Here is a 51440-nt window from a genome sequence, read left to right as displayed (position 1 = left end):
GAGTCCTACGCCGACCGGCTGCGCGGTTTCCGCGAGGCGGCGGCGGCCCTCGGGGCGCACGGGATCCACGTGCCGCAGGCCGATCTCGGCCGCCTGGTCGCGGACGGGGTCACCGCGGTGTTCGTCGAGGAGTCCGCCGACGGCGTCGCGATCGTGCAGGCGGCCCAGGCGAGAGGGCTCACCGTCCCCGGCGATCTCTCGGTCCTCGCGCTCGGCGCCCTCACCAGGCCCGTCCGCAGCGACATCGACTTCACGGGGTTCCGCATCCCCAAGCGCGAGATGGGCCGCAGGGCCGTCGAGCTCCTGTCCGCGCTCCTAGAGGAGGGCGGGACCCCGCAGGAACTGCTGGTGTGCGAACCGGTGGACGGCTCGACGCTGGCCTCCGTCCGTCACTGACGTCCGTCACTGAGAAAGGGAACCCCTACGTGCGTGAGATATCGGCAGACGCGGTCGTGGTCGGCGGCGGGCTCGGCGGCGTCGCCGCGGCCCTGGCGCTGCTGCGTGCCGGGCGCTCGGTGATCCTGACCGAGGAGTACGACTGGCTCGGCGGCCAGCTCACCAGCCAGGCCGTCCCGCCCGACGAGCCCTCCTGGGTGGAGCGCTTCGGCGTCACCGCGTCCTACCGGGCGCTGCGCGACGGCATCCGCCGCTACTACCGGGACCACTACCCGTTGACCGAGCGGGCGCGGGCCTGGCGGGAGTTGAACCCGGGCGCGGGCCACGTCAGCCGCCTGTGCCACGAGCCGCGCGTCGCGGTCGCGGTGATCGAGGCCATGCTGGCGCCGTACCGGGGCTCGGGGCGGTTGCGTGTGCTCCAGCCGTACCGACCGGTCGGCGCGGAGACCGACGGCGACCGGGTGCGCGCCGTCCGCCTGGAGCGCCGGGGTGGGGGCGGCGAGGTCACGGCCCACGCGCCGTACGTGCTGGACGCCACCGAGACGGGCGAGCTGCTGCCGCTGACCGGCACCGAGTACGTGACCGGGTTCGAGTCGCAGGCCGAGACCGGCGAGCCCAGCGCGCCCGCGACGGCGCAGCCGTTGAACATGCAGGCCGTCTCGGTGTGCTTCGCGATCGACCACGTCGACGGCGACCACACGATCGACAGGCCCGAGAGCTACGAGTTCTGGCGGCGGTACCAGCCCGACTTCTGGGGCGACCGGCTGCTGTCGTGGCGCTGCCCCCACCCCAGGACCCTGGAGATCGTGGAGCGTTCCTTCACCCCCAACCCGGACGACGACCCGCTGCTGGTCGTGGCCGACCAGCGGCTCAGCCCGGGCGACTCCAACCTGTGGACGTTCCGCCGCATCGCCGCCCGGCGCAACTTCGTCGACGGCGCCTACGCCAGCGACATCACCCTGGTCAACTGGCCCATGATCGACTACCTCGAGGGGCCGGTCATCGACGTGCCCGACGCCGACCGGCACCTGGCCGCGGCCCGCGAGCTGTCCCGCTCGGTGCTGTACTGGCTGCAGACCGAGGCGCCCCGCCCCGACGGCGGCACCGGCTACCCCGGCCTGCGCCTGCGCGGCGACGTGACCGGCGGCGAGGACGGACTGGCCCAGGCCCCCTACATCCGGGAGTCACGCCGCATCCGCGCCCTGTACACCGTGGTCGAGCAGGACCTGTCGATGGCCGTGCGCGGCGACAAGGGGGCCGTGCGCTACGCCGACTCCGTCGGCATCGGCATGTACCGCATCGACCTGCACCCCTCCACCGGGGGCGACAACTACATCGACGTGGCCAGCTCGCCGTTCGAGATCCCGCTCGGCGCGCTGATTCCGCAGCGGGTGACCAACCTGCTGCCCGCTTCCAAGAACATCGGCACCACCCACATCACCAACGGTGCCTACCGGCTGCACCCGGCCGAGTGGAACATCGGCGAGTCCGCCGGCGCGCTTGCCGCCTTCTGCCTGGACAACGCCACCACCCCACACGCCGTACGCGAGAACGAGAGCCTGCTCGCGGACTTCCAGCGGCGGCTCACCCGCGATGGCGTCGAGCTGCGCTGGCCCGACGTCACCGGCTACTGACACGACCCACTCGGGGGACCACCGAGAAGGAGAACCACCCATGAAACCATTCGGGAAGCTCGCCGCTCTCGCGCTCGCCACCCTGCTCACCGCCACGGCGTGCGGCGGGGCGAACGAGGCGGCCCCCGCCAAGCAGGGGCCGCAGCCGCTGCGGATGACGATCTGGACCTCGAACGAGGCCCACCTGAAGCTGTTCAACGAGATCGCCGCCGAGTACCGGAAGACCCACCCGAACGTCGGCGAGATCACGTTCGACCCCATACCGTTCGAGAACTACACCACGACCCTGACCACCCAGATCGCCGGAGGCAACCCCCCCGACCTGGCCTGGATCCTGGAGAGCTCGGCCCCCGACTTCGTCTCCTCCGGTGCGCTGCTGCCGCTCGACGACACCCTGCGCAAGGCCCAGGGCTACGAGTTCGACGACCTCACCCCCTCGGCGACCAAGCTCTGGCAGGCCGAGGGCAAGCTGTACGCCTACCCGTTCTCGACCTCCCCGTTCGGCGTGTTCGTCAACACCGACCTGCTCAAGAAGGCCGGGCAGAAGACCCCGGACGAGATGATCAAGGACGGTAGGTGGACCTGGGAGGAGGTGGCCGCCCAGAACGCCGCGGTCGCCGCCAAGACCGGCAAGGCCGGCATGGTGGTGCGCGACTTCGACTACAAGAACTGGGACAACCTCGCCTCGGTGTGGAGCGGCTGGGGCGCCCGGGCCTGGAGCGAGGACGGCAGGACCTGCGGGTTCGACAGCCCCGAGATGGTCGAGGCCATGACGTTCCTGCACAAGTCGATCTTCACTGACAAGGCGTTCCCCGGCCCCGGCACCACGCCCGACTTCTTCGCCGGCGACTCGGCGATGACCATCACCCAGATCTCCCGGGCCTCGCTCCTCACGGACGCGACGTTCGGCTGGGACCTGGTCCCGCTGCCCGCCGGGCCCAAGGGCGAGTACTCGGTGATCGGCCAGGCCGGTCTGGGCGTCTTCGCGAAGTCCCCGAACGCCGCGGTCGCCGCCGACTTCCTGGCGTTCTTCACCGACCCCGCCAACTCCGCCAAGCTCGCCGCCTACTTCCCGCCGCCCCGGGCCTCCCAGCTCACCACGGAGACCCTGGCCAAGAGCAACCCGCTGCTCAAGCCCGACCAACTGGAGAAGGTCGTGATCGACGGCATCCGGAAGGGCGTGGTCAAGCCCAACCACACCGGGCAGGCCGAGCTCTCGCAGACCGTGCGGGCCGCGCTCGACCCGCTCTGGCAGCCGGGCGCCGATGCCAAGGCAGTGCTCGCCGGCGTCTGCGCGAAGATCCAGCCGATGCTGGGCGCGTAACGTGGCCCAGACCCATCTGAAGCTCACGGTGGCCGACCGGGCGGACGCCCCACCGGCCACCGGCGGCGCCCGCTCCGACGGCGGCGGGCGGCCCTTCTGGACCGTGCGCCGCCGTGACAACCTGGTCGGCTACCTGTTCGTCGCCCCGCAGCTCATCGGCAGCGCGCTGTTCGTGCTCCTGCCGCTCGGGCTCGTCGGCTGGTACAGCCTCCACGAGTGGAACGTGCTGGCCGGGACCTTCGAGTTCGTCGGCGGGGAGAACTACGACAAGCTGCTCGCCGACGCCAACCTGCGCGAGGTGCTGGCCGGCACCGCCCTGTTCTCCGTCGGCCTGGTCGTGTTCAACCTCAGCCTCGCCCTCGTCCTGGCGGTCCTGCTCAACCAGCGGCTCCGCGGCACCGCGTTCTTCCGGACGCTGTTCTTCTCGCCCGTCGTGGTCTCCCTCGTCGCCTGGACGATCGTCTGGCAGTTCCTGCTGCAGGCCGACGGCGGCATCAACGGCCTGCTCGGCGTCGCCGGGATCGACGGGCCGAACTGGCTACGCGGTGAGGGCACGGCGATGCTGTCGGTGATCATCGTCCAGGTGCTCAAGAACGTCGGCCTCAACATGGTGCTGTTCCTGGCCGCCCTCCAGGGCGTGCCGGCCCAGCTCTACGAGGCCGCCGAGCTGGACGGCGCCGGAGCGTGGACCCGGTTCCGGCGGATCACCGTCCCGCTGATCAGCCCCACCATCCTGCTCACCTCGATCATCACCGTCGTCGGGTCGCTCCAGGTGTTCGCGCAGATCGCGGTGCTCACCCAGGGCGGGCCGGGCATGTCGACCACGGTCCTCATCTACTACCTGTACCAGCAGGCGTTCCAGTTCCATCACTTCGGGTACGGCGCGACGCTCTCGGCCCTGCTGTTCGTGATCGTGGCGCTGCTCACCGTCGTGCAGTGGCGGATGCGCAGGAAGTGGGTGTTCCATGAAGCGTGAGATGTCCGTGCGGCTGAAGACGGTCCTGTACGGGCTGCTGTGCGTGTTGTGCGTGCCGTTCGTCTTCCCGACCTGGTGGATGGTCACCTCGTCGCTGAAGCCGATCCAGGAGATCTTCGCCTTCCCGCCCCGGCTCCTCCCCGAGACCTGGGACTTCTCGGCCTACCGGCAGGTCTTCGAGCTCCAGCCCTTCGCCGAGCAGTACGTCAACAGCCTCTACATCGCGCTGATCGTGACCGTCGGCACCATGGCGGTGGCGGCGATGGCGGGGTACGCCTTCGCGCGGATCCGCTTCCCCGGGCAGAACGCGCTCTTCCTGGTCGTCCTGCTCGGTCTGCTCATCCCGAGCGAGGTCACGATCGTGCCCCTGTTCCAGATGGTCCACACGCTGGGGCTGACGAACACCCACTGGCCGCTGATCGTGGTGCCGATCCTCGGCGCGCCGAGCGTACTGGCCACGTTCATCATGCGGCAGTTCTTCATCGCCCTGCCCGGCGAGCTGGAGGAGGCCGCCCGCGTCGACGGGCTGGGCCGGTTCGGCACCTTCTACCGGGTCGCCCTGCCGCTGGCCAGGCCCGCGCTCGGCGCCGTGGCCATCTTCACCTTCCTGCACTCGTGGAACCTGTATCTGGAGCCGATCGTCTACCTGTCGTCCCCGGAGATGTTCACGCTGCCGCAGGCGCTCACCCAGTTCGTCGACGCCTACGGCGGACCGATGTGGAACGTGCAGCTCGCCGCGGCCACGATGACGGCGCTGCCGATCCTGGTGGTGTTCGTCCTCGCGCAGCGGCAGTTCGTCGAGGGCCTGGCGCACACCGGGCTGAAGGGGTGACCGTCGCCTTCCGTGTCCGTCCTGACCGGGCGGCGGGGCGCCGCCCGTGTCTGCGCCCTGTCCTCGCCCTCGGCGAGCGCCTGCCGGCGGCGGGTACGAGCGGATCGGGTGAACGCCGGCGCCGTCAAGCGGGCGCCGCAGGCGTCTCGGACGGACGTCGCGAACTCATTCGTCCTGCCGACCACGTGCGGCAGAGAGACAACCTGTAGCTCTTGATCGCTGACAACGGGCAGGAGACGCCAGGGCAGTGTTCCGGGATGGTGACCGCAAGCCGTGACGTCGTGGGCCGTTCGCCCGAGGGCCGGGCGGCCACCCACGGTCCGGGAGACAAGCTGTTCACAGGTGAGCTGCAAGCGGCGCAGGCGAGGGTTGGATCATGCCTCTCCCGACCCCTTCCCCGGGCTCCGAGCGGCGCGTGTCCCGGAGCCGCCGCAAGGCGCTCCGGCGCCGAGCCTCCCTGCGCCGCCGCAAGGCCCTCGCCCGGGACACCCGGGACGATGGGCCCGTCCCGCTGACGGGGAACCTGCTCGTAACGTTGGTTGCCCTGCTCCTGGCGGTCCTGCCGGGCGGTGTCGTGGCCATGGTGATCTCGATACCCGATATACGGATTGCCGCGGGTCAGGTCGGCACCCCCGGCACGATGACCGTCCTGCGGTGCATCGACCTCCCCAACAGTAAGGAATGGGACTGCGAAGGCACCTTCGTCTTCGACACCACCGGCGAGACGATCGAGGTGGACACCCGGTACGCCTCCGTGGGCGACGTCTTCCCCGCCCAGCTCAACCCGGCGGGTGACCGGGCCGAGCTGCGGGGGACGCAGGGCGTCCTGATCGCGCTCACCCCGTTCTTCATGGGGTTGGGCATCGCAGTCGTCGGGGCGTGGGGGAGCGCGATCATACTGCTGCTATGGCGGGGCGTCTCCTTGTCCGGAAAGTTCGGCCACGTCTTCAGGATCAGCGGAGGCTCGCTCCTCGCGATCTCCTTCACCGGGCTGGTCGTCGGCCTGACCGCGGAGTTGCTCGTGTGACCCGGCGGCCCGTTCGCGAGGCGACCGTCGTGACGGCGGCCGGCGGTGCCGCCCGGGCGCCGGCGCTCCCGGGTGGCTGGCCGCGCGGCCCTGGCACTCACCCGGACGGGACGGCGAGCGTGCCACCGCGGCAGCGCGCTGCCTGCTGCCGACGGCGCTCATCCCGCCGGGTGGGGCAGATGCGGTCAGACGTGCCCGAAGAGGAGGCTGCCTGGTGCATCCGGGTCGTTCGAGTAGAAGTACTCGTGTGCCGCCCGGATGAACTCCTGCCGCGAGACGTGGCCGTCCCCGTCGAGGTCCAGCCGGTGGAAGGTCTCGATCGCGTCAGGCTGGGAGATCTTCCAGACCTTCCTCAGAAGGTTCTCGAACTCCTCCCTGCTGATCTCGTTGTCGCCGTTGGTGTCCATGCAGTCGAAGATCGCATGGCCGCAGCCCTCGACGATGTTGAGCCGGCTGGTGTCGACGCTCGCGAGACGGTGGGCCTCGATGAAGGCGTCCTTCGAGAGCCTCTGCCCGTTCGGCTGCGCGTGCCGGAGCAGCTCCTGCCAGTACATCTGGTAGAAGGCCTGGATTCCGCCGGCCCGGGGGTCGTTCCTGCCGAGTTGGAAGACGCTGATGTACCGGTCAACGAGCTGCTGGTAATCCGACCAGTCCACGTAGCCGTCGCCGTTGACGTCCATGGTGTCGAACGTCCGTCCGAACTTGAGCCGGACCACGTCCGGTGCCGTAGAGGTCATGACTGTGTCCTTTTCGGTGGTGAGCTTCGCGGATGACGCGCAGGTCGCGCCGCCATAGTCATGCCACCCGCCACGGCAGCACTATCACCGAAAGTAATAATAAAATCACCATAAGTTACATGCAGTCAATTTAGTCCGGGCTCGGCCGGTCCCGGCCACCGGCCGGCAACCTTCCGGCGCCTCGCGGTGAACGGCCTCCGACGGTCGCTGAAAGCGGTGGCTACCTCATCGGCCCCGGCTCGACGGCGCCACGCCCGGCAGGTGCGCGATCTCCGCTTGGGAGCGGCCCGGCTCGAACAGCTCGGCCGCACGCATCCGCCGCGCCTCGGCCGACTGCGGCCGGGGTGGCGGAACGGCTTTCCCGAGGCTGCCGGACTCGGCTTTGAGGGGCATCCCGTCATACTCACGCGACCGGGCCGATCACACACGACCAACGAAAACTCAGCAGTGCCCCGAGTCTTTGATCCGTCGGCAATACGAGGCCAGGGCTTGAAGGATCTCGTCTGAGGTCTTGGCCCACGCGTACGGTCGCGGGTTGTCGTTCCCGTCGGCGATCCACGCGCGGATATCGCGTTCCAGTGCCTGGGCGGAGTGGTGGAGTCTCCCGGCGGTCGGTTCCGCGAACCAGCGCTCGACCAGGTTCGGCCAGGATGAGCCGGTCGGGGTGACGTGCAGGTGGAGCCGGGGGTGGGCCGGCAGCCACTTCTTGATCGCCTCGGTTGTGTAAGTGCCGTAGTCGTCACAGATCAGATGCACCTGAAGATCCGCGGGAACCTCACGATCCAGCTTGGCCAGGAACTTTTTGAACTCGATCGTGCGGTGCCGGCGGTGCGGGGAGCCGATCACCGTGCCGGTGGCGGCATCCAGGGCGGCGAACAGTGCGGTGGTGCCCGGGCGCACGTGGTCGTGACTGCGGCGCTCGGGCACCCCGGGCATCATCGGCAGCACCGGCTGCGCGCGGTCCAGTGCCTGGATCTGGGCTTTCTCGGCCACGCACACCGCCAGGACCCGCTCCGGCGGGTCCAGATACAGGCCGATCACGTCATGGACCCGGTCGGCGAACACCGGGCCGGTCGACGGTGTGAAGGATCGCGAGCGGTGGGGCTGCAGTCCGAAGGCCCGCCAGATCCGTGAGATGGTCGACTGCGACAGGCCCGTCTTGGCGGCCATGGCCCGGGTCGACCAGTGCGTGGCGTTCGTCGGCCTGGTCTGCAGCGTGGCTCGCACGATCGCGGTGACCTGCTCGTCGGAGACCGTACGCGCCCGGCCTGGCCGGGGCGCGTCACCGAGCCCGTCCAGCCGGTCGCGCACGAACCGGGCACGCCACTTGCGCACCGTCTCGGGGGTGACGCCCACCTGCCGGGCCACCGCGCCGGCCGTGCGGGGCAGCCCGTCGTCATCCGTTTCCGCGCACGCCAGCACGATCCGTGACCGCAGGGCCAGCGCCTGCGGTGTCGACGTGGCCCGCTGCCATCGCTGCAGCGTCTGCCGCTCACGATCCGTCAACACCAACGCGGCCGGCCTCGGCTCAGGACGTCCCATACTCTGATCAACGACGGATCAAAGACTCAGGACACTGGTTACGGGAGGGTGATCCAGGTCTTCACCGTATGGTTATGTCACTCATCGGCACACTTTTGTTGACACTCGACATAAGTTCGATTTACTGTCCCGAAACATGCAGGACATAAGGCGAAAGTCGCCTGCCCCCTTGTTCGTCATGCGGGGCATCGTCAAGCAGTTCCCCGGCGTGCGCCCCCTGGAGGGCGTCGACCTCGACGTCCGTGCCGGGGAGGGGCACTGCCTGCTCGGCCGGAACGGCGCGGGCACGTCAACGCTGATCAAGACCCTGGCCGGGGCGCGTCAACCCGACGAGGGCACCGTCACCGTCGGCGGCCGGGAGGGCGACCCACCGGAGCCGGCGGGCCCCGGACAGCCCTGATCCGAACCTCCTCCGGCCACCCCACCCGTCCCCGCCGGGCCGCGGCACCCCGGCGGGTCGCATATTCAGCTCGCCCCCGGAGCCCCGTCCGATCGCCCGCCCCGCCGTCGCGCCGAGACGGCGAGGCAGGCGAGTGCCACCCGGATCGGATGCTCCCAGGCGGCGAAGCGGCCACGGTTCTCCCGGGCGGCCCCCGTCCCGGGTCCCACCTCCCACCGAGTGAAGGGAATTCCCGCCATGCCCCCCAGGCGGCGAACCGCCCGCGCGTTCCGATGGATCGCGCAGACCAATGCCTTACTCCTGGCCCTGACAGGCGCCGTCGTGCTCACCACGGCCACGCCCGCCCAGGCCCACGCCGTGATCGACCCCGCCGACTACCAGCGCGTGGAACTGGCCAAGGGCGTCGCCGAGATGGGCGAGCCCATGACCATGGCCGTGCTGCCCGACCGGTCGGTGCTGCACACCTCACGCGACGGGACGCTGCGCCGCACCGACGCGAACGGGCAGACGGCCGTCGTCGGCGCGCTGCCCGTCTACACCCACGACGAGGAGGGCCTGCAGGGCGTCGCCGTCGACCCCGGCTTCGCGACCAACAGGACGATCTACCTCTACTACGCGCCGAAGCTGAACACCCCCGCGGGCGACGCCCCCGCCACCGGCACCGACTGGACGGCCTGGAAGGGCGTCAACCGGCTGGCCAGGTTCACGGTCAAGGCCGACTGGACGCTCGACACCGCCAGCGAGAAGACAGTGCTCGACGTGCCCGCCGACCGCGGCATGTGCTGCCACGTCGGCGGCGACATGGACTTCGACGCCCAGGGCAACCTCTACCTGTCGACCGGCGACGACAGCAACCCGTTCGACTCGGCGGGTTACACGCCCATCGACGAGCGGACCGACCGCAACCCCTCCTACGACGCCCAGCGCAGCGCCGGCAACACCAACGACCTGCGCGGCAAGATCCTGCGCATCAAGGTCAACCCGGCCGACGGCACCTACACCGTCCCCGCCGGCAACCTCTTCCCGCCCGGCACGGCGGGCACCAGGCCCGAGATCTACGCCATGGGCTTCCGCAACCCGTTCCGGATGAGCGTCGACAAGGCCACCGGCATCGTCTACGTGGGCGACTACGGCCCCGACGCCGGCTCGACCAACCCCGAACGCGGCCCCAGCGGCCAGGTCGAGTTCAACCGGGTGGACAAGCCCGGCAACTACGGCTGGCCGTACTGCACCGGCACCAACACCCTCGCCGAGACCTACACCGAGTACACCTTCCCCTCGGGCCCCGCGGCCCAGAAGTACGACTGCGCCTCGGGCGGCCCGGCCAACAACTCCTTCCGCAACACCGGCCTGCCGAAGCTCCCGCCCGCCCTGCCCGCCTGGATCAGGTACGGCGGCGACGCCGGCTCGCCGCCGGAGTTCGGCGGCGGCTCCGAGTCGCCCATGGGCGGCCCCGTCTACCGCCACGACGCGGCGCTGGACTCCGACGTCAAGTTCCCCGAGGACCTGGACGGCCACTTCTTCGCCGGTGAGTTCGGCCGCAGGTGGATCAAGGCGATCCACGTGGGCGCCGACGGCTCGCCCGGCGAGATCGCCGGCTTCCCGTGGACCGGCACCCAGGTCATGGACCTGGCCTTCGGCCCCGACGGCGCCCTCTACGTCCTCGACTACGGCTCCGGCTACTTCGGCGGCGACGCCAACTCCGCGATCTACCGCATCGAGTACATCAAGGGCCGCGACCGCGCGCCCGTCGCGGTGGCCAAGGCCGACAAGACCTCCGGGAAGACCCCGCTGACCGTCGCCTTCTCCTCCGCCGGCTCCGCCGACCCCGAGGGCCAGGCCATCACGTACGCCTGGGACTTCGGCGACGGCACCACCTCCACCGCGGCCGACCCGAGCAAGACCTACACCGAGGACGGCGACTACACCGCCACCCTCACCGTGCGCGACCCCGCGGGCAACACCGGCACGGCGAGCGTGGTCGTCACCGCCGGCAACACCGCGCCCACGGTGACCATCGAGACGCCGGGGCAGGGCCGGCTCTTCCAGTGGGGTGACACCGTGCCGTTCACCATCAAGGTGACCGACCCCGAGGAGTCCGACATCGACTGCGCGAAGGTCAAGATGACCTACGTGCTCGGCCACGACAGCCACGGCCACCAGATCACGTCCAAGAACGGCTGCTCGGGCGAGCTGGCCATCCCGGCCGACGGCGAGCACGACGACGCGGCCAACATCTTCGCGGTCTTCGACGCCGAGTACACCGACAAGGGCGGCCTGACCACCCACACCCAGCACATCCTGCAGCCCCGGCACCGCCAGGCCGAGCACTACGCGGCCATGTCCGGGATCTCGCCCATCGACAAGGCGCCCGCGCACGGTGGCAAGACCGTGGGCGACATCCACAACGGAGACTGGATCTCCTTCAAGCCCTACGAGCTGACCGACGCCAAGGCGATCACCGCGCGGGTCTCCTCGAACGGGACGGGCGGAAACCTTGAGGTCCGCGCCGGCTCGCCCACCGGCACCCTGCTCGGGAAGGCCACCGTCCCGGTGACCGGCGGCTGGGAGACCTTCGTGGACGTCACGGCCCCGCTGAGCGGCGCCCCGGCCGGGACGACCGAGCTCTACCTGGTCTTCACCGGAGGTTCCGGCGCGCTGTTCGACGTGGACGACTTCACCCTCCTGGAGGGCGGCACCGGCACGGTCACCGGCCAGATCACCGGCCCCGGCGGCAAGTGCGTCGACGTCGCGGGCGCCTCGTCGGCCAACGGCACAAAGGTGCAGCTGTACGACTGCAACGGCACCGCGGCGCAGAGCTGGACCGTGAGCGGCTCCACGATCAAGGCGCTGGGCAAGTGCCTCGACGTCGCGGGCGCCTCGCCCGCCGACGGCACGAAGGTGCAGCTGTACGACTGCAACGGCACCGCGGCGCAGAGCTGGACCGTGAGCGGCTCCACGATCAAGGCGCTGGGCAAGTGCCTCGACGGCTCCACCGCCTCGCAACTGGTCATCAAGACGTGCGACGGCGGCGCGGCGCAGAACTGGAAGCTGCCGGGCACGGGCGGCGCCGGCGGGGGCGACGTCCTCGTCTTCTCCCGCACCGCGGGCTTCCGCCACGACTCGATCCCCGCGGGCATCCAGGCCATCAAGGACCTGGGCTTCACCGTCACCGCCACCGAGGACCCCGGCGCCTTCACCGCGGCCAACCTGGCCAGATACAAGGCCGTCGTCTTCCTCAGCACCACGGGCGACGTGCTCGACGCCGCCCAGCAGGCCGCCTTCGAGTCCTACATCAAGGCGGGCGGCGGCTACGTCGGCGTCCACGCCGCGGCCGACACCGAGTACGACTGGCCCTGGTACGGCGGCCTGGTCGGCGCGTGGTTCGCCTCCCACCCGGCCATCCAGCAGGCCACCGTCAAGGTGGCGGACCGGGCGCACCCGGCCACCGCCCACCTCGGTCGCACGTGGAGCCGGACCGACGAGTGGTACGACTACCGCTCCAACGCCCGCACCGGCGCCCACGTGCTGGCCACGCTGGACGAGTCCTCCTACTCGGGCGGCCGGATGGGCGCCGACCACCCCATCGCCTGGTGCAAGCCGTACGACGGAGGACGGTCCTTCTACACCGGCGGCGGGCACACCGCCGCCTCCTTCGCCGAGCCCGAGTTCCGCAAGCACCTGCTGGGCGGCATCAACTACGCCGTCGGCAGCGTCAAGGCCGACTGCCGCCCGGAGAACGGCTACACGCCGATCTACGACGGCGCCGTCACCGGCTGGGCGCAGGCGGGCCCCGGAAGCTTCGCCAACGCCGACGCCACACTGACCTCGCAGGGCGGCATGGGCCTGTTCTGGTACAAGGCGAAGGAGTACGCCTCCTACTCGCTGAAGCTGGACTGGAAGATGGCCGGGGACGACAACTCCGGCGTCTTCATCGGCTTCCCCGAGTCGGAGGACCCCTGGTCGGCGGTGAACAACGGCTACGAGATCCAGATCGACGCCACCGACAGCCCCGACAAGACCACCGGCGCCGTCTACGGCTTCAAGTCCGCCGACCTGGCGGCCAGGGACGCCGCGCTCAACCCGCCGGGACAGTGGAACACCTACGAGCTGCGGGTCGAGGGCGAACGGCTGCAGGTCTTCCTCAACGGTGTGAAGATCAACGACTTCACCAACACCGACCCGGCCCGCTCGCTCAAGCAGGGGTACGTGGGTCTCCAGAACCACGGCGCGGGCGACGAGGTGTCGTTCCGCAACATCAGGATCAAGGAACTCGGCCCGGCCACCGGCGACCTGACCGTCCAGGCCGAGAACTGGACGGCCGCCAACGGCGTGCAGCCCTACCCGCACGCCCCCGCGCACGGCGGCAGCGTGCTCGGCTACGTCAACCCCGGCGACTGGGCCGCCTACGACGAGGTGGACCTGACCGGCGTCACCGGCTTCACGGCCAGGGTCGCCGGTCCCGCCCCGAGCGGCGGCTTCGAGATCCGCGCGGGTTCCCCGACCGGTCAGGTGCTCGGCAGCGTCACCGTGCCGCAGACCGGCGGCTGGGAGGACTACGCCGACGTCTCCACCCGGCTCACCGATGTCCCCTCCGGCAGCACCACGCTCTACCTGGTGTTCACCGGCGCGAACTTCGACGTGGACGACTTCACCCTGGTCCGCGCGCCCGCGGACGCCAAGGCCCCGGTGACGAAGGCCGCCCTGGACCCGGCCGAGCAGCCCACCGGCTGGCACACCGGGCCGGTGACCGTCACCCTGACCGCCGCCGACGACGGCTCGGGGGTGGCCGGGACGGAGTACAGGGTGAACGACGGCGACTGGACCGCCTACACCGGGCCGGTCAGGGTCGAGTCGGACGGCACCCACAAGGTGTCCTTCCGCTCCGAGGACAAGGCCGGCAACCAGGAGGAGGCCAAGGACGTCACGATCAAGCTGGACGCCACCGAACCCGAGCTGACCGTCGGAGGGCTGACCGAGGACGGGCGGTACGGCGACGCGGCCCAGATCACCGTCACCGCCGAGGGGAAGGACGAAGGCTCGGGGATCGACACCGTGCGGGCCACGCTGGACGACCGGGAACTGAAGCTGGACGAGCGGCTCGACCTGCACACGCTCCCGCTCGGCGCGCACACGGTCAAGGTCACCGCCACCGACAAGGCCGGCAACAGGGCCGAGCGGAGCGCGACCCTGACGGTGACCACGTCGTTCGGCGACGTCGCGACCCTGCTCGACAGGTTCGCCGTCGGGAACCCGCTGGGGGCCCAGCTGCGGACCTCCCTCGCGTCGGCCACTGGGAGCCACGAGAAGGAGCACGCCGAGCAGGCGCTCCACCATCTGGAGAAGTTCCGGGACGGGGCCGCCACGGTGGCCGACGAGACCGCGCGCGCGGTGCTGGTCCGCGACGCCGACGCCCTGATCGCCCTGCTGGGCGGCCGGGCGCCGGCCGAGGGGGCCACCGCCACCGCCACCGCCACCGCCGCCGACGGCGACGGCGACGGCGACGGCGTCCCGCCCGCGGACGCGGACACGCCGGCCGAATGACCGGACGGCCGTGAGACCGGGGGACCCGGACCAAACCGCACGGCTGCTCGGTCCCTCCGGGCCGTCGTCACGGCCCGGAGGGCGCCCCGCGTCGTGGCGTCACGGGACGCCTGTCACGACGCCTCCACCCGGCGGAGTTCGAGGAGCTCGCTGCGGTAGTCGGGCCCGTCGGGGGACCAGGTGGGCAGGATGAGGCCGAGGGACATCAGCGTGCGGCCGTGCCAGCGGGAGCCCTCGGGCGCGGTCGCGGCGGCCTCGCTCGTCACGACCTCGTAGACGGCCTGGGGGTCGAGCCCGGCCAGGCGCAGCCGTCCCGGTGTCCGCTTGTCGAGCGAGAACGGGTTGTAGGCCAGCACGACGACCCGGTCGTCCAGGACGTACTGCACGGCGGAGGCGGCCCGGCCCGGCACGCCCGCCAGGCGGTGCAGGCGGCCGCGCTGCACGACCGGGCGGATCGCCTTGTAGGCCGCGACGAGGTCGCGGGCCTCGGCGAGCTCTTCCGCGCTCCACCGCGTCAGGTCCCCGCCGATGCCGAGGGTTCCGGCCATCGCGACATGGAAGCGGTAGCGGAGCGGCACCTCCCTGCGGGTGTGCGGGTTGGGGCTGTCGGTCGCCCAGGCCGACATCACGTTCGCCGGGTACAGGTACGAGAAACCGTGCTGGATGGCCTGCCGGTCACGGGCGTCGGTGTTGTCGGAGGTCCACACCAGGTCGGTGCGGCGCAGGACACCCAGGTCGACCCGGCCGCCGCCGCCCGAGCACGACTCGATGCGCAGGCCGGGGTTGCGGCGGCGCAGCTCGTCCATGACGTCGTAGACGCCGCGGGTGTGCTCGATCCACAGCATGTCCGCGCGGTCTCCGGCGTCCGGCCAGCCGGCCTGGCTGAAGTTCCGGTTCATGTCCCACTTCAGGTAGGCCAGGCCGTACTCGCGGACCAGCCCGTCGAGCCAGCCGGTCGCCCACGCGCGCACGTCGTCGCGGGCGAAGTTGAGCACGAGCTGGTTGCGCATGGTGTCGCGGCGCCGGTCCGGGTAGTGCAGCACCCAGTCGGGGCGGCTCCGGTACAGGTCGCTGTCGGGGTTGACCATCTCCGGCTCGACCCAGAGTCCGGCGGTCATGCCGAGCGCGCGGACCTCCGTGAACAGGCGGGTCAGCCCGTCGGGGAAGCGGGCGGGGTTGGGCCACCAGTCGCCCAGGCCGCGCGAGTCGCAGTCGCGGGCGCCGAACCAGCCGTCGTCCACCACGAACAGCTCGACGCCGAGCGCGGCGGCCTTCCCGGCCAGTTCGAGCTGGCCCGCCTCGGTGACGTCGAAGCCGGTGGCCTCCCAGGAGTTGTAGAGGACCGGCCGGTCCTCCTCCGGCGTCGGCAGGACGTGCCGGCGGACGTGGTGGTGCCAGGCCCGGCTGGCCGCGCCGTACCCGCCGTCGCTGTAGAGGCCGAGGACGGCGGGGGTGCGCAGGGACTCACCCGGCGCCAGGTGCCAGGACGGCCCGTCGTGGCCGAAACCGGCGGTGACGGTGACGTCGCCCTCCGGCAGGTGCTGCGCGGTGAGCCGCCAGGAGCCGCTCCAGGCGAGCGCCACGGTCCACACCTCGCCGCTCTCCTCGGTGGCGTCACCCGCGTCGATCATGATCCACGGGTTGGCGCGGTGGCCGGTGGTGCCGGTCCTGCTGGTGAACGTCGTCTCCCCGACCGGCAGCTCGGCCCGCTGGAGCTGCGTCTCCCGCGCCCACCCCCCGTAGACCGCGGTGTAGCGGTAGGCCCGCTGCTCGGGGACGATCCAGCTGCCCGAGTCGAGCCTGCCGAACCGCACGGCCGCCGTGCCCTCGTTGGCCACCGTGACCCACCGCTCGACGACGTCGGTGTCCTCGGCGCAGCGCACGTGGAGGCCGACCCGCAGGCCGTACGTCTTGTCGCGCAGGACCAGTTCGATCTCGCCGGGCCCCGGCACGGCCTCCGTGAAGGCGAGCTCGACCGAGCGCACCCCGCCCTCGTAGGTGGCCTGCAGCGACGGCAGCCCCGAGCGGCGCCCGCCGTCCACCGGCAGCAACTCGTCGGTGGCGCGCGGGTCGAGGAAGCTCGACCCGCTCCGCGGTGTCCGGAACCGCGCGGCCTCGGCCAGGGCGGCCTCCGGCAGCCTCGGCCCCCAGTACCACTGGACGACGCGGGTGTCCTCCCCGTCGGTCTCCACGCCGAACAGGTAGGTGGAGGTCGCGGTGACGGCCGCCCAGGTGTGTTCTCCCACCGGGATGATGGACATGCTCTGCTCCGGTCGCAATGTGTTCACGGTTGAAACTAACCGAGAGGAAACCAGCCGAACGCGCGGGGGTCACGGTGGGAAAGCCGCCGGGGTCACCGGTCCGCCTCCGTTCCGGAGGGCGCGGGAGCGACCGGCACCTCGACCGTGTCGGCCGTCCCGTCCGGCCAGGTGACCCGCGCGGCCGACCGGCCGGTCCACTCGACGGTCGGCGGCTCGCCGGGCCCGTCCACGGCGCGCTCCCCGGAGCCGCCGTCCCCGCCGAGGAACACCGCCGCCTCGTACCAGACGTCCGTCCGTGCCCGCGCGGGTGTGGCGCACCACGGGACGAGCGTCCACGGGGCCAGCGGGGAGGCGGCCCCGGCCGACGTCACGCCGGACGCCTCCAGCCCCGGGCCGCCGACGATCCGGGAGCGCAGCGTGCCGTTCGACGCCGCCGCCCGCCCACCGGCGGAGGCGTCGGCGGGGGCGGGAGCGTCCGCGGGCACGGGCCACCCCCCGACGCGCAGCACGCCGTACTCCGCGCCGTACTCCGCGCCGTGCCCCCCGGCGTTCCCCGCGCCGGCCGGCGCCGACACCCGCGCGAGGCGCACCTCCCACGGGCCGCGCACCGCGGAGATCACACAGATCCGGGGCCCGAGGCGGACGGGCCCCGAGCGCCCGACGCCGAGATCCATGCTCTCCCGCTCCGGATCCACCCAGTGCGCGCGCCAGCGCGACCCGCCGACCAGCGTCCCCGACGCGAGGCGCCCGGCGCTGAGCGTCTCGAAGCCCGTCCGATGGCTGGGACGCCCCTCGCCGTCGAGGAGCACGACGGACTGGTCCAGCGGATGCCCGGCGTGCTCTCCCGCGAGGACGGGACAGGTCGCCGTCGAGTACCCGAGCCGCGCGTACAGCGGGGAGTCGGTCAGGTGCGATCCGGGGAGGGAATGGTCGGTGCCGTGGTTCGCCACCCGGACGACGCCGTCCCGGCGGGTGCCGCTGACGAGCCACCCCGCGGACGGCACGACGAGGCCGTAGTCGCCCGACTCGACCGGCAGGGGCGCCTCGACGGCCGTCCACACCGGGTGGTCGGCGGGGAGCGACAGGCCGAGAAGGCCCTTCGAGGCCCAGTACGGGGAGCCGGGACCGGAGTACGACTGCGCGATCGGCCGCCACGCCCCGTGCCAGCCGAGCGTGAGGATCCCCTCCGCGTCCGGTGCGCCGTGCTCGACGAAATGGCGTGCGATGCCGGACGCGGCGCGGCGCAGGAGCCCCGGGGCGGGAGCCGGCACGCCCGCACGTGCCCCGGCCCAGAACTGCGCGGCGGCGGCGAAGCGGTAGGTGAGGCTCCGCCCCTGGACGAGCGGCGATCCGTCGGCGCCGACGAGGTGGACGGCGTCGTGCAGGTAACGTTCGAGGCGCCGCAGGTACTCCGGGCGCCGGGACTCCGCCCGCGGGTCCCCCGCGGCCATCTCGGTCCACAGCAGCGGGTAGAGGTGGAGGGCCCACCCGGCGTAGTGGTCGTAGGAGCGTTCGAGCCCGTCGGCGTACCAGCCGCCGTCCCGCGCGAAGCCGTCGGTGAACGCGAGACCGGCGTCGACGACGCCCCGGTCGGCGGGGCCGCCCACGGACGCGAGGAACTGCTCGACGACGATCTGGAACCAGACCCAGTTGTTCGGGGGGTACTCCACCCGGGCCGCGGGCGCCAGGTACTCGACGACCCGCTCCCGCACCGCCGGGGCCAGACGGTCCCACAGCCACGGCCTGGTGAGGTGGAGCACCAGGGCGATGGACGCGGCCTCGACCCTCGCCTGGTGGTGCTCGTCCAGGCGCACCCAGCGCTCGGGGGACCGGGGGTCGGTGCCCGCGGCGATCCCCTCGGCGTACCACTCCATGAGGCCCAGCGGATCGCGCCCGCCCTCCCCGGCGACGCGGAACCCGGCGGCCAGGAAGGTGCGCGCGAAACCCTCCAGGGCGTCGACGTCGGCGCCGTACCCGCCCGGCGCTCCCGGAAAGGCGATACGGGCGTGCGAGCCGGAGGCGTACCGGCGGGCCGCCAGGAGAAGGTGGTCGGCGAGGGCCGCCCAGTGGTCCCGGGTCCATCCCGTGAAGGGGGAGAGCACGCGGTCGTCGAACTCCCGCAGGGAGTTCGCCAGGGGGGAGAGGCGGGCGACCGTCGTCATGACGCGGCTCTTCCTGTTCGGGCGGGACCGGATCGCCTCACGGTGAGGTGTCCGGGCCGGTGCGGGGGATGTTCCGGCCAGTAGAGCCCCGGCGGTCCGGGGAGTCAACGTGCCGCGGGGCAAACGCTCAAAAACGATCCGCGGGACCGGGCGGCGGCGACCCGCCCGGGCCGCGCACGTTCGGCGACGGTCCGCGGCCGGGCGGCGGCCCGCTCGAGTCGCGCACGTTCAGCACGGGGAGCAGGCGGATGCGCTGGGCGGGGAAGGGGGCGGCCGACGGCGCCGAATGGGCGATCGCGCGCAGGCAGGCGTCGATGGCGGCGAAACCGATGGCCTTCTTGGGCGGCGCGACCGCCGTCAGCGGCATCTCGCCCAGCCCGGCCACCTCGTCGTCGTAGGCGACGACCGTGATGTCTCCGGGGATGTCCAGGCTCGCCTCCAGCGCCGCCTGCGCGAACTGCAGCGCGAGCTGGTCGGGGTGGATGAGCACCGCCGTCACACCCGAGGCGCGGGCCTCCAGGAGGTAGCGCCGGACGTTCGCGGAGGGATCGATCGAGCTCCAGGCGGGGTGGCCGAAGTCGAACTCGGGAACGTGCACCTCGCAGCCGTGGGCGCGGGCGGCCGCGCGGGCGCCCGCGGAGATCTCCTGGACGTGCGGGTTCGCGTAGGTCCAGACCGCGATGCGCCGGTGCCCCAGCTCGGCCAGGTGCGCCACGGCGATCTCGGCGCCGTGCTGGTGGTCGGACCGGACGGAGTCCACCACGCGCCCGCGTGTGGGGAACTCCCAGACCCGCTCGACGACCGTGACCGGGATCGGGGACGTCTCGATGAGCGCGCGCAGCGGGCTCTCGGCCAGCTCCGACTTGCTCGGCGTGATGAGGACGCCGTCGAGACCGATCGTCGTCATCCGCTCGAAGATCCTCCGCTCGTCGGCCTCGTTGTACTCGGAGATGGCCAGGACGAGGCGGACGCCGGCCAGGTGCGCGGCCAGTTTCGCGCCCTCGATGGCCTCGGCGTAGTAGTAGGTGCTCGTGGGGGCGATCATACCGATCGTCGCCACGGGCGCGTCGTCCCCGCTCCGGCGGGGTGAGAGGCCGAACGTCGCGGCGAGCTGCTTCGCCGTGCGCTCCGGGCCGTAGTCGTCGGCCACCGGCCGCTGGAGGAACTTCGCGCCGCCGTGCACGCGCGAGAGCTGCCCGGCGCGTTCGAGCTCGCGCAGGTCACGGCGGAGTGTGACGTTGGCGACCCCGAGCCTGGCCGCGAACTCGGCGACACTCAGGGTGCCGCGTAAGCGGAGCTCGCGGAGGATCGCCTCCCTGCGCTCGGCACCGATCACGGTGATCTCCTCCGTCTCGTCGGGGAAGCGGGCGCCGGGCCGGCCGACCGCTTCGGATCACATGATCAACGATCGGAGTCCCGTACCGGAAGGGCGGATGCCGGCGTATCGGTCGCCGTCGTCCCCCGGGATGAGGCGGGAGACGGGCTCCCAGGAGCATCTGATCGATTCTGATCGTTTGATCCCTCGTGTATTGACCCCTGATCGAAGCCGAACGAAGAATCAACCCGCGCGACATCCAGCCGTAACGTCCGCGTTGCGGACGGTGGAGATCCGGCGCGCCGTCCCGGTCCGGTCAGAGAATGCGAGCGTCAATGAAGTCAGTGATGTCAGGCCGCCCCGGCTGGGCGGTGGGGACCTGCATCGGCCGGGAGTGGTCCCGGTCGGTCCTCACCGACCGGGTGAGGGCCGCCATCCGGCACCGGGTCGATCTCGTGGAGTTCGACCCGCTCTCGGACGGCGTGCGGGACGACATTCGCGTCCTCATCACCGGGTGGGGGACGGCACCGCTGACCGGCGACGTCCTGGACCGCCTGCCCTCGCTGGAACTCGTCCTCCACGCGGCGGGCAGCGTCCGCGGCGTCGTCACCGAGGCCGTATGGGAACGGGGCATCCGGGTGTCGACGGCGGTGTCCGCCAACGCCGTCTCCGTCGCCGACTTCACCTACGCCCAGGTGCACCTGTCGCTGAAGAACGTCTGGCGGCTCGCCCTGGACGCGCGGGAGGCCGGGGGGCCGGTGCCGCGGACCGGTGTCCGCGGCGTGGACGGCGCGACGATCGGCCTGGTCGGCCTGGGCCACATCGGGCGCCTTGTCGCGCGGCGCCTGGCCGAGCACGACCTGCGCGTCCTCGCGTACGACCCGTTCGCCGGGCCGGACGAGGCAGCCGGCCTCGGTGTGGAGCTCGGCGACCTGGCCACCGTCATCGGCCGCAGCGACGTGCTGACCCTGCACGCCCCGCACAACGACACGACGCACCACATGATCTCCACGGCGGAACTCGACCTGATGCCCCCGGACAGCACCCTTCTCAACACCGCCCGGGGCGGCCTCGTCGACCACGACGCGCTGGTGGAGTTCCTGACCCGCCGCCGTGACGTCTTCGCCGTCCTGGACGTCACCGAACCCGAGGAACTGCCCGCGGGGCACCCGCTGTTCCGCCTGGGCAACGCGCTCGTCACCCCGCACATCGCCGGCAGCCTCGGCACGGACGAGGCGAGGCTGGGCGATCTCGCGGCCGCCGAACTCGTCCGGTTCGTCGAGGGAGACCCCCTCGACCACGAGGTGAACGAGGAGCGCCTCGCGCTTTCCGCGTGACCCGGCCACGAGGCGACACCCCGGGCGCCCGGTACGCATGAGCACCCCGAGACACGTCACGACCACCCCCCAGGAGATGCCATGACCACCCCCAGACGCGCCCCCCGACGTGCCCCGGCCGCGTTGCTCGGCGGCGCCACGGCCCTCGCCCTCGCCCTCGCGGGCTGCTCGACCCCGTCGTCCGGCGGGAGCGCGGCCGGCGACGGCACGGTCACCATCACCGTCGGCGACCGGCCCAGCGCCGACCAGGCCGCGGCGCGCGCGATCTACGACCGGCGCGTCCAGGAGTTCCAGAAGGCCAACCCCGGCATCAGGATCGAGCCGTCGGAGACCGTGTGGGACGTGCAGACGTTCCAGGCGAACGTGGCGGGCGGCACCCTTCCGGACGTGCTCAAGGTCCCGTTCACCGAGATCCAGGCGCTCATCGCGCGCAAGCAGGTCGCGGACATCACCGACCAGCTCAAGGAGGTCGGGCTCGCCGACCGGCTGAACCCGCAGACCGTCAAGATCGTCCAGGGGCGGGACGGCCGCACCTACGGCGTTCCCGTCCTGCCGTACGCGATCGGCCTGTTCTACAACCGCGCCCTCTTCGAGAAGGCCGGCCTCGACCCGGCCAAGCCGCCCAGGACGTGGGCCGAGGTGCGGGCCGCGGCGAAGGCCGTCGCGGAGAAGACCGGCCAGGCCGGCTACGCCCAGATGGCCACCGAGAACACCGGCGGCTGGATGCTGACCGCGCAGTCGTACAGCATGGGCGGCTCGATCGAGAGCGAGGACGGCGCCAAGGCGACGTTCGACGACGCCGCCATGCGTAACGCCCTGACCCTCCTGAAAGGGATGCGCTGGGAGGACGACTCGATGGGCACGAACTTCCTCTACAACATGAACGACATCGCCAAGGACTTCGCGGCGGGGAAGATCGGCATGTTCCTGTCGGTGCCCTCGGCCGCCTACCAGGCGGTCGTCATCAACTTCGACATGCCGAAGAAGGACGTCGGGCTCACCGCCGTGCCCACCGGGCCCGGCAACGACAACAAGGTCCTCTCCGGCGGGTCCGTCGAGATCGTGAACCCGAAGGCGAGCGAGGCCGAGAAGTCCGCGGCGCTCAAGTGGATCGCCTTCTTCGACCTCGGCAAGTACATCAACCAGGAGGCCGCGGTCGCCGACGCCAAGGCCTCCGCCCAGGACGGCGGCGCGGTCGGCATCCCGCGGCTGAGCCCGATCTCGCCCGAGGGGTTCGAGCGCTACAAGGAGTGGATCGCCGAGTACGTCAACGTGCCGCTGGAGAACTTCACCGGCTACACGGACAACCTCGCGACCGTCCAGCTCAAGACCGAGCCGGTCAAGAGCGCGCAGGAGGTGTACGCCGTGCTGGACACCGTCCTGCAGAAGGTGCTCACCGACAAGGGCGCCGACGTGGACGCGCTGCTCCGCGAGGCGGTCGCGACCGTCGACACGAAGCTGGCCCGGGCGCCGAGGTGACGACCCCGGCGGGCGGCCCCGTGACCGGCCCGGGCCGCCCGCCCCAGAACCACACGAAAGAAGGCTGCGCCATGCAGACTCTGGCCCCGAACTCCGCCCCGCCGCCCCCGGCGGAGCCGGAGGCCGCCCGGCGCGCGACCCGACGCCCCTCCACGCCGCGGTGGCTGCGCCGCGTCGACCCCGGCACCGCGCTGCTCGCGCTCCCGCTCGTGCTCGTCTTCCTCTACTTCTCGTGGGGGCCGATCGTCCGCGGTCTGGTCATGAGCTTCCAGCGGACGAACTTCGTGTCCGAGAGCACCTGGGTCGGCTGGGACAACTTCACCTACGTGCTCAGCGACCCGCTGCTGCCCACCGCGATCGTCAACACGCTCTGGTACGGCCTGCTCTGCCTGGTCTTCGGCTTCCCGCTGCCGGTCTTCCTCGCGGTCGTCATCTCGGAGGTACGGCACCGCAAAGGGCTGTACAGCGCCCTCGCCTACCTGCCGGTGGTGTTCCCGCCCGTCGTGGCGATCCTGCTGTGGAAGGTCTTCTACGACCCCTCCGCCGACGGTCTGTTCAACACGGTCCTCGGCTGGGTCGGGATCGATCCCCTGCTGTGGCTGAACACCGGGTCGACGGCGATGCCGGCCCTCGTCCTGGAGGCGACCTGGGCCAACGCCGGCACCAACGTCATCATCTACCTCGCCGCCCTCACCGGCGTCCGGACCGAGCTGTACGAGGCGGCGGAGCTCGACGGCGCGGGGATCTGGCGCAGGATCTGGCACGTCACGCTCCCGCAGATCCGCGGCATCACGGTCGTCCTGATCCTCCTGCAGATCATCGGCACCGCGCAGGTGTTCACCGAACCGTTCCTCTTCACCGGCGGCGGGCCGGACAACGCGACGACGACCGTCCTGCTGATGGTCTACAACTACGCGTTCCTCAACGGCGACTACGGGGCCGCGACGGCGCTGAGCCTGATGCTGGCCGTCGTCCTGTGTGTCTTCGCCGGCATCTACCAACTGGCGACGAGAAGGCTGGGGCGGGACTGATGACCGTGACCGACCACCCCAAGGACGTCCGCGCCCCGCGGCGGGCCGGGCGGCGCCCGGCGGACGGGCACGAACGGGCGATCCTCTCGGCCGCCGACCTGAACCGCCCGGTGGTGCGCCACTCGATGCGGGTCGTCCAGGGCGTCGTCCTCGCCGGGCTGCTCGTGGCGGGCGCCGGGCCGATGCTGTGGCTGTTCAAGGCGGCGACCTCGGCGACTCAGGACACCCTGCGGGCGCCGTTCGCCCTGTGGCCCTCGGGTGTGCGGTGGGACAACCTCACCGGGGCCTGGCCGCGCCTGGACATGGGCACCTACCTCTGGAACACGGTCGTCCTCGCCGCCGGGTCGTGGGCCGGCACGCTGTTCGTCTGCGTCACCGGCGCCTACGTGCTCTCGGTGCTCCGCCCGAAATGGGGCGGAATCCTCACCGGCCTCGTCCTCGCCACCCTCTTCATCCCGAGCGTCATCTCGCTCGTCCCGCTCTACCTGACCGTCCTCGACCTGCCGGTGACGGGCGGGAGCCTGCAGAACACCTGGCTCGCGGTCTGGCTGCCGGCGGCGGCCAACGCCTTCAACGTGATCGTCATCAAGCGCTTCTTCGACGCGCTGCCGAAGGAGCTGTTCGAGGCGGCCCGCACCGACGGGGCGGGCCGGATCCGCATCCTCGTCTCGATCGTGCTGCCCCTGTCCAGGCCGATCCTCGGGGTGGTCTCGCTCCTGACGGTCGTCGCGTCGTGGAAGGAGTTCCTGTGGCCGCTCCTCGTGCTCCCGGACCCCGCGATGCAGCCGCTCTCGGTCGCCCTGCCCCGTGTGGCCCAGACCTCCGAGATCTCGCTCCTCATGGCCGCCCTGTTCATCGCGGTCGTCATTCCGGTGACCCTGTTCCTCGTCTTCCAGAAGCAGTTCCTTCGTGGCGTCGGCCTGGCCGGCGGCATCAAGGGCTGACCTTTCCTCCCGCTACTCCGGCGACCCCTCCTCCCGCTGCTCCAGCGACCCCCCCTTCCGCAGCCCCCCAGGAAGAAAGGCCGTCCATGACCGACAACGCTCTTCAGCGCGCCCAGATCTCACGACGCAACATGCTCCTCGCGGGCTTCTTCGGCGTCCTCGGCTCGCAACTCGTCCTCGTTCCCGGCACGGCGCCGCGCGCCGAGGCGGCGGACGCCCCGACCCTGCCGGGGGAGGGGTACACGATCAGCGCCACCGGCGGGACCGTCACGGTCCTCGACGCCGCCGGCGTCTCCCGGCTCGTCCTGCGGGGCTACCGGCTCGGCACCATCGTCACCAACGCGGGCACCTCCGCCGTGGGAACCGCCCCCGACGGGACCGCCGCCATCGTCGTCACGTACGACACGGGTACGCCCCAGACGAGCATCAAGGGCACCTTCACGCCACGCGGCCGGCGGCTCGAGGTCGTCTTCGACATCACCTCCTCCACCGTGACCTCCGCGAGCAGCGGGATGATGCGCCGGCAGGTCGTCCCGAGCTCCGTCGTCGAGACGTACACGGGCATCGCGGCCTGGGCCCGCGACCCCCGCGGCGGCGTCCCCTACCAGACCGCGGGCACGGCCGTCTACGAGGAGGCCTTCCCCGGTGTGTCCGTCTACATCACGGGCCGCGGCAGCAACTCGTCCTGGCGGGACTCCGGCGCGCTGCACCTCCCGGCCACGCAGGTGCAGACCGGGGTGTTCCGGGCCACCGCCAACATCGTCGTGACCGAGCCGGCGCGTCCCCAGATCGTCGGCGCCATCGCCGAGGGCAGTCCGCTCGCCGTGGACCTGTGGACGGACCGGCCCTTCAACGTCTGGACCGGTGCCGACCAGCCGCTGACCGTGCGCGGCATCGCCTACAACGGGGCCGCCGGGCGCAGGCTCACCCTGAAGTGGAAGGTCCGCGACTTCGACGGCCGGGTGCTGGCCAGGAGGGTCACGTCCTCCGTGGCCGGAGCCGGTGCCGTGACGGAGGACACGGTCTCCTTCCGGGCGCGGGGCCGCGGCGTCTACTTCGTCGAGCTCCAGGTGAAGGCCGGTGACCAGGAAGTCCTCTCCCGCACGAACGTCGCCGTGCTGCCGCCGCACGACTTCGGGGAGGCCGGGTCGGCCACCACCATCGGCATCGCCGCCGACTACCTCTTCTCGACGACGCAGGAGCGGGAGCTCCTGCAGCGCCTGGGTGTGCGCTGGTCGCGCCACCCGCAGTTCACCGCGGCGGAGCTCGCCCAGTACGGACTGCACCAGAACCGGTTGCGCACCCCGGCGTCCCCGGAGGCCTTCGACGGCGACCCCGAGGGACTGCGGGCGTACATCGACGAGGAGCTCACCACGGCGGAGAACGCCCAGGCGGTCTACTACGAGCTGGCCAACGAGTGGAACATGAAGGGCGGCATCCTCAAGGGGGTCGGCGGCGCGGAGTACGTGACGAAGTGGGCGACGGCCTTCGCGCAGCGGATCGCCGAGCGCGGCAGCTCGCTCAGGCTCATGTCGGTGGCGCTGGCGGGCATGGACTACGTCTACGCCGAGCGCATGTTCTCCGCCGGGCTGACCCAGCACGTCAAGGCGTTCGCGCTGCACCCGGGCCGCGGGAACTTCACCCCCGACTACGCCCCCGACCCGTCGGAGTGGACGCAGGGGAGCAACGGCAGTTACTGGAACTTCCTGGGGGCGATCCGCAAGGCGAAGGAGATGATCGCCGCGCAGCCGGGTGAGCCGATCGAACTCTGGCTCACCGAGGCCTACGCCTGCACGAAGCCGAACTCCTGGTGGCACGACACCTACCGGCACGCCGCGGAGAACGTGCTGCTGTCCCAGGCGCTGGCGGTGGCGGAGGGGGTGCGCGCCAGCCTGTGGTACCAGTTCTACGACAACGTCAAGGCGAACCCCTACGGTGCGAGCGAGACGAACCCGGAGTACCACTTCGGGTTGGTGATGCGTGACAAGAGCCCCAAGCCCTCGCTCCTGGCGTTCGCCGCCGCGTCGGAGGCGCTGGACGGCGCGACGTTCGTGCGGTGGGTGCGCTTCCCGGACGAGAACCTCCGCGGTCTGCTGTTCGACACGCCGCGCGGGCCGATGAGCATCCTGTGGTCGCGGGCCGACGGCTACATCCTCAACGCCGACCACGAGGCGGGTACGAGCTTCTACCCGTCGCCCGAGCCGTGGGTCGACCCCTGGCCGACGAAGACGACCGTGCGGCTCCCCGCGACCGGCCGGACCGTGCGGCAGATCGACTGCATCGGGCGGGAGGTGAAGCTCCCGGTGTCGAGCGGCGGGACCGCGGAGGTGAAGCTCGACGGCGCCCCGCGCGTCTACTACGGCCTCGACCTCGCCGCGTTCGGCTCCGGCGAGTAGCGGGCCGGCCCGCCCCGCTCCGGGCCGGGGGTCCGGAGCGGGGCGGCGGTGCCGGGCACGGGAGAACCTCCGGTGGTCCGGCCGGCGGTGAGGGCGGGCCAGGGCGCCTCGGCGGGGAGGGCGCCCGGCTCGCGGAGCCGCGGGGCGAAGAGGAGGGCGAGGGCCACGACGGCGGAGGCGACCGCGAAGACGACGTTGCAGGTAGAAAATTACACCGAGATAACTTTCTATCCTCGGAGTATTTTTACCCCTTGTATGGTTGCCGGTGTGAGCGAGGAACTCGGCCTGCGGGAGCGTAAGAAGCTCCAGACCCAGCGTTCCCTGTGGCACGCCGCGATGGCGCTGTTCGTGGAGCGCGGCTTCGACGACGTCTCCGTCACGGAGATCGCGGCAGCGGCGGACGTCTCCAAGAAGACCGTGTTCAACTACTTCCCGACCAAGGAGGACCTGGTCCTGCAGCCGCTGGAGGAGCGCCTCGACGAGCCCGCCCGGATCATCCGGGAGCGGGCGGCGGGGGAGTCCGCGACCGCGGCGCTCCGCCGTCACTTCCTCGCGGCGCTGGCCGCGCGGGACGTGGTGACCGGCCTCAACGACAGTCCGGCGGTGCTCGACGTCCAGCGGCTCGTCCGGTCCACCCCTTCGCTGACGCGACGCGCCTATGCCTTCATCGCCCGCAGCGAGGAACACCTGGCCCGGGAGCTCTCCCGGCAGGCCGGTCAGGCGGACATAGCCCCGCGCGTCGCGGCCGCGCAGATCATCGGTGTGCGCAACGTCCTGTACGCGGAGAACCTGCGGCGTCTCCTGGACGGAGAGTCCGCCGACGCGGTCTACCCCGACGCCGTGGCCTGCGCCGAACGGGCCTTCGGACTGCTCGACGACGGCCTGGGCGAGTACTGCGTCCGGCGGGAGTGATCTGCGCGCGACATCGCTATTAGCTTAGGCTAACCTAATGATCGTGATGCTCCCCGTGAAGAGCATGAATCCCCGGAAACGGCTGGCCGGGCTGTACCTGCTCGGCGTCCTGCTGGCCCTGACCGTACTGGCGAGCATCGTGATCGGCGCGAAACAGATCCCGCTGGACCAGGCGGTCTCGGGACTGGTCGCCCCGGACGGCTCGGAGAACGCGCTGATCGTCCAGGAGCTGCGGCTGCCGCGCACGCTGCTCGGCGTGGCCGTCGGCGCGGCGCTGGGCCTGGCGGGCGCGCTCATGCAGGCGCTGACCCGCAACCCGCTGGCCGAGCCGGGCCTGCTCGGCGTCAACGGGGGCGCCGCGATGGCGGTCGTGACGGTCATCGCGGTGTTCCGGGTGGACGAGGTGCTCGTGTACGTCTGGGCGGCGTTCCTCGGGGCCGCCGGGGCGGCGCTGCTGGTCTACCTGATCGGGTCGCGCGGCCGTTCCGGTGCCACGCCGGCCCGGCTGGTCCTGGCGGGCGCCGCGATCAACGCGGTGTTCAGCTCGCTGACGGCGGGACTGATGCTGCTCAGCCCGCACAGCTTCAACGGTTTCCGCTTCTGGCAGGTCGGCTCGCTGTCCGGCCGGGACCTCGGGATCTTCTTCGAGATCGGCCCGTTCCTGCTGGCGGGGACGCTGCTCGCGCTCTGCCTGGCACGCCCGCTGAACGTGCTGGCGCTGGGAGAGGACTCCGGGCGCGCGCTGGGGGCCGGAGTGGGCGGGATCCGCGCGCTGGGGATGCTGGCGGTCGTGGTGCTGTGCGGTGCCGCCACGGCGGCGGTGGGGCCGATCGCGTTCATCGGGCTGGCGGTGCCGTTCACGGTCCGGGCGCTGGTCGGCCCCGACCAGCGCTGGGTGCTGCCGTACTCGCTGCTTCTCGCGCCGGTGCTGCTGCTCGGCGCGGACATCGCCGGACGCGTGGTCGCCGCGCCCGGCGAACTGGAGACGGGCATCATCACCGCGCTCCTGGGCGCCCCGCTCTTCGCGCTGATGGTCCGCAGAGGAAGGATCCCCCAGCTGTGAGCCGTGTCGTGCGCGCCGGGGTGTGGTCCGTGCGCTGGGAGGTCCGGACCGTCGCGGTGTGCGTCGCGCTGGCGGGCGTCGCGCTGGCGGCGGGGGTGTTCGTGGTCGGCACCGGAGACCTCCCGATCTCCGCCTCCGAGGTGGTGCGGGTGCTGGCCGGCCAGGGGGACCAGGTGACGGAGTTCGTCGTGACCACGTTGCGGCTGCCCCGGGTCGTCGTCGGCCTGCTCGCCGGAGCGGCGCTGGGCCTGAGCGGGGCGATCTTCCAGAGCATGTCGCGCAACCCGCTGGGCAGCCCCGACCTCATCGGCTTCACCACGGGCTCGGCGACCGGCGCGCTGCTGCAGATCCTGGTCGTCGGCGGCGGCACCGCCGCCATCGCGGCGAGCTCGGTGCTCGGCGCCGTGGTGACCGCGCTCGCCGTCTACCTGCTGGCCTACCGGGGCGGGGTCCACGGCTCCCGGCTCGTGCTGGTCGGGGTCGCCGCGGCCGCCACGCTTGAGGCGTTCAACGCCTACCTCGTCACCCGCGCCGAGCTGCGCGACGCGTACGAGGCGGCGTTCTGGCTCACCGGCAGCCTGAACGGTAGGGGCTGGGATCAGGCGCTGCCGCTCACCCTGGCCATGGCCGTGCTCGTGCCCGCGGCGCTGGCGTCCGGACGGTGGCTGAGCATGGGCGAGCTGGGGGACGACGCGGCCCAGGCGCTCGGTGTGCCGGTCCAGCGCACGCGGGCCGCGCTCGTGGTGGTGGGGGTGGGGCTGGCCGCGGTGGCGACCGCCGCGGCGGGGCCGGTCCCGTTCGTCGCGCTGGCCGCGCCGCAGCTCGCGCGCCGGCTCACCCGCCGGTCGGGCCCGCCGCTCGTGCCGGCCGCGTTGATGGGCGCGGCACTGCTCGTCGTGGGCGACCTGGTCTCGTTGCGGCTCCCGGTCGCGGTGCCGGTCGGTGTGGTCACCGGGGTGCTGGGCGGCGTCTATCTGGTCTGGTTGCTCATGAGCGAGGGCGGGAAGGGGCGGGCGTGAGAGGGCCGGGGCGGACCCGCCTCAGCGGGTCTCGGTGTCGAGTGTCGCGGTGCGCAGGCCGGTGAGCGTGAGGGCGAGGGCGAGGGCGAGTACGGCGCTGACCGTGCCGTAGACGACTATCGCGGCGCCGGGGGCCAGGTAGCGGCCGAGCGCGCCCGCGCCGAGCGCGCCGACGGCCTCGCCACCGGTCTCCTGGGCGGACCACAGGGCGTTCACCCTGCCGAGATAGGCGTCGGGAGTGTGGGCCTGGATGAGGCCGTAACGGAGGATCTCCTCGACGGACGTGACGAAGCCGTACCCGAGGAGGATCGCGACGGCGAGCGCGGGATGCCCGGCCAGGCCGAGGCAGGCGAGTGTCGCGAAACCGGAGACCGACGCGACGAGCAGTGCCCGGCCCGGCGCGCGCAGCCGCCCGGTCCAGCCGCTGGTGACCGAGGCGAGCACCGCCCCGCAGGCGGGCGCGGCGTAGAGCAGGCCGATCGTGGTCGGGCCGCCGTGCAGGTGCAGGGTCGCGAACGCCGGCATGAGCACCGGGATGCCCCCGGCCACCATGAACAGCAGGCCGAGCAGCATGAGCGAGCCGACGACCCGGTGCGAGGCCACGAACCGCAGTCCCGAGCCGATCGCCTTCAGCGGGCTCTCGGTGACCTCTCCGGCCGGCCTGAGCTCGGGCAGCCCCCGCAGCAGGCCGAGGGTGGCCAGCGTGCCGGCGGCCGCGGCGGCGTAGTTCCATCCGGCGCCGAACGCGGACACGGTCAGGCCGCCGAGCGCGGGGGAGACCATCGAGCCGAGCCGTACGGTCAGCGCGTTGAGCGCGCCCGCCGCGACCAGCTGGTCGGGGCGGACCAGGGCGGGGGTCGCGGCGAGCAGCGCGGTGACGCTGACCCCGGTCGCCAGCCCGTCCCAGGCCGCGAGCGCGTAGAGCGCCGCCAGCGACGGCGAGGGCAGGAAGGCGTTCACGCTCAGCAGCACGAACCCCGCACCCGCCGCGGCGCGCGCGAGCAGCATGAGCCGGCGGCGGTCGTGCCGGTCGGCCAGCACCCCGCCCCAGAGGAACCCCGCCAGCAGAGCGAACCCCTCGGCCGAGGAGACCGCGCCGACGTGTACGGTCGATTCGGTCATCGTGTAGACCTGCACTGGCACGGCGACCGCGAGCATCCCGATCCCGAAGACCGACACGGTGCGCGCGACGAACACGTTCCGGAACGCCCTGCTGGTACGGAGCGGACTGATGTCCATGGCCAGACGGCGGAGCATTTTCGGGCTTCTCCTCGGGGGTCGGAGTAGTTAAGGTAAGCCTAACCTTAGTTAATCTTGAGCAAAGGGGCGGCATGCAGCGCACGCTGATGAACGGGAAGATCCACCGTGCGACCGTGACCCAGGCGGACCTGCACTACGTGGGGTCGCTCACGATCGACGCCGAGCTGATGGCCGCGGCCGACATCGTCGAGGGCGAGCAGGTCCACGTCGTGGACATCGACAACGGCGCCCGCCTGGTCACCTATGCGATCACCGGTGAGGCGGGCAGCGGGGTCATCGGCGTCAACGGCGCGGCGGCCCACCTGATCGAACCGGGCCATCTGGTGATCATCATCTCGTACGGGACGTTCGACGAGGAGGAGCGGCGGACGCACCGGCCCAAGGTCGTTCACGTCGACCGCGACAACCGCGTCGTCGCGCTCGGCGCCGACCCGGCGGAGCCCGTTCCCGGCGCGGCGGCGCAGCTCGCCGGGCGCTGACCCGCGGAAGGCTCACCCCCCGGCCCGCGAGGCGCGCGGCGCGGTGCGAGGCCGGGGCCGCCGGGGTGACCGGCCGCTCGGCGGCATGCCGTGAGGGACAAAGCTCCTGCTCCTCTGAGTGATCACACGATCGCTGATCAATTTAGGTAAGGCTAACCTTGTGTGAGTTTAATAGGCAAGGCTAACCTAAGTTGCGATGGGGGCCAGTGTGCCCGATCGGCCACAACGGAAGAGTTGAGCGTGCAGGAGCAGACGGCCGCACGGCGGCGCGAACTGATGCGGCGGATGATGGTCGAGGCGGGGCTGGTCCCGGGCGCGAACCGGATCACACCCCGCGGATCGGACGGCCCCGCACCACTGTCCTACGCGCAGCAGAGCATGTGGCTGCACCACCAGACGTTCCCCGGCAGCCCCGCCTACAACGTGTGCCTGCTGGTGCGCATGTCGGGCGCGCTCGACCCCGACGCGCTGCGCGAGGCGCTGCGCGGCCTCATCCGGCGGCACGCGGTGCTGCGCACCATCTACGGCGACGGGCCGGTACAGCACGTCACCGCCGACGACTCGCTCGACCTGCCGGTGCGGGACTGCGCGGACGCCGAGGCGCGCGCGGCGCAGCTCGCGGCGCTCCCCTTCGACCTGCGCGCGGAGCGGCCGATCCGGCTCGAACTGCTCCGGCTCGGCGCCGGAGAGCACGCCCTGGTCCTGGTCGTGCACCACATCGCCTGGGACGGCATGACCTGGGGATCGCTCTCCCGGGACCTGTCGGCGCTCTACCGCGCCGCCCTGTCCGGCGAACCGGACACCCTGCCGGCGCTGACCGTCCAGTACCCCGACTTCGCGGCCTGGGAGCAGAACCGCCCGCTGCCGGAGGCCGACCTGGCCTACTGGCGGGAGCGGCTCGACCCGCCGCCCCCGCCCCTGGACCTGCCCGCCGACCGCCCCCGCGGCGCCACCGTGTCCGAGCGGGGCGGCCGCCGGGCCCGCCGTTTCGACGACGCGGTCACCGCCGGGATGCGGGACCTGGCCGCCCGGGAGAACGTCACGCCGTACATGGTGATGCTCGCCGCCTACGCGGCGCTCCTGCACCGCTACACCGGCGCCGTCGACGTCGCGATCGGCTCGGCCGTCATGAACCGCGAGCACACCGAGGTCGAGCGGCTGGTCGGCAACTTCGGCAACACCCTGGTCCTGCGCGTCGACCTGTCCGGCGCGCCCACCTTCCGCGAGGTCCTGCACCGGGTCCGGGACACGTGCACCGAGGGCCTCGCGCACCAGGCCCTGCCGTACGACAAGATCGTGGAGGAGCTGCGGCCCGCCCGCCGGCGCGGCCGGTCGCCGTTCTTCGACACCATGCTGCTGTTCCTCGCCCAGGAGATCGGCGAACTGGACCTGCCCGGCGTCACGACGAGCTGGACCCACATCCACAACGGCACCACCCACTTCGACCTCTCGCTGGAGGCCTTCGTCCGGCCGCACGGCATGATCGTCGAGGCCACCTTCCGGCGCGAGCTCTTCGACGACGAGCGCGTCGACGCGCTGCTGGGCCACCTGGAGACGTTGCTGGGCAGCGCCCTGACCGGCCCGGACCGGCGGATCGGCGACCTGGACCTGCTGCCCGAGACCGAACTCGCCCTGCTCCGGGAGTGGAACGTCACCTCCCGGCCCGTCCCGGACACGACCGTGGTGTCCCTGTTCGAGGAGCAGGCCGCGCGCACCCCGGAGGCGGTCGCGATCGCCGGGGAGCCCGGCACGCTCACCTACGCCGAGCTGGACCGGCGGGCCTCGGGACTGGCCCGGGTCCTGCGCGCCCGCGGCGCGGGACCGGACCGGGTCGTCGCGCTGGCCGTGCCCCGCACCCCCGACCTGGTGGTCGCCCTGCTGGCCGTGCTGAAGTCCGGCGCGGCCTACCTGCCGCTGGACCTGGACCACCCGGCCGACCGGCTGGCCTACATGCTGGCCGACGCGGACCCGCTGTGCGCGATCGCCACCCCCGAGACCGCCCACCTCGTCCCGGAGGGAACCGAGACGCTGGTGCTCGGCGACACGCCGCCCGGCCCGGGAGTGTCGCACCCGGCCGGCGGGGACGACCTGGCGTACGTCATCTACACCTCGGGCTCGACCGGCCGGCCCAAGGGCGTGGCGATCCCGCACGCCGCGCTCACCACCTTCCTCCTCACGATGCGGGAACGGCTGGCCCTCGGCCCCGGCGACCGGCTGGTCGCGGTGACCACGATCGCGTTCGACATCGCGGCGCTCGAACTGTACGTGCCGCTGATCAGCGGCGCGACCGTCGTACTGGCCTCCCGCGAGACCGTGCGCGACCCGGCGGCGCTCGGCGACCTGCTCGCGGACGCCACCATCGTCCAGGCCACCCCGTCACTGCTGGGTTCGCTGGACCCGGCCGCGCTCGCGGGACTGCGGGTGCTCGTGGGCGGGGAGGCGCTGCCCGCCGCGCTCGCCGAGACCCTCGTCTCGACGGCGGCGCGGGCCGTCAACATGTACGGGCCGACCGAGGCGACGATCTGGGCGACCTCGGCGGAGCTGCCGTCCGCCGGGATCGGCCGCCCGTTCCCGAACACCCGGGCGTACGTCCTGGACGCCGGGCTGCGCCCGGCCCCGGTCGGCGTCCCCGGCGAGCTCTACCTGGCGGGCACGCAGCTGGCCCGCGGCTACGCCGGCCGGCCGGACCTGACCGCCGAGCGGTTCGTCGCCGACCCCTTCGGCCCGCCCGGCGGGCGCATGTACCGCACCGGGGACCTGGCCCGCTGGAGCCGGGACGGGTCGCTGGAGTACCTGGGCCGCACCGACGACCAGGTGAAGATCCGCGGGTTCCGCATCGAGCCCGCCGAGGTGCAGGCCGTGCTCGCCGCCCAGCCCGGTGTGGCGCAGGCCGCGGTCGTGGTCCGCGAGGACCGGCCCGGCGACCGGCGGCTGGTCGGTTACGTCGTGCCCCGCGGGGACCTGGACGAGGCGGCGCTGCGGGAGGCCGCGGCCGAGGCGCTGCCCGAGTACATGGTGCCCGCCGCGCTGGTCGTGCTCGACGCGCTGCCGCGCACCGTCAACGGCAAGCTCGACCGGGCCGCGCTCCCCGCGCCCGAGATCCAGGTGTCGCGCCGGGAGCCGCGCAACGCCCGGGAGGCGGCGCTGTGCGCGATCTTCGCCGAGACGCTCGGGCTGGACGGGGCGGGCATCGACGACGACTTCTTCGCGCTGGGCGGGCACTCCCTGCTGGCCACCCGGCTCGCCGGGCGGGTCCGCGCCGTGCTCGGCGCCGAGCTCACCGTCGCCGACGTCTTCGAGGCGCCCACGGTCGCCGCGCTGGCGCCGCGGCTGGTCGAGGGCACCCGGCCGAGGGTCCGCGACGTGACCGCCCCGCCCGAGCCCGTCCCGGCCTCGCCCGCCCAGCGCGGCCTGTGGTTCGAGGAACGCCTGCGCGGGCCGTCCGCCGCCTACGCGCTCCCGCTCGGCATGCGGCTGTCCGGCCCCCTCGACGCCGACGCGCTGCGCGCCGCGTTCCACGACGTGGTCGCCCGGCACGAGCCGCTCCGCACCCTGCTGGTCGAAGGCCCCGACGGGCTGCCGGTCCAGCGCGTCCTGGACCCCGGCACGGCCGCCTTCGACATGGTGGACGCGCGCGGGTGGCCGGCGGAGCGCCTGCGCGCCGCCGAGGCGCGGGCCGCGTCACACATCTTCGACCTCGAAACCGACCTGCCGGTCCGGGCGACCCTGCTGCGGGTCTCCGCCGAGGAGTCGGTGCTGGTCATGCTCCTGCACCACGCCGCGGCGGACGAGTGGTCGTTCACCCCGCTCCTCGCCGACCTGGCGCGCGCCTACGAGGCCCGGCGCTCCGGTGCCGCGCCCGGGTGGGCCCCGCTGCCCGTCCGGTACGCCGACTACGCCGTCTGGCAGCGCGACGTCCCCGGCGCCGGGGAGCAGCTCGCCTACTGGGAGCGGGCGCTCGACGGGCTGCCGGAGGAGACCACGCTCCCGCTCGACCGGCGCCGGCCCGCCGAGGCGAGCCACCGGGGCGGCCTGGCGTCGTCCCGGCTGCCGCTGGCCGGGGTGCGCCGGCTGGCCCGCGAGACCGGAACGAGCGTGTTCATGGTCCTGCACGCCGCCGTGGCCGCCCTCCTGCAGCGCACCGGCGCGGGCGACGACGTGGCCCTCGGCTCGCCCATCGCCGGCCGCGCCGACGAGGACCTCACGGACCTGGTCGGCGTGTTCGTCAACCTGCTGGTGCTGCGCACCGACCTGTCCGGCGACCCGACCTTCGCCGAGCTGCTGGAACGGGTCCGGCACACCGACCTGGCCGCGTTCTCGCACGCGGACGTGCCGTTCGAGCAGGTCGTGGAGCGGCTGGCGCCGGAGCGCTCGCTCGCCCGCAGCCCGCTGTTCCAGGTGATGATCGTGCACCAGCGGCTGGACGACGTGCGGCTCCGGCTGCCCGGGGTGCGGGCCGAACCGTTCCTGCCCGAGACCGGCGGGGTCAAGTTCGACCTGGACCTCTACTTCGCCGAGGGCGAGGACGAGATCGAGGTCGTCGTGGCCTACGCCACCGACCTCTTCGACGCCGAGACCGTCGCCGATCTGCTCGCGCGGCTCGGCGAGCTGCTCGGGCAGGCCGTCGAGGACCCGGCGCGGCGCCTGTCGTCGTTCGGCGCCCCCGCCGTACGGCAGGACACCGCCCGGGAGTTCGCCCGGCTCACCGTCGCGGAACTGGTCGAGGCCCAGGTGGCGCGCACGCCGCACGCCACGGCCGTCGTCTTCGGTGACACCGTCCTCAGCTACGCCGAACTGGACGAGCGCGCCGAGGCCCTCGCCGACCGGCTCGCCGCGGCGGGAGCCGGCCCCGAGCGGATCGTCGGGATCGCGCTGCCCCGCTCGGCCGAGTTCGTCGTGGCCCTGCTCGCCGTGCTCAAGACGGGGGCCGCCTACCTGCCGATCGACGTGACCTACCCGCGCTCCCGGGTGGACCTGATGCTCGACGTCGCCCGGCCCCTGCTGGTCGTCGGCGTCGACGAGCCGCCCCTGGAGGCGCCGCCCCGGGTCCGGGCCGAGGTCCTCCCCGACCACCCCGCGTACGTCGTCTTCACCTCCGGGTCCACCGGGACGCCCAAGGCCGTCGCCGGAACCCAGCGGGCGCTCGCCAACCGGCTCGCCTGGGGCGCCGGGCTCGCGGCCCCCGGCGTGCGGGTCGCCAAGAGCTCGCCGGCCTTCATCGACGGCACCACCGAGCTGCTCGGCGGTCTCGTCGCCGGCGACACCGTGGTGGTCGCCGGCGACGCCACCGCCACCGACGCGCTCGCCCTGGCCGAGCTGATCGACCGGCACGGCGTGAACCTGGTGACGCTCGTGCCGAGCCTGCTGACGGCCCTGCTGGAGGCCGGGGACCTCCCCTCCGTGCGCACGTGGATCAGCAGCGGCGAGGCCCTGCCCGCCGGGCTGGCCGAGCGGGTCCCGGCCCGCCTGGTCAACCTCTACGGGTGCTCCGAGGCGGCCGGGGACAGCCTGGTCGACGAGGGCGCGGGACTGGTCCCGATCGCCAACACCACGGCACACGTCCTGGACGCGGCGCTCCGCGAGGTCCCGGTCGGCGAGCTGTACCTCGCGGGCGACGGGCTGGCGCGCGGCTATCTCGGCGACCCCGTCCGCACGGCCGAGCGGTTCGTCGCCAACCCGTTCGGCCCGCCCGGATCCCGGCTCTACCGCACCGGCGACCGGGTGCGCCGCCGCCGCGACGGCGGGCTGGACTTCCTGGGCCGGGTCGACGACCAGATCAAGATCCGCGGTTTCCGGATCGAGCCGGGCGAGATCGAGGCGGTGCTCGCCGCCCAGCCCGGCGTGCGGCAGGCCGCCGTGGCGGCCCGCTCCGGCTCGCGGCTCGTCGGCTACGTCGTGGGCGACGCCGACCTCGACGCGTTGCACGCCCGGCTCGGGGAGATCCTGCCGGACTACCTCGTCCCGTCCCGGCTGGTGGCCCTGGACGAGCTGCCGCTCAACCCCAACGGCAAGGTCGACCGGCGGGCGCTGCCCGAGCCGGGCACACGCGAGGGCAGGGCACCGGAGACCGAGACCGAGCGCACCGTCGCCGGGCTCGTCGCCGAGCTCCTCGGCCGGGACGGCGTCGGCGCCGACGACGACTTCTTCCGCATCGGCGGCGACAGCATCAGTGCGGCCCTGCTCGTGGCCCGCGCCCGCCGCGCCGACCTCTCCTTCGGCGTCCGCGACGTCTTCCGGCTGCGAACCGTCGCCGCCCTGGCCCGCGCCGCGCTGCCGCACACCGGCACGCCGGCCGGGGCCGCGCCGGCGAGCCACCCGGCCGGGGCCGCGCCGGTGAGCCGCCCGGCCGGGGCCGCGCCGGTGAGCCGCCCCGCCGGGATCGTGCCGGCGAGCCGCCCCGTGGAGCTGCCGCTCTCGCCGCTGCAGGAAGGACTGCTGTTCCACCTGATGCTGGCCGGCGAGGGCCGTGACATCTACGTCCAGCAGGCCGTGGTGACGCTGGCCGGGCCGGTGGACCCCGACCGGCTGGCCGCGGCCGCGCGCCAGGTGCTGGGGAAGTTCCCCAACCTGCGGGCCGGTTTCCGGACCGACGGCGCCCGCGCCGTCCAGTTCGTACCCCAGCGGTTCGAGGTGGACTGGACCTACGCCGAGGTGGACGACCTGGAGGCGTTCGCCGACGCCCAGCGCGCCCGGCCGTTCGTCCCGGACGAGCCGCCGCTGATCCGCTTCGCGCTGGCCCGGCTCGGTGACGACGACTACCGGCTGGTGCTCACCTCGGAGCTGATCCTGCTGGACGGCTGGTCCGGCGGCCTGCTGGTCACCTCGCTGCTGGAGTTCTACACCGACGCCGCCACCGAGTGGGCGCGCCCGGTGGCCCCGTTCCGGGCCTACCTGGACTGGGTGAGCGGGCAGGACCGGGAGGCGGCGCTCAAGGCGTGGCGCCGCAGCCTCGACGGGTTCGACGAGCCGACCCTGCTCAAGCCCGAACTGGTCGACCGCCCCGCCGACCTGGCCGTCGCCGGGGAGATCCACCGCGACCTGCCGGAAGGCCTCGCCGACCGGCTCGGCGCGGTCGCCCGCGAGTCCGGCGTGACGCTCGGCACCCTGTACGAGACCGCCTGGGGGCTGCTCCTCATGGGCCTCACCGGCCGGGACGACGTGGTCTTCGGCGTCTCCGTCTCCGGCCGCCACCCCGACGTCGACGGGGTCGAGTCCATCGTCGGCCTGCTGTTCAACACCATCCCCGTCCGGGTGCAGGCCGGACCGGCCGACCCGCTGCGCGCGGTGCTGGAACGGGTGCAGGCCGCCCAGTCCGAGCTGTTCGACCACTCCTACGTCGCGCTCGCGGACGTGCAGCGGGCGACGGGGCTGGGCACCCTCTTCGACACGCTCTTCGTCTTCCAGAACTTCCCCGGCATGCCCACCGGGCGCGGCTTCGGCCCCGGCGGCGACGTGCGGGTGCTGGGCCGCCAGGTCCGCGACGCCACCCACTACCCGGTCACCATGGTCGTCGAACCCGGCGCGGGCCTGCGCGTCATGCACCGGGGCGACGCCTTCACCACCGCCGAGATCGACCGCCTCACCGACCGGTACGTGCGGATCCTGGAGACGCTCGCCGCCGCGCCCGGCACACCCTGCCACCGGCTCGACGTACTCCTGCCCGGCGAGCACGACCGGCTGCGCCGGGACTGGGCCGAGGCCGAACGGCCGGTGCCCGGCCTCACCATCGCCGAACTGCTGGCCGAGCAGGCCGGGCGGACCCCGCACGAGACGGCCCTGGTCTCCCAGCCCGACGTGCGGCTCACCTACGCCGAGCTGAACGCCGCGGTCAACCGCCTGGCCCGGCTGCTGAAGGCGCGCGGAGCCGGACCGGAGCAGGTGGTCGCGCTCGCCCTGCCCCGGTCGGCGGAGATGGTCGTCGCACTGTTCGCGGTGCTCAAGACCGGCGCCGCCTACCTGCCCCTGGAACTGGACTACCCGGCCGACCGGCTCGACTTCATGCTGGCCGACGCCGCCCCCCTCTGCCTGGTCTCGCACCGCGACATCGCCGCGGGGCTCACGCACCCGGGCGCCTCGATCCTGCTGGACGACCCCGCCGTGCGGGAGACGCTGGCGGCCCTGCCCGGCACGGACCTGACGGACGGGGAACTGCCCGGCTTCGGCCGGGACGTGCCCGGACGGCTGGAGCACCCGGCGTACGTGATCTACACCTCCGGCTCGACCGGGCGCCCCAAGGGCGTGGTCACCCCGTACCGGGGCCTGACCAACATGCAGTTCAACCACCGGGCCAACATCTTCGACCCGGTCGTGGCGGCGGCCGGGCGGCGGCTGCGGATCGCGCACACCGTGTCGTTCTCCTTCGACATGTCGTGGGAGGAGCTGCTCTGGCTCATCGAGGGCCACGAGGTGCACGTCTGCGACGAGGAGCTGCGGCGCGACGCCGAGGCGCTGACCGCGTACCTGCAGCGGCACCGGATCGACGTGATCAACGTGACGCCGACCTACGCGCAGCAGCTCCTGGAGGAGGGGCTGCTCGACGGGGCGCACCGGCCGCCGCTGGTGCTGCTGGGCGGCGAGGCCGTCCCGGCGGCGGTGTGGAACCGGCTGGCGGACACCGACGGGGTGCTCGGCTACAACCTCTACGGCCCGACCGAGTACACGATCAACACCCTGGGCGGCGGCACCGAGGACAGCGCCACGCCCACGGTCGGCAGGCCGATCTGGAACACCCGCGGCTACGTGCTCGACGGCTGGCTGCGGCCGGTCCCGCCGGGCACGCCGGGAGAGCTCTACATCGCCGGCGCGGGCCTGGCCCGCGGCTACCTCGGCCGCCCGGACCTGACCGCGGAACGGTTCGTGGCCGACCCGTTCGGCGGCGGCCGGATGTACCGCACCGGTGACCTCGTGCGGGTGCGCCCGGACGGGAACATCGACTTCCTGGGCCGCACCGACGACCAGGTGAAGATCCGCGGGTACCGGGTCGAGCTGGAGGAGATCGAGACCGCGCTGGCCGCGGAGCCCGGTGTCGGCCAGGCCGCCGTCGTCGCGGCCGACACCGACGTGCCGGGGGTGAAGCGCCTCATCGGATACGTGGTGCCGGACGGCGGCGCGCAGCCCGGCGCCGAGGACGAGCAGCTGGCGGAGTGGCGGCAGGTCTACGACGCCGAGTACACCGAGATCGGCACGGCCGTCCACGAGGAGGACTTCGCCGGCTGGAACAGCAGCTACGACGGGCAGCCGATCCCGCTCGACCACATGCGGGAGTGGCGGGAGACCACGGTCGCCCGCATCGCGGCCCTCGAACCCCGCCGGATGCTGGAGATCGGGGTCGGCACCGGCCTGCTGCTGTCGAAGCTGGCCCCCGGCTGCGAGAGCTACTGGGGCACCGACTTCGCGGCGCCCGTCATCGCCAAGCTCCAGGCCGACCTGGGGCCCGACTCCGGGGTCCGGCTGCGCTGCCAGCCCGCGCACGACACCACCGGCCTGCCCACCGGTTTCTTCGACACCATCGTGATCAACTCGGTGATCCAGTACTTCCCGAGCGCCGACTACCTCACCGAGGTGATCGGCAAGGCGATGGAGCTGCTCGTCCCCGGCGGCGCGTTGTTCGTCGGCGACGTGCGCGACCTGCGGTCGGTGCGCTGCCTCCACGCGGCGATCCAGCTCGGCCGGGGCGGCGGTGACCTCGCGGCGATCGACCGGGCGGTCCGGATGGAGAAGGAACTCCTGCTCGACCCCGCCTTCTTCACGCTCCTCGACCAGCCGGCGCGGGTGGAGGTGCGCACCAAGCGGGGGGCCCGCCACAACGAGCTGACCAGGCACCGCTACGACGTGACGCTCCGGAAACCCGCGGCGGCCCCCGCCCCCGAGCCCGCCGAGGCCCCGGTCGTGGACTGGGCCGCGCTGGCCGGGCTGGACGACCTGGCGGCCCGGCTCACCGGGCCGCTCCGGGTGCGGGGCATCCCCGACGCCCGGCTCTCCGGCGAGCTCGCGGCGCTGCGCGCGCTCCAGGACGGGGCGTCCCCGGACGAGGCGCGGGCGCTGCTGCAGGCGCCCCCGCGCGGCGTCGACCCGGAACGGCTGTACGAGCTGGATCCCGGTGTGGTCACCGTGCCCTCGGCCGAGGTCGGCCACTACGACGCCGTCTTCGGCGGCGGGCCCGCCCCGCTGCCGGTGGACGCGGACTCCGCGGCCGGTCAGGACCGCAGGCCCGGCTCGTACGCCAACAACCCGGCCGCGGCCCGCGACCACGGGGCGCTCGCCGCCCGGGTGCGGGAGGGCCTCAAGCGGCGGCTGCCCGGCTACATGGTGCCGAGCGCGATCGTGACGCTGGACGCGCTCCCGCTGACCGTCAACGGCAAGCTGGACCGGCGTGCCCTGCCCGCGCCCGACCAGTCGGGCCGGCGCCGGGCCGGCCGGGCCGCCCGGACCCCCGTCGAGCACCTGCTGTGCGGGTTGTTCGCCGAGGTGCTCGACGTCTCCGCCGTCGGCATCGACGACGACTTCTTCGACCTGGGCGGGCACTCGCTGCTGGCGACGCGGCTGATCGGCAGGGCCCGCGCGGTGCTCCGCACCGAGCTCGCGATCCGGGACCTGTTCGAGGCGCCGACCGTCGCCGAGCTGACCGCCCGGGTGCACGCCGGGGCCGGCACCGCGCTCAGGCCCCCGCTGGAGCCCCGGGACCGGCCCGAGCGCGTCCCGCTCTCGTTCGCGCAGCTCCGGCTCTGGCTGCTCGACCAGATCCTCCGCGAGGACGACGGCCCCCGGGAGGCCTACCACCTGCCGCTGGCCGTGCACCTGCGCGGCGAGCTGGACCTGGCCGCGCTGGAGGCCGCGATCGGCGACGTGACGGCCCGGCACGAGAGCCTGCGGACCGTCTTCGCCGAGCACGGCGGCGTCCCTTACCAGCGCGTCCTGCCGCCGCAGCAGGCGCGCCCGGTCCTGGAGGTCGCGACCGGCACCCCGGAGGAGGTGATCGCGCGGCCGTTCGACCTCGCCTCGCAGATCCCGCTGCGGGTCGCGGTCTTCCCGCGCGGGGAACGCGAGCACCTGCTGCTCGCCGTGTTCCACCACATCGCGTTCGACGAGTGGTCCTTCGGCCCCTTCGCCCGGGACACGGCCCGGGCCTATGCCGCGCGGCTGGGCGGGGCCGAGCCCGACTGGCCGGCGCCCGCCGTGCAGTACGCCGACTACACGCTCTGGCAGCGCGACCTGCTCGGCGACCCCCTCGACCCGGGCAGCCTGCACGCCCGTCAGCTCGCCTACTGGGCGCAGGCGCTCTCGGGCATCCCCGAGGAGATCCCGCTGCCGGTGGACCGGCCCAGGCCCGGCACGGTCGGCCAGCGCGGCGGGACCGTGACCGGGGACCTCCCCCGGGACCTGGTCGAGCGGCTCCGGCGGCTCGCGCGGACCGGCGGGGCCAGCATGTTCATGGTCTGCCAGGCCGCGGTCGCCGCGCTGCTGCACCGGATGGGCGCGGGGGAGGACATCCCGCTGGGCAGCCCGGTCGCCGGGCGCACCGACGAGGCGGCCGGCGACCTGGTCGGCTTCTTCGTCAACACGCTCGTGCTGCGCGCGGACGTGTCCGGCGACCCCGCCTTCACCGAGCTGCTCGCCCGGGTACGCGACACCGACCTGGCCGGTCTCGCCAACCAGGACCTGCCGTTCGAGGCGCTCGTCGAGGCGCTCAAACCGCGCCGGGTGCCCGGCCGCAACCCGCTCTTCCAGGTGATGGTCGGCTACGAGAGCCAGGACACGGGCGACGTGCGCTTCCCCGGCCTGGAGCAGCGGGAGGCGGTCTTCAGCCCGCCCGCGGCCAAGTTCGACCTCGACTTCATCTTCCGGGAGCGGGGGGAGGCGCTCCAGCTGATCGTGGACTACTCGGCCGACCTGTTCGACCCGGCCACGATCGACACGATGATCGGGGCGCTGTTCGGCCTGCTGGACGCCGTCGCGACCGACCCCGAGGCGCGGATGAGCGACCTGCCCGCGGTCCTCGAGGCCCGGACGGTCACCGAGACCGGCGCCGGTCCGGGGGCCCGGCGCGACGACGAACGCGAGGCGGTGCTCTGCCGGATCTTCGCCGAGGCCCTGGGCGTGGACGCGGTCGGCCCGCACGACAACTTCTTCGAGTTGGGCGGCCACTCCCTGCTCGCCATGGAGCTGGTGCGCCGGATCCGGCGGGAACCGGGCTGCGCGGGGGTGCGGATCGCGACCCTGATGACCGCCCAGACGGTCGCGGAACTCCTGAACCGCCTGGAGTGAGGCGCTTCCCATCACCGATAAAGATTGTTAATTTAGGCAAGCCTTGCCTAAATAAGAGACTCCTGACGTTCTGGAAGGATACGCACCCCCATGCGCAACTCCATGCGCCGTCTGGCCGCGGCCGGAGCGCTGGTCCTGGGCCTCGGCCTGGCCACCGCGTGCGGCGGCGGCAGCGGCGGTGGCGACACCTCCGCGGCCGCCCCCGCGCCCACCACCTCGGCCGCCTCCGGATTCCCGGTCACCGTCACCCACAAGCTCGGCACCACGACCATCCCGTCCGAGCCCAAGCGCATCGTCGCCCTCGGCGAGGTCGACCAGGACACCCTGCTGGCCCTGGGCGTGCAGCCGGTCGGCATGGCGGAGCTGACCGGCATCCAGCCCGACGGGCTCACCCCCTGGACCGCCCCCAAGATCTCCGGGACGAAGCCGACGCTGCTCAAGGCCGGCGAGTCCGGCTTCTCGGTGGAGCAGATCGCCGCGCTCAAGCCCGACCTGATCCTCGCCGGTGGCGACTACTACATCGACAAGGAGTACGCCAACCTCTCCCGGATCGCGCCGACCACCGCCTACCAGACCGGCCCCGCCGAGGACTCGTGGCAGTCGGTGGCCCGCCAGGTCGCCACGGCGATCGGCAGGCCCGCCGACGGCGACAAGCTCGTCACCGACGTCGAGGCGAAGATCGCCTCCGTCAAGTCCGACCACCCGGAGCTGACCGGCAAGAAGTTCGCGCTGACCAGCGTCTTCCCGTCCGGGAACATCGGCGTGATGAAGTCCGACACCGACATCAGCGTCAAGCTGTTCAACCAGTTCGGGCTGGTGCTGCCCGACGAGCTGAAGCAGCTGCCCGGCGAGGGCTTCGCGGCCGAGCTGAGCATGGAGAAGATCGAGGTCCTCGATGTGGACCTGCTGCTCAGCCACTACAACGACGACCCCGCCACGCAGAAGAAGATCGAGGACAACAAGTTGTTCGCCGGCCTCGACGTGGTCAAGCGCGGTTCGTACGTGCCGCTGGACCTGAAGTGGTTCTGGCCGCTGCGCACGCCGACGCCGCTGGCGATCCCGTACGTGGTCGACCAGGTCGTGCCGGCGGTCGCCAAGGCTGCCAAGGGCGCCTGACGCGCCGTCCGGAACCGTCAAGGGCGCCTGGCGGGGCGTCCGGAACCGTCAAGGGCGCCTGTGGCACGCCCTCGCCCCTCCGCGGCCGCCCCGCCGCGGCGGGTCCGCTCCCTGACCGCACTGGAGGAATTCGATGACCAACCCGTTCGACGATTCCGACGCGAGCTTCCTCGTGCTCGTCAACGCCGAGGCGCAGCACTCGCTCTGGCCGTCGTTCGCCCCGGTCCCCGACGGGTGGACGAGCGTGTTCGGGCCCGAGGGACGCGCCGCCTGCCTGGAGTACGTGCGGGTGCACTGGACCGACCTGCGGCCCCGGAGCCTGGCCGAGGCGGCCGGGGGAGCCCCGTCGCGGGGGTGATGCCGGCGGGCCGTCCCCGGCCGCGCGGGCGGACGGGGCAGGTGGGCGGACGGGGCAGGTGGGCGGACGGGCCGGGCGGGCGGGCCCGGCCGGTCCCGTACGGCCGGTACCGCCACCGATCGTCCTCGGAGGGTACTGGTAGATTGCCGCCAGGTGCGCCGGGAAGTCTGGTCGGCATGTCATGTCCCCGATGAGAGATGTGAGAGGTCGGCCCCTTGCGTGCTCGTGACCTGGTAGCCCCCTTCCCGACCGTCGGCCTGGACACGCCCGTGGTGGAGGCGGCGCGCCTGCTGGCCGACCAGGACCTGCCCGGCCTGATCGTGGTGGACGAGCGGGACCTGCCCCGGAGCATCCTGCCCGGCACCCAGGTGCTGCGGCTGGCCGTGCCCACCTACTGCCAGGACGACCCCGCGCTCGCCCGCGTCATCGACGAGGCGCACGCCGACGCCTTCCTACGGGGGATGCAGGGGCGCACGGTGCGCGAGTGCCTGCCGCCGGAACCACGTGAGCTGCCCGTCACCGATCCCGACGCCACCGTGCTGGAGCTGGCCGCGCTGATGGCCCGCACCCGCAGCCCGCTGGTGGCCGTGGTCGAGGGCGGCAGCCTGGTGGGCGCGGTCACGCTGCAGGCACTGCTGGACCGGATGTTCACCGTATGACGGCGCTGGCCTGGGCCTCCGTCGCCTTCTTCGTCGCCGCCTACGCCCTCATCGCCACCGAGAAGGTCCACCGGGTGGCGGCCGCGCTCGGCGGGGCCGGGCTCATGCTGCTGATCCACGCCACCGACGCGGAGGCCGCCTTCTTCTCGGAGGAGACGGGCATCGACTGGAACGTCATCTTCCTGCTCCTCGGCATGATGATCATCGTCGGGGTGCTGAAGGAGACCGGCGTCTTCGAGTACCTGGCGATCTGGGCCGCCAAGCGCGCCCGGGGGTACCCGTTCCGGCTCATGGTGCTGCTCGTCGTCATCACCGCGGGCGCCTCGGCGATGCTGGACAACGTCACCACCGTGCTGCTGATCGCCCCGGTGACGTTCCTGGTGTGCGAGCGGCTGGCGCTGCCGGTCGCCCCCTACCTGATCGCCGAGGCGATGGCCTCCAACATCGGCGGCGCCGCCACCCTGGTCGGCGATCCGCCCAACATCATCATCGCCAGCCGGGGCGGCCTGTCCTTCAACGACTTCCTGGTGCACATGGCGCCCATGGTGATCGTGCTGGTCGTGGCCTTCATCGGGCTGTGCCGGATCATGTTCCGCGCCTCCTTCCGCTACGACCCCGACCGGGCGGCGGAGATCATGGCGCTGAACGAGCGGGAGGCGATCGCCGACCGGCGGCTGCTGGTGCAGAGCCTGATCGTCCTGGGGCTGGTGATGGCCGCTTTCGTGCTGCACCCGGTGCTGCACTACGAGCCGTCGGTGGTGGCGCTGCTGGGCGCCGGGGTGCTGGTGGCCGCCACCCGGGTCACCACCGAGGAGGCGCTGCGCGAGGTCGAGTGGCCCACCCTGGTCTTCTTCGCCGGGCTGTTCGTCATGGTCGGCGCGCTGGTGGAAACCGGCGTCATGGGGATGGTCTCCCAGGCGGCCGTCGGCGCCACCGAGGGGCGGCTCGGGCTGACCACCATGGGCCTGCTGTGGGGCTCGGCCGGGGTGTCGGCCGTCGTCGACAACATCCCCTACGTCGCCACGATGAGCCCCATCGTCGCCGATCTCGTCAACGCCTCCGGCGGCGGCGACGTGGCCCAGGTCCTGTGGTGGGCGCTGGCCTTCGGCGCCGACCTGGGCGGCAACGCCACCGCGGTCGGCGCGGCGGCCAACGTGGTGGTCCTCGGCATCGCCGCCCGGAACCGCACTCCCATCAGCTTCTGGCAGTTCACCCGGTACGGGTTGATCGTCACCCTCGTCACCGTCGCGCTGGTCACCCCCTACCTGTGGTTGCGCTACCTCTGACGGCCCGCCCCGGCGGCTTCGCCCCGGCGGCGCCCGCCCGGCCCGTCACGGCCGGGGGAGGCCGCCGGGGCCGCCGAGGGAGACGAGCAGTTCCTGCGCGCGGTGGTCGGACATGCCGCGCGGGTCCAGGAGGTCGTAGCGGTGGACCCCCACCGAGGAGGTGAAGGTCCAGTCGAGCTGCCACAGGGCCGGGCCGCCGGCGGGCCACGAGGCGAGGTGCGGCCGGCGGGACGCGCGGTTCGCGCTGGAGAGCCGGTGGAACAGCCACCGGAGGTCTCCCATGGCGTAGGTGCTGTTGAAGTCGCCGGTGACCACCGTCGCGTTGCGGTTGGCGCCGAGGTCGGCCTCCAGGCCACGGAACTGCGCCCCGCGCCGGGCGTCCCGGTCCCGCAGCCGCGTGTAGAACTCCGGCGTCAGCGGGTTCTCGTCGAGCATGTACTGCGTGGGGATGTGCACGTTGTACACGGACAGGACGGACGCGCCGACCCGCACGTCGGTGCGCAGGACCTTGGACAGGTCGAAGGCCGACCGCCACGGTGACCGGGAGTCCAGCGTCCGGGCCGGCCCCACCCGCGTGGTCGCCACGATGGGGAAACGCGACACCGTGACCAGCTCGCCGTCGACCGCGACGTGGTACCCGGGGAACTCCCGGCGCAGCCGGGCCAGGTCGTCGATCTGCCGGGGATCGTCGCCCACCCAGTGCATGTACTCCTGCAGCACGTAGATGTCGGCGCGCCGGTCCTTGAGGAACCCGTAGAAGCGTTCCGGGTCGTCGTCCTGGTGCCAGTACTCGGTGTTCCACGACACCAGGCGCAGCGCGCCGGCCGGGGCGGGTGACCCGCCGCCGCCCGCGAGGGCACCCGGGTCGAGCCCGCTCTGGCCGGCGCCGAGGACGAGGGAGACGGCCGCCAGGGCCGCGCACCACCGCCGCCGGGACCGGCCGGCCAGCGGCGCGGCGGCCAGCAGCAGGAGCGGGGCGGCGAGGTAGACCATCGGCGGGACCAGGTCGGGCAGCAGCCAGAGCCAGAACCGGCCGGACAGCAGGTGGTGCAGGACGACGAAGACCAGCCACGCCGCCGTGACCCCGAGGAGCAGGCGGGCCCGCCACCGGGACGCGCCGCCCCGGTGGCGGACCCCGGGAGCGGGTGATCCGGGCATCCTCACGTCCGGGGTCTCCTCCGCCTCCGGTACGGCGGCCCGGCCGGGACGGTCCGGGGGCCGCCCGTCGACGGGAAGCGCCGCGTTCTCCACGGTGTCAGCTCCTCTCGGTGACGGCGTCGGCCGCGTCCCGCGCGGGTGCCGGGCCAAGTGATCAGCCGCCGGCCGGTGACGCGGCCGGTACCGGTGCGTCATAGAGTCTGCGGAACCTTCCGGACCCCAGCCACTGCAACACGCCGACGATCACGGCGCCGATGATGACGAGGTTCACCAGGAAGTGCACGCCGGCGAAGAAGACGCCGAACACCGGACACCGCCTGGCGAAGACGAACCGGTACATTCCCACGTCGCAGGCGAGCGAGGCGGCCAGGAGCAGCGCGGGCACGGCGGCGGCGACGGGGCCGAGCGCCAGGGGCAGCGGCAGGGCGGCGACCGCGAGCAGCGCCGCCACCGACGCCCAGGCCCGGGACGCCGTCTCGTAGCCCCGGGCGAACCGCCGCCTTCTCGCGTAGAGGGGGACGCGGAGCCGGCCCCGGTGGAAGAGCTTGCGCAGCAGCGCGCCGAGCTCACGGTCGTGGCTCATGCGGCCGTGGATCGCCGGGGTGATCAGGACGGTGTACCGCCGGCTGAGCCGCTGGCCGTAGTCGACCTCCTCGGTGTACCGCAGCAGCGGGTTGAACGGCCCGATCTCGGCGAAGACGTCCGCGCGGATCGCGAACATCGCCGACCACAGGAAGGAGACCTCGCCCGCCGAGGCGATCGACCAGTAGTGGTGTTGCAGGGAACGGTAGTCCTCGACCCTGCCCGAGCGGATCAGCGGTTCGGGGTCCTCGATGCCGCACACCGCCCCCCGGCCCGGGTCCGCCTCCAGGAGCGCCACCCCGGTGGCGACCGCGTCGGGGGCCAGCGCCACGTCGGAGTCGACGAAGAACAGGATCTCGCCGCTCGCCCGGGCGGCGCCCGCGTTCCGGGCGACGGCGGGGCCGCCGTTCTCCGCGGTCCGCAGCACGCTCACCCCCATGGACTCCGCGATCCGCACCGAGTCGTCGGTGCTGCAGTCGTCCACCACCACGATCTCCAGGGGGGAGTAGGTCTGCGCCTGGACGGCCGCGAGGCACAGCGGCAGGAACCGCGCGTGGTTGTGGTTCGGAACGATGACGGTGACCAGTGGACGGTCCGGTTTCATGGTTCATCCCTCCTTCGGGTCCGGGTTCCGGCGCGGGGGCGGCGCGGCACCTTCGTCGGCGGACAGGGAGACGACCATGTCCTGAAGGTGGTGGCTCGACATCCCCTCCGGGGAGCGCAGGTCGTAGCGGTGGACGCGCACGTCGTGCGAGGTGAGGGTCCAGTCCATCCGCCACAGCCGCAGGCCCGCGAACGTCAGCGTCGCCGGGTAGGGCGACCCGCCCGCGCGCGCCGCGTCCCTGAGGTGATCCAGCCGCCGCAGGTGTCCCATGCCGGGCAGCGTGTTGAGGTTGCCGGAGACCAGCACGGGGTTCGGGTTGCCGTCGATGTCGGCGGCGAGCGCGTCGAACTGGGTTCTCCGCTCGGCGTCCAACGCCTCGATGGCGCGGTGGAACCGCGGGGTGAGAGGGCTGGAGCTCAGGTAGAGCATGTCGTAGAGGTGCACGTTGTACACCGAGAGCGGGCGCTCGCCGATCCGCAGGTCGGTGCGCAGGGCCGCCCGCACCCAGCGGGGCGCGAACGGGTTCGGGTTCGTCCCCAGCGGCACCTGCGCCGCCACGGGGAAGCGCGAGATCGTGAGCAGGCCGTCGGCGGCCACGACGTGATGGGCGGGGAACTCCCGCCGCAGCAGTTCCCCGTCCTCGATGGGCACCGGGGCGCCGGGCCCGCACCCCGAGTGCTCCTGGAGCAGGTAGACGTCGGCGTCCCACTTCTTCAGGTAGCGGAAGAAGCCGCCGGGATCGTCGGTGGTGTTCCAGCAGTAGGTGTCCCAGGAGACGACGCGGAGCGCACCGGGCGGGGCGGGCCCGTCCCCGCCGTCCCACGGCATCCGCAGGGTGAGTCCCGCCTGGTCGAGACCGAGCCCGAGGGCGGTCACGGCGAGCAGGGCCGTCCACCGCCGGGCGGTCACGGCGACGCTGATCCGGCACAGCCCGAGCACCGCGAGGGTGGCGAGCAGCGCCGCCGGCAGCAGCGCGTACAGCAGGGGCGGCACCATCAGGTCCGGGACGACCCAGATCCAGGTCCGGCCGGTGAGGAGCCGGCGCAGGACGATGAGCGCCACCCCCGCCGCCGACAGGCTGACCAGCACCCGCTCCAGGCGGGGCAGCCGGGTGCGGGCGAGGAGGAGCATCGGCACCGACCCGAGGAGCAGGAGCGGCACGGCGAAGAACGGCAGGAGCGGGACCGCGCCGCCCCACCACCAGAACCTGCCGGTCAGCCAGTTGACGAGCGCGAGGAGCAGCCACGCCGACACGACGGCGAGTGCCGCCCGGCCCGTCCAGCGTGCCGCGCCGCGCCGGGCCGCCCCGGGCGCCCGTCCCGGGGCGCCGGGCCCGCCGGCCC

General features: G+C 72.7%; 32 protein-coding genes. 22 read left to right on the top strand and 10 right to left on the bottom strand.

Annotated features, from left to right (window positions below):
* From ABD841_RS31945 to ABD841_RS31920, 6 genes are all read left to right on the top strand, one after another.
* Positions 1–396: substrate-binding domain-containing protein (locus tag ABD841_RS31945; protein ID WP_344979557.1), on the top strand; the 396-nt coding region annotated here is incomplete at its 5' end.
* Positions 397–425: 29 nt separating this feature from the next.
* A complete protein-coding gene (locus ABD841_RS31940; RefSeq protein WP_344979555.1) occupies positions 426–2030 on the top strand; it encodes an FAD-dependent oxidoreductase in 1605 nt (534 codons plus the stop codon).
* 40 nt (positions 2031–2070) lie between these two features.
* Positions 2071–3354: an ABC transporter substrate-binding protein gene (locus ABD841_RS31935; protein WP_344979553.1), complete on the top strand. Its 1284-nt coding sequence runs from the start codon at positions 2071–2073 to the stop codon at positions 3352–3354.
* Between the two features lies 1 nt (position 3355).
* Positions 3356–4330: a carbohydrate ABC transporter permease gene (locus tag ABD841_RS31930; RefSeq protein ID WP_344979551.1), complete on the top strand. Its 975-nt coding sequence runs from the start codon at positions 3356–3358 to the stop codon at positions 4328–4330.
* Positions 4320–5162 (top strand): carbohydrate ABC transporter permease, encoded by an 843-nt coding sequence (locus tag ABD841_RS31925; RefSeq protein WP_344979548.1) that lies wholly within the window; start codon positions 4320–4322, stop codon positions 5160–5162. The genes ABD841_RS31930 and ABD841_RS31925 overlap by 11 nt, the downstream gene beginning before the upstream one ends.
* 376 nt (positions 5163–5538) lie before the next feature.
* A complete protein-coding gene (locus tag ABD841_RS31920; protein ID WP_344979546.1) occupies positions 5539–6189 on the top strand; it encodes a hypothetical protein in 651 nt (216 codons plus the stop codon).
* A gap of 185 nt (positions 6190–6374) precedes the next feature.
* On the opposite strand, the gene ABD841_RS31915 is transcribed toward ABD841_RS31920, so the two are convergent.
* From ABD841_RS31915 to ABD841_RS31905, 3 genes are all read right to left on the bottom strand, one after another.
* Entirely contained in the window at positions 6375–6926 is a 552-nt protein-coding gene (locus ABD841_RS31915; RefSeq protein ID WP_344979544.1) for an EF-hand domain-containing protein, read from the bottom strand.
* Between the two features lie 225 nt (positions 6927–7151).
* A complete protein-coding gene (locus ABD841_RS31910) occupies positions 7152–7319 on the bottom strand; it encodes a hypothetical protein (protein WP_344979542.1) in 168 nt (55 codons plus the stop codon).
* A 48-nt stretch (positions 7320–7367) separates the two neighbouring features.
* Positions 7368–8468 carry an IS630 family transposase gene (locus ABD841_RS31905; protein ID WP_344979540.1) on the bottom strand — a complete coding sequence of 367 codons (1101 nt, stop codon included), beginning with the start codon at positions 8466–8468 and terminating at the stop codon, positions 7368–7370.
* Positions 8469–8646: 178 nt separating this feature from the next.
* Here ABD841_RS31905 and ABD841_RS31900 point away from each other — a divergent pair, with 178 nt between their 5' ends.
* Positions 8647–8868, top strand: a complete 222-nt coding sequence (locus tag ABD841_RS31900) for an ATP-binding cassette domain-containing protein (protein ID WP_344979559.1) — start codon at positions 8647–8649, stop codon at positions 8866–8868.
* A 237-nt stretch (positions 8869–9105) separates the two neighbouring features.
* Entirely contained in the window at positions 9106–14412 is a 5307-nt protein-coding gene (locus ABD841_RS31895; protein WP_344979538.1) for a ThuA domain-containing protein, read from the top strand.
* A gap of 113 nt (positions 14413–14525) precedes the next feature.
* Here the strand turns inward: ABD841_RS31895 and ABD841_RS31890 are convergent, their stop codons facing one another.
* The 3 genes from ABD841_RS31890 to ABD841_RS31880 form a co-directional block, all read right to left on the bottom strand.
* Positions 14526–16700, bottom strand: a complete 2175-nt coding sequence (locus ABD841_RS31890; RefSeq protein ID WP_344979536.1) for an alpha-galactosidase — start codon at positions 16698–16700, stop codon at positions 14526–14528.
* 65 nt (positions 16701–16765) lie between these two features.
* Positions 16766–18835, bottom strand: a complete 2070-nt coding sequence (locus ABD841_RS31885; protein WP_344979534.1) for a DUF2264 domain-containing protein — start codon at positions 18833–18835, stop codon at positions 16766–16768.
* 127 nt (positions 18836–18962) lie between these two features.
* Positions 18963–20171: a substrate-binding domain-containing protein gene (locus ABD841_RS31880; protein WP_344979532.1), complete on the bottom strand. Its 1209-nt coding sequence runs from the start codon at positions 20169–20171 to the stop codon at positions 18963–18965.
* A 326-nt stretch (positions 20172–20497) separates the two neighbouring features.
* On the opposite strand from ABD841_RS31880, the gene ABD841_RS31875 reads away from it, so the two are divergent.
* The 8 genes from ABD841_RS31875 to ABD841_RS31840 all read left to right on the top strand — a co-directional run bounded on the left by ABD841_RS31875 (position 20498) and on the right by ABD841_RS31840 (position 30331).
* Positions 20498–21487: a hydroxyacid dehydrogenase gene (locus ABD841_RS31875; protein ID WP_344979530.1), complete on the top strand. Its 990-nt coding sequence runs from the start codon at positions 20498–20500 to the stop codon at positions 21485–21487.
* 81 nt (positions 21488–21568) lie between these two features.
* Positions 21569–22966 (top strand): extracellular solute-binding protein, encoded by a 1398-nt coding sequence (locus ABD841_RS31870; RefSeq protein WP_344979528.1) that lies wholly within the window; start codon positions 21569–21571, stop codon positions 22964–22966.
* A gap of 71 nt (positions 22967–23037) precedes the next feature.
* On the top strand, positions 23038–23997 hold the full coding sequence (locus tag ABD841_RS31865) for a carbohydrate ABC transporter permease (protein WP_344979526.1): 960 nt from the start codon (positions 23038–23040) through the stop codon (positions 23995–23997).
* On the top strand, positions 23997–24941 hold the full coding sequence (locus tag ABD841_RS31860; RefSeq protein ID WP_344979524.1) for a carbohydrate ABC transporter permease: 945 nt from the start codon (positions 23997–23999) through the stop codon (positions 24939–24941). The genes ABD841_RS31865 and ABD841_RS31860 overlap by 1 nt, the downstream gene beginning before the upstream one ends.
* An 86-nt stretch (positions 24942–25027) precedes the next feature.
* Positions 25028–27337 (top strand): hypothetical protein, encoded by a 2310-nt coding sequence (locus ABD841_RS31855; RefSeq protein ID WP_344979522.1) that lies wholly within the window; start codon positions 25028–25030, stop codon positions 27335–27337.
* Positions 27338–27604: 267 nt separating this feature from the next.
* Positions 27605–28249: a TetR/AcrR family transcriptional regulator gene (locus ABD841_RS31850; RefSeq protein WP_344979520.1), complete on the top strand. Its 645-nt coding sequence runs from the start codon at positions 27605–27607 to the stop codon at positions 28247–28249.
* 37 nt (positions 28250–28286) lie between these two features.
* On the top strand, positions 28287–29312 hold the full coding sequence (locus tag ABD841_RS31845) for a FecCD family ABC transporter permease (RefSeq protein WP_344979518.1): 1026 nt from the start codon (positions 28287–28289) through the stop codon (positions 29310–29312).
* Positions 29309–30331 carry a FecCD family ABC transporter permease gene (locus ABD841_RS31840; RefSeq protein WP_344979516.1) on the top strand — a complete coding sequence of 341 codons (1023 nt, stop codon included), beginning with the start codon at positions 29309–29311 and terminating at the stop codon, positions 30329–30331. Before ABD841_RS31845 ends, ABD841_RS31840 begins: the two co-directional genes overlap by 4 nt.
* Before the next feature lie 21 nt (positions 30332–30352).
* On the opposite strand, the gene entS is transcribed toward ABD841_RS31840, so the two are convergent.
* Positions 30353–31588 carry an enterobactin transporter EntS gene (gene entS, locus ABD841_RS31835; RefSeq protein ID WP_344979514.1) on the bottom strand — a complete coding sequence of 412 codons (1236 nt, stop codon included), beginning with the start codon at positions 31586–31588 and terminating at the stop codon, positions 30353–30355.
* A gap of 74 nt (positions 31589–31662) precedes the next feature.
* On the opposite strand from entS, the gene panD reads away from it, so the two are divergent.
* The 6 genes from panD to ABD841_RS31805 all read left to right on the top strand — a co-directional run bounded on the left by panD (position 31663) and on the right by ABD841_RS31805 (position 47753).
* The gene (gene panD / locus ABD841_RS31830) at positions 31663–32070 is read left to right on the top strand and encodes an aspartate 1-decarboxylase (protein ID WP_344979513.1); all 408 of its coding nucleotides are present in this window, start codon (positions 31663–31665) and stop codon (positions 32068–32070) included.
* 240 nt (positions 32071–32310) lie between these two features.
* The gene (locus tag ABD841_RS31825) at positions 32311–44334 is read left to right on the top strand and encodes an amino acid adenylation domain-containing protein (protein ID WP_344979511.1); all 12024 of its coding nucleotides are present in this window, start codon (positions 32311–32313) and stop codon (positions 44332–44334) included.
* Positions 44335–44424: 90 nt separating this feature from the next.
* Positions 44425–45450: an iron-siderophore ABC transporter substrate-binding protein gene (locus tag ABD841_RS31820; RefSeq protein WP_344979510.1), complete on the top strand. Its 1026-nt coding sequence runs from the start codon at positions 44425–44427 to the stop codon at positions 45448–45450.
* 133 nt (positions 45451–45583) lie between these two features.
* Positions 45584–45808, top strand: coding sequence for an MbtH family protein (locus ABD841_RS31815; protein WP_344979509.1), 225 nt, complete (start codon positions 45584–45586; stop codon positions 45806–45808).
* A 215-nt stretch (positions 45809–46023) separates the two neighbouring features.
* Complete coding sequence (locus tag ABD841_RS31810; RefSeq protein WP_344979508.1) at positions 46024–46467, top strand: CBS domain-containing protein; 444 nt, start codon at positions 46024–46026, stop codon at positions 46465–46467.
* Positions 46464–47753 carry an ArsB/NhaD family transporter gene (locus tag ABD841_RS31805; RefSeq protein ID WP_344979507.1) on the top strand — a complete coding sequence of 430 codons (1290 nt, stop codon included), beginning with the start codon at positions 46464–46466 and terminating at the stop codon, positions 47751–47753. Before ABD841_RS31810 ends, ABD841_RS31805 begins: the two co-directional genes overlap by 4 nt.
* Before the next feature lie 45 nt (positions 47754–47798).
* On the opposite strand, the gene ABD841_RS31800 is transcribed toward ABD841_RS31805, so the two are convergent.
* The 3 genes from ABD841_RS31800 to ABD841_RS31790 all read right to left on the bottom strand — a co-directional run.
* Positions 47799–49004, bottom strand: a complete 1206-nt coding sequence (locus tag ABD841_RS31800) for an endonuclease/exonuclease/phosphatase family protein (protein ID WP_344979506.1) — start codon at positions 49002–49004, stop codon at positions 47799–47801.
* Between the two features lie 61 nt (positions 49005–49065).
* On the bottom strand, positions 49066–50097 hold the full coding sequence (locus ABD841_RS31795; RefSeq protein WP_344979505.1) for a glycosyltransferase family 2 protein: 1032 nt from the start codon (positions 50095–50097) through the stop codon (positions 49066–49068).
* 3 nt (positions 50098–50100) lie between these two features.
* The coding region (locus tag ABD841_RS31790; protein WP_344979503.1) for an endonuclease/exonuclease/phosphatase family protein at positions 50101–51440 on the bottom strand (1340 nt) is incomplete at its 5' end.

Origin of the sequence: Streptosporangium fragile (assembly GCF_039534445.1) — a bacterium.
GTDB classification, from domain to species: domain Bacteria; phylum Actinomycetota; class Actinomycetes; order Streptosporangiales; family Streptosporangiaceae; genus Streptosporangium; species Streptosporangium fragile.
The sequence above is the reverse complement of the archived record's forward strand: the minus strand, read 5'-3'. Positions and strand labels throughout refer to the sequence as shown.

Excerpts from the sequence above, each read along its gene's own strand:
- ABD841_RS31855 (WP_344979522.1), top strand. The coding sequence starts at position 25,028 with ATGACCGACAACGCTCTTCAGCGCGCCCAGATCTCACGACGCAACATG.
- ABD841_RS31795 (WP_344979505.1), bottom strand. The coding sequence starts at position 50,097 with ATGAAACCGGACCGTCCACTGGTCACCGTCATCGTTCCGAACCACAAC.
- ABD841_RS31860 (WP_344979524.1), top strand. The coding sequence starts at position 23,997 with ATGACCGTGACCGACCACCCCAAGGACGTCCGCGCCCCGCGGCGGGCC.
- ABD841_RS31805 (WP_344979507.1), top strand. The coding sequence starts at position 46,464 with ATGACGGCGCTGGCCTGGGCCTCCGTCGCCTTCTTCGTCGCCGCCTAC.
- ABD841_RS31910 (WP_344979542.1), bottom strand. The coding sequence starts at position 7,319 with ATGCCCCTCAAAGCCGAGTCCGGCAGCCTCGGGAAAGCCGTTCCGCCA.
- ABD841_RS31895 (WP_344979538.1), top strand. The coding sequence starts at position 9,106 with ATGCCCCCCAGGCGGCGAACCGCCCGCGCGTTCCGATGGATCGCGCAG.
- ABD841_RS31820 (WP_344979510.1), top strand. The coding sequence starts at position 44,425 with ATGCGCAACTCCATGCGCCGTCTGGCCGCGGCCGGAGCGCTGGTCCTG.
- ABD841_RS31920 (WP_344979546.1), top strand. The coding sequence starts at position 5,539 with ATGCCTCTCCCGACCCCTTCCCCGGGCTCCGAGCGGCGCGTGTCCCGG.
- ABD841_RS31870 (WP_344979528.1), top strand. The coding sequence starts at position 21,569 with ATGACCACCCCCAGACGCGCCCCCCGACGTGCCCCGGCCGCGTTGCTC.
- ABD841_RS31815 (WP_344979509.1), top strand. The coding sequence starts at position 45,584 with ATGACCAACCCGTTCGACGATTCCGACGCGAGCTTCCTCGTGCTCGTC.
- ABD841_RS31915 (WP_344979544.1), bottom strand. The coding sequence starts at position 6,926 with ATGACCTCTACGGCACCGGACGTGGTCCGGCTCAAGTTCGGACGGACG.
- ABD841_RS31845 (WP_344979518.1), top strand. The coding sequence starts at position 28,287 with ATGATCGTGATGCTCCCCGTGAAGAGCATGAATCCCCGGAAACGGCTG.
- ABD841_RS31900 (WP_344979559.1), top strand. The coding sequence starts at position 8,647 with ATGCGGGGCATCGTCAAGCAGTTCCCCGGCGTGCGCCCCCTGGAGGGC.
- ABD841_RS31905 (WP_344979540.1), bottom strand. The coding sequence starts at position 8,468 with ATGGGACGTCCTGAGCCGAGGCCGGCCGCGTTGGTGTTGACGGATCGT.
- ABD841_RS31875 (WP_344979530.1), top strand. The coding sequence starts at position 20,498 with ATGTCAGGCCGCCCCGGCTGGGCGGTGGGGACCTGCATCGGCCGGGAG.
- ABD841_RS31885 (WP_344979534.1), bottom strand. The coding sequence starts at position 18,835 with ATGACGACGGTCGCCCGCCTCTCCCCCCTGGCGAACTCCCTGCGGGAG.
- entS (WP_344979514.1), bottom strand. The coding sequence starts at position 31,588 with ATGCTCCGCCGTCTGGCCATGGACATCAGTCCGCTCCGTACCAGCAGG.
- panD (WP_344979513.1), top strand. The coding sequence starts at position 31,663 with ATGCAGCGCACGCTGATGAACGGGAAGATCCACCGTGCGACCGTGACC.
- ABD841_RS31935 (WP_344979553.1), top strand. The coding sequence starts at position 2,071 with ATGAAACCATTCGGGAAGCTCGCCGCTCTCGCGCTCGCCACCCTGCTC.
- ABD841_RS31925 (WP_344979548.1), top strand. The coding sequence starts at position 4,320 with ATGAAGCGTGAGATGTCCGTGCGGCTGAAGACGGTCCTGTACGGGCTG.
- ABD841_RS31865 (WP_344979526.1), top strand. The coding sequence starts at position 23,038 with ATGCAGACTCTGGCCCCGAACTCCGCCCCGCCGCCCCCGGCGGAGCCG.